The sequence below is a fragment of the Polaribacter staleyi genome, assembly GCF_038024045.1.
GTDB classification, from domain to species: Bacteria; Bacteroidota; Bacteroidia; order Flavobacteriales; family Flavobacteriaceae; genus Polaribacter; species Polaribacter butkevichii.
The window spans coordinates 3,222,672-3,280,342 of the sequence record NZ_CP150665.1 but is presented as its reverse complement, the minus strand read 5'-3'; the positions used below and the strand labels follow the sequence as shown (position 1 = coordinate 3,280,342).

Annotated in this window: 26 protein-coding genes and 1 tRNA gene (1 of these 27 only partly in view); 11 read left to right on the top strand and 16 right to left on the bottom strand. The window is 32.9% G+C overall.

Annotation, left to right across the window (positions count from 1 at the left end; genetic code table 11):
* Positions 1-518: 518 nt before the first annotated feature.
* The 3 genes from WHD07_RS13655 (at position 519) to WHD07_RS13645 (ending at position 32,458) form a co-directional block, all read left to right on the top strand.
* Positions 519-13,838 carry a cadherin-like domain-containing protein gene (locus WHD07_RS13655; RefSeq protein ID WP_343328850.1) on the top strand — a complete coding sequence of 4,440 codons (13,320 nt, stop codon included), beginning with the start codon at positions 519-521 and terminating at the stop codon, positions 13,836-13,838.
* A gap of 489 nt (positions 13,839-14,327) precedes the next feature.
* On the top strand, positions 14,328-25,178 hold the full coding sequence (locus WHD07_RS13650) for a T9SS type A sorting domain-containing protein (RefSeq protein WP_343328849.1): 10,851 nt from the start codon (positions 14,328-14,330) through the stop codon (positions 25,176-25,178).
* Positions 25,179-25,471: 293 nt separating this feature from the next.
* Positions 25,472-32,458 (top strand): T9SS type A sorting domain-containing protein, encoded by a 6,987-nt coding sequence (locus WHD07_RS13645; protein ID WP_343328848.1) that lies wholly within the window; start codon positions 25,472-25,474, stop codon positions 32,456-32,458.
* A 116-nt stretch (positions 32,459-32,574) separates the two neighbouring features.
* On the opposite strand, the gene WHD07_RS13640 is transcribed toward WHD07_RS13645, so the two are convergent.
* The 10 genes from WHD07_RS13640 to WHD07_RS13595 form a co-directional block, all read right to left on the bottom strand.
* Positions 32,575-32,651, bottom strand: a tRNA-Arg gene (locus WHD07_RS13640).
* A gap of 41 nt (positions 32,652-32,692) precedes the next feature.
* The gene (locus tag WHD07_RS13635; protein ID WP_105047455.1) at positions 32,693-33,142 is read right to left on the bottom strand and encodes a GatB/YqeY domain-containing protein; all 450 of its coding nucleotides are present in this window, start codon (positions 33,140-33,142) and stop codon (positions 32,693-32,695) included.
* A 21-nt stretch (positions 33,143-33,163) separates the two neighbouring features.
* On the bottom strand, positions 33,164-33,613 hold the full coding sequence (locus WHD07_RS13630; protein WP_343328847.1) for a retropepsin-like aspartic protease: 450 nt from the start codon (positions 33,611-33,613) through the stop codon (positions 33,164-33,166).
* A 53-nt stretch (positions 33,614-33,666) separates the two neighbouring features.
* Complete coding sequence (locus WHD07_RS13625) at positions 33,667-34,464, bottom strand: alpha/beta hydrolase (protein ID WP_343328846.1); 798 nt, start codon at positions 34,462-34,464, stop codon at positions 33,667-33,669.
* Positions 34,465-34,557: 93 nt separating this feature from the next.
* Positions 34,558-35,868 carry an NADH:ubiquinone reductase (Na(+)-transporting) subunit F gene (gene nqrF, locus WHD07_RS13620; RefSeq protein WP_105047449.1) on the bottom strand — a complete coding sequence of 437 codons (1,311 nt, stop codon included), beginning with the start codon at positions 35,866-35,868 and terminating at the stop codon, positions 34,558-34,560.
* A gap of 4 nt (positions 35,869-35,872) precedes the next feature.
* Positions 35,873-36,619 carry an NADH:ubiquinone reductase (Na(+)-transporting) subunit E gene (gene nqrE, locus WHD07_RS13615; protein ID WP_105047448.1) on the bottom strand — a complete coding sequence of 249 codons (747 nt, stop codon included), beginning with the start codon at positions 36,617-36,619 and terminating at the stop codon, positions 35,873-35,875.
* Positions 36,620-36,702: 83 nt separating this feature from the next.
* On the bottom strand, positions 36,703-37,350 hold the full coding sequence (locus tag WHD07_RS13610) for an NADH:ubiquinone reductase (Na(+)-transporting) subunit D (protein ID WP_105047447.1): 648 nt from the start codon (positions 37,348-37,350) through the stop codon (positions 36,703-36,705).
* Positions 37,351-37,353: 3 nt separating this feature from the next.
* Positions 37,354-38,100: a Na(+)-translocating NADH-quinone reductase subunit C gene (locus tag WHD07_RS13605; protein WP_105047446.1), complete on the bottom strand. Its 747-nt coding sequence runs from the start codon at positions 38,098-38,100 to the stop codon at positions 37,354-37,356.
* A gap of 2 nt (positions 38,101-38,102) precedes the next feature.
* Positions 38,103-39,302, bottom strand: coding sequence for an NADH:ubiquinone reductase (Na(+)-transporting) subunit B (locus WHD07_RS13600; RefSeq protein ID WP_105047445.1), 1,200 nt, complete (start codon positions 39,300-39,302; stop codon positions 38,103-38,105).
* 4 nt (positions 39,303-39,306) lie between these two features.
* Complete coding sequence (locus tag WHD07_RS13595; RefSeq protein ID WP_343328845.1) at positions 39,307-40,656, bottom strand: Na(+)-translocating NADH-quinone reductase subunit A; 1,350 nt, start codon at positions 40,654-40,656, stop codon at positions 39,307-39,309.
* A 211-nt stretch (positions 40,657-40,867) separates the two neighbouring features.
* Here WHD07_RS13595 and WHD07_RS13590 point away from each other — a divergent pair, with 211 nt between their 5' ends.
* Together WHD07_RS13590 and WHD07_RS13585 are read left to right on the top strand one after the other, a co-directional pair.
* Positions 40,868-42,079, top strand: a complete 1,212-nt coding sequence (locus tag WHD07_RS13590; RefSeq protein ID WP_343328844.1) for a DUF5103 domain-containing protein — start codon at positions 40,868-40,870, stop codon at positions 42,077-42,079.
* Positions 42,080-42,122: 43 nt separating this feature from the next.
* Positions 42,123-44,552, top strand: coding sequence for an ATP-binding protein (locus WHD07_RS13585; RefSeq protein ID WP_343328843.1), 2,430 nt, complete (start codon positions 42,123-42,125; stop codon positions 44,550-44,552).
* Here the strand turns inward: WHD07_RS13585 and WHD07_RS13580 are convergent.
* From WHD07_RS13580 to WHD07_RS13570, 3 genes are all read right to left on the bottom strand, one after another.
* Positions 44,545-45,879 (bottom strand): sigma-54 dependent transcriptional regulator, encoded by a 1,335-nt coding sequence (locus WHD07_RS13580; protein WP_343328842.1) that lies wholly within the window; start codon positions 45,877-45,879, stop codon positions 44,545-44,547. The two genes, WHD07_RS13585 and WHD07_RS13580, sit on opposite strands and share 8 nt — an antisense overlap.
* 127 nt (positions 45,880-46,006) lie before the next feature.
* Positions 46,007-46,339, bottom strand: a complete 333-nt coding sequence (locus WHD07_RS13575) for a hypothetical protein (RefSeq protein WP_343328841.1) — start codon at positions 46,337-46,339, stop codon at positions 46,007-46,009.
* Positions 46,340-46,422: 83 nt separating this feature from the next.
* A complete protein-coding gene (locus WHD07_RS13570) occupies positions 46,423-46,749 on the bottom strand; it encodes a hypothetical protein (protein WP_343328840.1) in 327 nt (108 codons plus the stop codon).
* Positions 46,750-47,168: 419 nt separating this feature from the next.
* Here WHD07_RS13570 and apaG point away from each other — a divergent pair, with 419 nt between their 5' ends.
* Together apaG and WHD07_RS13560 are read left to right on the top strand one after the other, a co-directional pair.
* The gene (apaG, locus tag WHD07_RS13565; RefSeq protein WP_343328839.1) at positions 47,169-47,555 is read left to right on the top strand and encodes a Co2+/Mg2+ efflux protein ApaG; all 387 of its coding nucleotides are present in this window, start codon (positions 47,169-47,171) and stop codon (positions 47,553-47,555) included.
* Between the two features lie 134 nt (positions 47,556-47,689).
* Entirely contained in the window at positions 47,690-48,610 is a 921-nt protein-coding gene (locus WHD07_RS13560) for a DUF3667 domain-containing protein (protein ID WP_343328838.1), read from the top strand.
* Here WHD07_RS13560 and WHD07_RS13555 read toward each other — a convergent pair.
* On the bottom strand, positions 48,588-49,292 hold the full coding sequence (locus WHD07_RS13555) for an NRDE family protein (RefSeq protein ID WP_343328837.1): 705 nt from the start codon (positions 49,290-49,292) through the stop codon (positions 48,588-48,590). The genes WHD07_RS13560 and WHD07_RS13555 overlap by 23 nt on opposite strands.
* Positions 49,293-49,446: 154 nt before the next feature.
* Between WHD07_RS13555 and pruA the strand changes: the two genes are divergently transcribed.
* The 3 genes from pruA (at position 49,447) to WHD07_RS13540 (ending at position 52,521) form a co-directional block, all read left to right on the top strand.
* Positions 49,447-51,072, top strand: coding sequence for an L-glutamate gamma-semialdehyde dehydrogenase (pruA, locus tag WHD07_RS13550; RefSeq protein WP_343328836.1), 1,626 nt, complete (start codon positions 49,447-49,449; stop codon positions 51,070-51,072).
* 69 nt (positions 51,073-51,141) lie between these two features.
* Positions 51,142-52,035, top strand: coding sequence for an IS1595 family transposase (locus WHD07_RS13545; protein WP_343328482.1), 894 nt, complete (start codon positions 51,142-51,144; stop codon positions 52,033-52,035).
* A gap of 99 nt (positions 52,036-52,134) precedes the next feature.
* Entirely contained in the window at positions 52,135-52,521 is a 387-nt protein-coding gene (locus WHD07_RS13540) for a DUF2306 domain-containing protein (protein WP_343328835.1), read from the top strand.
* A 56-nt stretch (positions 52,522-52,577) separates the two neighbouring features.
* Here WHD07_RS13540 and WHD07_RS13535 read toward each other — a convergent pair whose 3' ends face one another.
* A complete protein-coding gene (locus tag WHD07_RS13535; protein ID WP_343328834.1) occupies positions 52,578-55,787 on the bottom strand; it encodes a reprolysin-like metallopeptidase in 3,210 nt (1,069 codons plus the stop codon).
* A 150-nt stretch (positions 55,788-55,937) separates the two neighbouring features.
* On the opposite strand from WHD07_RS13535, the gene lipB reads away from it, so the two are divergent.
* Positions 55,938-56,639, top strand: coding sequence for a lipoyl(octanoyl) transferase LipB (lipB, locus tag WHD07_RS13530; RefSeq protein WP_343328833.1), 702 nt, complete (start codon positions 55,938-55,940; stop codon positions 56,637-56,639).
* Between the two features lie 79 nt (positions 56,640-56,718).
* Here the strand turns inward: lipB and WHD07_RS13525 are convergent, their stop codons facing one another.
* Positions 56,719-57,671: the 3' portion of a nucleoid-associated protein gene (locus WHD07_RS13525; RefSeq protein ID WP_105047431.1), read on the bottom strand. Its footprint extends 100 nt past the window's final position; the window shows 953 of its 1,053 coding nt (coding positions 101-1,053); its start codon lies beyond the right edge, outside the window — the gene reads right to left on this strand; it ends in the stop codon at positions 56,719-56,721.

Genomic DNA, 57,671 nt, shown 5'->3' with positions numbered 1-57,671 from the left:
ATTTATATTTTAATAAAAATGAAACTGTTGGTATTACTTCTAATTTAAAAACTGCTATCAAACACCTCCTAAGAACCTATTCCTGTAAACTTGCAAAGCACGCCAAACTTAAATACTTAGTTCATATACTAACAAGTTATTTCATAAGAATACCTCTAATAATAAAAGAATATAACATTGTGAATTCTTTTTAATCTGTAGGTCAAAAAGGCATAGATATAAGCATATAGAAACTTTAATATTGTTTGCGTAGTATTTGCGTAGTTTTATTCACTTCACCATAACCGTTTGATATTAAGATATTAAAAAAAACATAATACTTTTGTAATCTCCCCCAATTTAATAAACACAAAATTACCCCTCCCCTAAAAAATCGTTAAAAAACGATTTATAAATAATCAAGTTAACCACAACTATATTCTTAATGAATTTAGTTATGGTTAATTGAATAAATGTAAAAAATGTTCATAGTTATGAAGTATGAACATTATAGTTGTGAGTAAGAAAAAAAGATAAAAATGAAAAAAAATTACTTTAAGCAAAAAAATAGCTATTTTAAGCTAATAACTAAATTTACGCTAAATACATTTTTGGTTTTTACATTGTTTGTTTATCAAAATGTAGCTTCACAAACAATAAGTTCAACAGGTAGTGTAAGGCTAAAACATTTACATCACTTAAAGACAAAAATTAAACCAACTAGAAATATCATAAATGTAAGCACAGACACAAATATTTCCGAAGAAAACAACAACGTAACCACTTCTTCAAAAAAAGAACATACTCCTCTTATTTACAGAACTGAAATATCTACAGAAACATACAGTTTTACCCCAACTATAGACTTTTTGGGTAATAAAACGATGTACGCAAAAGCATCAATTTCCGCACAAACCACAGCTGTAAAACAACTTTATCTAACAAGCACAAATGCATTAGACAAGATAGACCCCGTGGCTACAAATGATGCTACAACCGCTACTTCTAGTAGTATTTCGTACACTTTACCTGCTGTTTCTATAGCCAATAAAACAACGTATACTAATACAACTGTCAATAAAAACAACCATTCATTTACTCACAACACAACAGCTGCCAATCAATATTTAATTGTTGCAGTATCTTATGAAAGTGATGGATTTAATTCTTATATCACATCAATGACCTACAACGGCATCCAGATGGAGTTTTTAGAATGGGAATATACAGACAATGAAAATTATAAGGTTGAAATGTGGGGAATAGCAAACCCGGTAATAGGTACTCATACCGTAGCCTTCAATATCGCAGATATAGGAAGTAAACTTGCAGCTGCTGGTGCCATAAGTTTTAATAATGTAAACTTAAGCAACCCTACAAGGTCAATAAATAGAAACTACGGTGATACTAGTTCTTTTTCTTTACCTGTTACCGTTCCAACTAACGGGATGGTAATGGATGCAATTGTTTGGGAAAACAAATATAACGCCCACTCACACTCTGCAGGAAATGGCCAAACAACTCAATGGGACTTAGGCCCAGATAATAACAACCTAATTGGTGCAGCAAGTACCGCTACGGCACCTGCCAATGGTACCATGTCTTGGTCTGGTGGTACGGACGAATATGCTCAAGTTTTAGTTGCTTTAAACCCCTTATCTACTTCAAATTCAAAAACAGTATCTTTTACACAAACCCCTGCACTATGCAGTCCTTTAGTCATAGATGCAGGTTCGCCAATAGGAGTCTCAACATATGTAAATATAGATACTGGAACAATGCCAACAAACCCTAACATAACTGCGGTTTTAAAGTATGGTACAACTAATATTGTAACCTTAACAAACCCTAGTTATAGTGGTGATGTATTAAATTGGAGTGGCACTTTAAGTACCAGTGCAACCATACCCGCAGGACAAGCAATAACTTTAGAAATAACAACAGCCCAATCTAATGTTACCTTTAGTATAGCTTACGATAGTAAAACAAAACCTTCAAAAATAAGTTTACCTCTTTCTACGTATATAGATATAATATCTTACGCAGTTTATGACGCACCTTACCCTGATGGTAATATCATAACAGGAGCTACTGCAGGTACTACAACTTATCTAAGAGCAACAGTAACAAGTCCGTTTGGATACAATGACATTACAGGTTTAAAAATTAATATTTTAGGAGCTCCAGTAACAGCAAATTCGGTAGCGACAATAGATTGTACAAGAACGTATGAATACGTGTGGAATACTACAGGATTAGGAGGCACATACTCAATCCCTGCAACCACAGAAGAAGGGTTCGAAGGTACAGGAACAGCCACAAAACCGCTTAGTTTTGATATCTGCTCACCTCTTATTGAAGCTCCAGTATTTAATTTAGGTGCAACCTCTACACGTTGTCAAGCTACTGAAAATATCACTTATACAGCTACAGCTGCGAATGCAACAAACATTAGTTATAGTCTTGACACAGCAAGTATAACAGGTGGTAATTCTATAAACACCACTAATGGGATAGTTACTTATGTTGCGGGATGGTCAGGTACATCAACAATAACTGCTAACGCGACAGGTTGTGGAGGGCCAACAACTTCTACACATACAGTTACAACAAACCCATCTGTAGAAATACCAGTTTTTGCGGCTGCCATTTCTACGAGTAGATGTAAAGGTGCTGCAACAACAACTTATGCAGCTACAGCAGATCATACAACAGGTATTACTTACTCATTAAGTCCGCTTCTTGCAGGATCAATTAATTCTGCAACAGGAGTAGTTACTTGGAGTGCCCTTTTTAATGGAGACGCAACAATTACCGCTACAGCAGCTGGATGTAATGGTCCTAAATCCGAAACTTTAATCATTACAAGTACTGCCATCATTGCAAATGCAGATGCTGTAACAGGGCTTCAAGGAAGACCTATTCCGGTTAATGTATTAGCCAATGATGAATGTGATATAGATATTACTACCGTATCCATAACCGTTCCACCTGTAAATGGTAACGTACAAGTAGATGATAACGGAAAAGTTTTATACTTGCCTAATGGTAACTTCGCTGGCACCGAAACCTTTACCTACCAAATCTGTAGTAATGGTCCAATTGTAGTTTGTGCTACAGCTGTGGTAACTGTTACAGTAGAAGCAGTAACTGGAGATCCATGTTTGGAAGCGACCAATAATAAAACATTTTATTTACCATTTCCGGAAGATTCAAACATGTTAAGAGAATCGCTTATTAGTGCTTCTGATTATGATTTTTTAGGTAATACAGTTAGGTCAATATTGAGTATTAAATTTCCTTACCCTAATACAACTTTAGTCTACGATCATTGGGAAGATGGATATGAAGGAAATATTAATATACCTAGTCAATCTACAACCCAAACATGGGGAGATGGGGATCTAACTAATGGTGTGGCTCCAGGATATCCAACGGATATTATTCCAGCAGGAGGATACATACTTCTAGATGAACAATTTGCTTATAACCCAAGAAACTCGGCAGAAATTAAATACGATGGAAAAGACAAACTCTTAACATCATCTGACGTTGCCATTTCTAAAGTATCTGGAGACACCAATCCACAAGGCTCTAATTCACAAATATTTGATGTTCAAAACGTAAAAACGAATGTATTTGATACAAGTCGTTTTGGTGAACTTTTTGTAATTCCTTTTGGAGAAAACATTACATTAGGTGGTACATCAGCATTTAAATACACGGCTTTATTTATTAGAGCAGCAACCGATGGTACTGTAGTAAGTTTAGATTACGATGGTGACAATACAGTAGACTTAACACACACCCTAAATGAAGGAGAAGTTTGGTTTTATGATGGAACTGCCTCTACACCTGGAAAATCTAGTGACACAAACAATGCTAACGATATTAAATCTGGAGCCATCGTTACCGCAACCCACCCTGTAGGGATTGATTTACTATTTGGTGGTATTGACCATTATGGAACACGTAACCTAGCACTTTTACCTGGTGAATATTATAGTGACACCTACTACACACCAGTATATACAACATTAGATTCTGCACCTGTCTATATCTTTTTTACAAATACCTTAGATGTCCCTATAACTGTAAACTATACTTCTGGAACAAATGCATCTGGTAGCGTTGTGTTACCTGCTAATGGTTCAAATTATTTAGCGTTACCAAATGTAGCAACTGGTTATAAATTTAAAAGCGCAAGTGGTAAAGCTTTTACTGCTATTTCTGTAACCGATGCTGACTCTTCAGGATCTGCCTACGATTGGTCTTATAACCTTATTGCAAGCAATCGATTAACAACTTTCGCAAGTGTTGCTTGGGCACCCGGATCTAATGATTTATCAGCAAATTATAATCCAATTTGGATTACACCAACAGCAAATACCACCATCTACATAAAATACAATGGAAACGTAACAACTTCTCCAAATGCTCCCGCAAATGGTTGTAATCTGCCTTATGATTTGGCAGTTCCGTTAAACGCACTCCAATCCTATCAAATTTTTGATAACTCAGATAATGATCAATCTGGAATAGCAATATATACCTGTGACGATGTACCTTTTGCCGCAGTATGGGGGCAAGACCCTAAGGCTAATGGTAATACCACAAAAGAAGGATCACCTTCGCAAGATGTGGGATATGTGATGGAACCAAGATGTTTACAACAAATTTTATTCGCAAATGATGATTTAAAAGGAACTTTAATAAACACACCAGTAACTATTGATCTTGATAATAATGATGTAGGTTTTTTATGTACTATAGATCCCTCTTCAGTTTCAACATTAGGCGTATTACAACCTACAAACGGAACCGTAGTTACCAATGGAGACGGTACAGTTACCTATACTCCAAACCCTGGTTTTTCTGGTGTTGATGAATTTGAATATAGAATTTGTTCTAGCGATTTCCCTGATATCTGTGACGTTGCCAAAGTTAGAGTACCTGTAGGATGCTCTATTGCAAGTCCTGGAAAAAACAAAATAAATGGTACCGTATTTATGGATGATTCCTTAAATGCTAATTTTGATACTGGTGAAGCTGGTAAAAAAGATATCACTGTAAATTTATATGAAGACAGTAATAAAAATGGTTTAGTTGATGCTGGCGAACCTCTAAAAGATACAAGCGTAACAGATGCTAATGGAAATTATTCCGTAGAATTTACGATACCAACAGGTACTGTTACCGCTGTTTCTAAAAGGGTTTCACAGAGTTCTGATGATGTTGAGGAAGATTCAGCTGGAGGAACACCACTTCTTACAAGTACCAGTCTAGATTTAGGAACCTTTAGTGAAACTGCACGAACTGTAGGTATGAGATTTACAAACATGGATATCCCTAAAGGTGCAATTATAACCAATGCTTATATAGAATTTACAGCAGAAGCATCTAATAGTGGATCTACGAACCTTGTTTTTTCTGCAGATGCTGTAGATAACGCTCCTACATTTACTACTGCAACAAATAACACTACGTCACGTACTAAAACGACGGTTACTGTACCTTGGACTTCCGTACCAGCTTGGACTGATAATTCAACTTATAATTCACCTAATATTAAAGACGTTATCAAAAAAATAGTAGATAGACCTAATTGGAGTCCAAATAATGCTATTGCAATTTTAGTGGTAGGTGACGGAACTAGAGTAGCTCAATCGTTTGATGGTAGCTCAAGCAAAGCACCACGTCTTGTAGTAAATTATCGATTACCAATTACAACAAATTATCTTGTAAAAGTTGATGCAACGACCTTACCAGCAAATTATTCTATAACAACATCAGATACCAAAAACGCTATTTTTAGCGACTCCGATGTTTCTGATTGTGAAAATAATTTTGGAATCGCAAACTATTGTACCAATCCTAATTTACCAGATACTGATAATGATGGTATAAATGATATTTGTGATAATGATGATGATAACGATGGAATTTTAGATACCGTTGAAGGCCAATGTTTAGAGTACCTATCTAATGATTGGACTAGAACTCCAATTGGAACTAGCTCTCCAACAACTGTATCAGCAACTACAAACCCTCACCCATTTGGAAGCACTACTTTTAATGCATCTATATCATCTGCATCTACAATAGCAGACGATACACATACTGCAAATGGAACAAGTGGTACTGCACCTAATTTTTCTGGATGGCGTATAAGACATAATGGTCAGACCGCTGGAGTACCAGTTATTGCAACCATCGATTTTGCAGAAAACGTAAATAATCTTGCCTTTCAAATAGGTGATATAGATGAAGGTACGTCAGGTTCAGGAAAAAGTGAACAAGTTACCATAGATATTATATTATCAGATGCTTCAACTTATATTTTAAAAGCTTCGGATTTTACAATTCCAGAAGGTTATATCTACTTAGGAAATAATGTTTTTAAAGCCAACGGAAGCGGAACACCTCCAGACTATAATGTTACCATGAGTATTCATACCCAGGTTAATGACATAGATAAATTAAATATCTCATACACTTTTGCAGACAGTACACAAAACGATGGATATATAATAATTGGTAATTTAAGCGCTTGTATGCATCAAGATACAGATGGAGACAACATTCCAGATTATTTAGATACAGACAGTGACAGCGATGGCTGTCCAGATGCTATAGAAGGAGATAGTAATTATAACTTCTCTGACTTGGATTCAAACAACAGACTTAAAGAAGCAATTGACAACAATGGGCAACCCGGAGGCGCGTCGCAAGCAATTGGTACTTCTACAAATAAACATATTCAAAGTACCGAGTGTAATACTGCTGTAAATACTGTAAACGACATCAATCAAACACCTAAAAATATACCCGTTGATGGTGCATTATTAACAAATGATGAAAACGTAACAAGTGTAACGATTGTAACGATTAATAACATTGACCATAATGTTCCTGCCGGAACTATAGGAGCCCCAGGAAGTGTAACAATTACAAATGTACCAGGTGTTGATGAAAATGGAGATCCAGTAACCAATGCTGGTACCCTACTTCTTTATTCTGACGGTACGTACACCTTTACACCGTCATTAGGTTTTACAGGTACAATTAACCCGATAACTTACACAGGTTCTGGTGCAGATGACGTTACAGATACCGCAATATTATCTATAGAAGTAATTCCAAATATTACACCAGGAAATAATCCGCCAACGGCGCAGAATGACGTAAATACAACAGAATTAAATATACCAATTACCAATGGAACAATACTATCTAACGATAGTGATCCTGATGGTGATACGTTAAAATTAATTAGTATTACCACCGATCTAACCGATAATTCTGGCGGTACTACTATTACTACTCCAACTACAGTAACAACATTCCCAATTCCTGGAGCAGGACAAACACTTTCTGGAAAGGACTTAAACGGAACCCTTGTAGATGTAGCTGGTACAATTACTTTTGATGAAAATGGTATATATACTTTTACACCTGCAATAGGTTTTACAGGTACTGTAAATGATATTACATACACTATTAGTGATGGTAATGAAGGAAAAGATACTGCTATTCTTAGCTTATCTGTAAAACCAGATTTCGAAAACACAACCTTTGCTAATGATGATGCAAATTCTGCTCCGCAAGGAGATACTATGAATGGAAATGTATTAGATAATGATTTTGACCCGGAAGGAGATTTACACAAGGTAACTGGTGCTACTATAGACGGAATAAATATTAATCCTAATATATTAACAAATATTCCAGATGTAGGCGACCTAACATTAAATGAAAATGGAACTTATACTTTTACTCCTATAACAGGTTTTGTAGGCACAATTCCTATAACATATACCAAATGTGATACGGGTGTAACCCCACAAGCATGTGATGAGGCTACTTTGTACCTTACATCATTACCTATTACTATTATAGCTAAAGATGATATCAATCAAACACCACAAAACACATCTGTTTCAGGTCAATTAATTACCAATGATGAAGGTGTAGTAAGTGTAACTGTTTCTCACTTTGATTTAGGAACTGCCAAACAAGTTTCTGGTATTGACAAAAACGGAGATCCAGTTACAAATGCAGGTATGTTAACTATTAACGGTGATGGGACTTATACTTTTATGCCTGCTACAGATTTTACAGGTACCATAAATCCTATAACCTATATAGGAACTGGTATTCAAGGAACTACAGATACCGCAATATTATCTATTGAGGTAATTCCGAATATTCTGCCAGGTAATAATCCGCCAACGGCACAAAATGATGTAAATACTACAGAATTAAATATACCAATTACCAATGGAAAAATACTTTCTAACGATAGTGATCCTGATGGTGATACCTTAACAGTAACTAGTATTACTACCGATGTAACCATTAATTCTGGCGGTACTACTATTACTAATGAAACTACAGTAACAACATTCCCAATTTCTGGAGCAGGACAAACAGTTTCTGGAAAGGACTTAAACGGAAACCCTGTTCATGTAGCAGGAACCCTAAAAATGACTAACGACGGAACGTATACTTTTACTCCTGAAGATGGTTTTACAGGTACGGTAAATGACATCAACTATACCATTAGTGATGCAAATGGTGGTACAGATACAGCAATACTTAGCATAGATGTTATTCCTAATTATGGAAACACAACCGTTGCGAATGATGATGCTAATTCTGCTCCGCAAGGAGAAGCTATGGGTGGAAATGTATTAGACAATGATTTTGATCCTGAAGAGAATCCAACAACGATTACTGACGCTTCTTTAAATGGAACACCAATTATGCCTGGAACTGCTATAAATATTGCAGGTATAGGAAATATTAAAATAGATACTGATGGCGTTTATACTTTTATGCCAGAACCAAATTTTACAGGAACAGTCCCTGTAATATATGAGGTTTGTGATAATGGTGATCCACAAGCATGCGACAAAGCTACTTTGTACCTTACTTCTATTCCAACTGCAGTTATTGCTGAAGATGATATCAATCAAACTCCACAAGACATAGAGGTTGATGGACAATTAACAACCAACGATAAAGGTGTACTAAGCGTAACCTCTGTAGATTTTGTTTTAGGAACACCTAAACAAGTTGCGGGTAAAGATAAAAACGGAAATGTAGTAGCTAATGCAGGTATGTTAACCATTAACGGTAATGGAACTTATACCTTTAAACCTGCTGCAGGTTTTACAGGAACTATGGATCCTGTAACTTATACAGGAACTGGTGCAGGTAATGTTTCTGATACGGCAATATTGACTATTGAAGTTATTCCAAACATTATATCAGGTAATAATCCGCCAACAGCACAAAATGATGTAAATACTACAGAATTAAATTTACCAATTATCAACGGAAAAATACTATCTAACGATAGTGATCCTGATGGAGATACCTTAACAGTAACTAGTATTACCACCGATGTAACCACCAATTCTGGCGGTACTACTATTACTACTGAAACTACAGTAACAACATTCCCAATTTTTGGAGCAGGACAAACAGTTTCTGGAAAGGACTTAAACGGAAACCCTGTTGATGTAGCGGGAACCCTAGAAATGACCAACGATGGAACGTATACTTTTACTCCTGAAAATGGTTTTACAGGTACGGTAAATGACATCAATTATACCATTAGTGATGGTAATGGAGGTACAGATACAGCAATACTTAGCATAGATGTTATTCCTAATTATGGAAACACAACATTTGCTAATGATGATGCTAATTCTGCTCCGCAAGGAGATAACATAACTGGTAATGTACTAGACAATGATTCGGATCCTGAAGGAAACGACCAAGACATTACAAGTATCTTAGTAGATACAAATGGTGACGGAATTGCGACACCAATAACACCCGTTAATGGAACTCTAATTAATATTTATGAAGATGCAAATGGTGATGGAACACCTGAGTTAATAGGTACAATTGTTGTAAACCCTGAAACAGGTTCGTATACTTTTACCCCAGAAGCTACTTTTGCAGGTACTGCTGATATTCCTTACACAGTATGTGATGATGGTACTCAGCCTGCATGTAATACGGCTACTTTGTACCTTACTTCTATTCCAACTGCAGTTATTGCTGAAGATGATATCAATCAAACTCCACAAGACATAGAGGTAGATGGACAATTAACAACCAACGATAAAGGTGTACTAAGCGTAACCGCTGCAGGTTTTGTTTTAGGAACTCCTAAGCAAGTTACGGGTAAAGATAAAAACGGAAATAACGTTGCAAATGCAGGTATGTTAACTATTAATGGTAATGGTACTTATACCTTTAAACCTGCTGTAGGTTTTACAGGAACTATGGATCCTGTAACCTATACGGGGATTGGTGTAAATGGTATAAGTGGTGCAAAAGATACGGCAATATTGTCTATTAAAGTGATTCCGAATGTTCTGCCAGGTAATAATCCGCCAACGGCACAAAATGATGTGAATACTACAGAGTTAGATAAAACGTTAAACTCTACCGTACTTTCTAACGATAGTGATCCTGATGGAGATACATTAACTGTAACAGCTGCAACAGGCTTAGTAATTAATACCACAACTACTGTTAATGGTATAGATGAAAACGGAAACAATGTTACTGCTGGTACCGTGAAATTAAATACTAATGGAACCTATACTTTTGATCCAGAACCAACATTTGTGGGTACTGTAAATGACATCATTTACACTATTAGCGATGGTAATGGTGGTACAGATACAGCGATACTTAGTTTAAATGTGATAGACAATTATGGAAACACAACATTTGCTAATGATGATGCTGATTCTGCTCCACAAGGAGATACCATGACTGGAAATGTATTAGACAATGATTTTGACCCCGAAGGTGATCATCCAACAATTACTGGTGCTTCTGTAAATGGAACACCAATTACACCTAGAACTGCTATAGATATTGCTGGTATAGGAAATATTAAAATAGATACTGATGGAGTCTATACGTTTGTACCAGAACCTGATTTTACAGGAACAATTCCTATTATATATGACATTTGTGATAATGGCACTCCAGAAGCATGCGACAAAGCTACTTTATACCTTACTTCTATTCCGGTTATTACTCTGGCAGATGCAATGATTACACAAGTATATCTATTTGATACTACTATTCCTAATCATAAAGAAAGATGGATAGAAATCACCAATATAGGAACAACTGACATTCCTGCAAACACAATTAAAGTACAATTGTACAAGGATAAAACGGGGGATCAAACAGGTGTTAAACCAACCGCTGATGGTATAGTAAATTTAGAATTAAAAGTAGGTAAGTCTGTTTTATTTAAAAACAATGGAATTTCTAATATTACAAATCTAGGAACTGCAGACATTATAGTGAATGATGCACTAACGGATATTAATGATGCAAGTAATGATATCATTACCCTTTCAGGGACTACCGGTATTACCTCATGGACAAATAGATATGATGCTGTTTCAAATATTACTAACAAAACTTCAGTGGTAAGAATTGATGAAAGGCTAACACCTAACAAAGATTATGATGCCAATGAATGGGTTGTTTTTATAGATGATGCTATAGCACCTTATCAATCTGGTTATGGTAATAATGTTACCAGTACAGAAAGACATCCTCAAGACCCATTAATTTCTGAAATAAAAAATTCTGATAAAAATGCCAATACTTTACTTGGTTTACATAAGATTGATAAAACAACGACAAAAGCAGATGGCACTTGGGATAATGGGTATCCAGACAGATCTCGTTACGTGGTAGTTGACGAAGATTACAATCACACTAACAGCAGATTAAGTGCAAGGAAATTAGATGTAAATTCCGGAAAAGAATTAAGGATAACAGACAATTTATTAGTGGTTACAGATGGTATTGTATTAGATGGAGACATTCGATTGTCGGGTGCTGATGCTCAATTAGTGCAAACACATTCAAGCACTAGTGCTATTTCAAGTACTGTTTTGGGAACTACGGGTACATTATTTGTAGACCAAAAATCTGAAGTAGACAGTAAATATCGTTACAATTACATGAGTTCTCCGGTTACTAATCCAGGAACAATTACCAAGCCTAAACCAGATACCTATGCTCTTAAAACCGTTCTTAAAGACGGAACAATTCCTAATAATCCTAAAGAAATTACCTTCGGCCCTGGTTATGATGGATCTGTTGGTGCAAGCGGAATTTCGTTAGCAGAATATTGGATATATACTTATGCTGCTGGTAGTAACGGTAGATCTAACTGGGTACATAAGTATGCAGAAGGTAATATAAAAAGAGGTGATGGTTTTATCTTTAAAGGACCAGGAAGAAAGCAAAATTACACCTTTGCAGGGACTCCTAATGATGGTAAATTTACTACAGAAAATGAAATTAATACTGGAGAATCTTATTTAATAGGAAACCCTTTCCCGTCGGCTATGAATGCTAGAAAGTTTATAGATGACAATCCTGCTATTACGGGGACTCTTTATTTTTGGCAACATGTAGCCGAAAAAGAGAAATTAGGAACTGCGGGGCATAACTTTGCTGGGTATATTGGTGGATATGCTACTCAAAATAAAGATATGGCTACAACTGCTTACGCTGCAAATCTACTAAGCTCAGGAGTAATGCTACTTGAAGCTGAAGATGCTATAAATACAGGCTTAGAATCTATAGCTGGTACTACAACAGCAATTTCATTAAACAACACAGACTACATTAAATTCTCAAATATTTCTAACGGTATAGATACCTTAAGAATTACCTATGCTGCTAATACTGATAAAACTTTAAAAATTAAAGTCAATAATGTAGATCGGGGAGAAATTAAATTTTCAAATTCTAATAATTTTTATACAGAAAAATTAATTGATTTATGTCTAGAAGCTGGTAGTGACATTACATTAACCAATGTTAATAATGGACAAAGTATTAAAATTGATAAAATGATACTTGAAAATAACGATGGACAAACCCCTTGTACTCCTAGTACTGGAGATAAAGATTATAAAAAGTTTTATAAGGCTCCAGAACCTTATATTGCCGTTGGACAAGGATTTTTTGTACAAGGAGAAACGAAAGGAAAAATTAATTTTCACAATAGACAAAGAGCCTACGTTACAAAAGGAATTGGAAACTCGGTATTTTTTAGAAGTGATAAGAAAACATCAGAAAAAACAGCTGCTTCTACATTGCCTATTTTAAAACTAGGAATGAATTATGCTACCGCAGTTGGAAGTACTTTTCATAGACAAATTGGGATCTCTTTTAATCCTAAAAATTCGTTTTCTTATGAAAAAGGATCTGATTCTCAATTGTATGATATTAACCCAACAGATTTCTATTGGAAATTTCCAAACGATACCCAAAGCTATGTAATTACAGGGGTACAAGAAATATCTGATGCATTAGAAGTACCGTTAGAAATTGTAGTAAGTAAAAATAGTATCATTTCTATCAACATCGATGAAATCAATAATATCAATCAAAAAGTATATATTAAGGATAAATTTACCGGTAAAACTCAACAAATTAATAATACTAGTGCTACTTATCAATTAAAAGAAGGGACTTACTCAGACAGATTTGTGTTGGCTTTTGTTGCTGCAGATAATACACTTAGTTTAGAAAATGAGCTATTGGCAAAACAAACAAGTGTTTATGCTGATAACAAAAATCATAACATTGTCATTTCTAAAAATCAAGAAATACATATAAATAAAGTTACATTATTTGATCTACTTGGTAAAGAAGTAACTCTTTGGAGCATCAAAGAACAAAAAGAAGTTTACCAATTAGAAATCAAAAAACAAATTCCAACAGATATCTATATCGTAAAAATAAATACTGATAAAGGAATCATCAATAAGAAAATTGTTATTGAGTAATACAAAAACGTACACCTTAACTTTAAACAACTGAGGTGTACGTTATATAAAAAACTATACAGAAAAGGTTATTAAGAGTTTTTTTAGAAAAATTTTAGCTCTTTTATAATTTTTTAATTATCCCAACGGTTAAATCCCTTTTCTTTATAGTTCTTCTTATCTAAATTAAATTAAAAAATAATCTTAAAATCACCAAACAAACATCACTCTATAAAAAAAGAGAAAACAAATAAAACCGAAATAATTTGGTATACCTACTAAACTTATTTTGAAAAATTGGGAGAAAAAAGGAACAAAACCTACTACCCTTTAAATCTTAAGCAGTTAAAAATAAAGAAATTAAACCAACAAAAGCCCCCTTAAAAAGGGCGTTAAGATAAATAAACCTAAAATATATCAAAAAAAAGTGATTTTTACAACATAGAAGAGTCTAAATAATGGCACGAATAAATAATAAGCAGTACTTTTGTGCCTTAAAATTTTTTTTATATGTTTAAATATCTAAAAAAAACGAAAATATTTGGGGGAATATTTCGTTTTAATGTATTTAACCCTTCCAATTGTGCTTTGCTAAATTTTAAAATAGCATCAACACTAAAATTAAATAAGGCTCATTACCTTATACTACCAACTCTTTTATTCTTAGCTTCTTTAAATGTTTCTGCACAAGAAAATGCAGAAAGCATACAAACTGGAGCTAGTTTTCAATGGGAAGAAAGTAGTCAAGACACTAAAAATGACCCTGCTACAATAAAAAGTATTACTATTGATGGTAAAATATACAGTTTATTTGTAGCACCTACAGGTTATCAATTAACAGAAGTAGGTCCTAATGGTCATAGTCCAAACCACATTAAGAAAAACGGGGGTATACCAATATCTGATAGTGGACCTAGTCCAGCTTCTTCAATAAATGGTTTGGGAAGCACAGTTTGGAACACAGAAGCACTATCTGCTTTTCAAGATAAAAATTTAAACCACTATTTTGCAGCTTCACAAAACGGAGCAAATATTTGTGACGATTTTGACGCTATAAAAACCACACCTACGCAAAGACAAACATTATTATATAACCCTGCAATCCCTTCAAACACGGGAGGTATTGTAGCAATTACAGAACGAAATGCTAATAACTGTTACTATATTGAAGTTTTTGGTATACCAGTGGGTGGCACTGTAGAACAATCTTTAGGTAAAACTTTTGTGAACCCAAATACGGCTACTAAATATGGTCCAGGAGGTTCAACAGGAGGAACAGGTGCTACAAACCCACCGCAAACAGATTCTGATTATTGGTTATCAGACCGCGTTGTAGACAATAATGGAACCATAGGAATTGCTTTATTTTATTTAAATGATATAGCTCCTACTGGGTCAAAAATAACAAGTGTACAAATAGCAGCATCTACCAAAGATCATGGTGATGGTAAGTTTTTTATAATTCAATCTTATGCAGCTGATGATAGAGCAGAAAATATATGGAACAAACCTTTAGATATTAATGTTGTAGATAATGACCAAGTACCTAATGGATCTACTTATAGTGCTGTTGCAGGTTCTGGCCCTAGTAATGGAACTTTAATTGATAATGGTGATGGTACTTTTAAATACACTCCAAACCCAGGTTTCTCAGGTACAGATAGTTTTCAGTATCAAGTGTGTTTACCTGCTCCAAATGGCTCAACTTGCGACTTTGCAAGAGTTACAATTTCTGTAATTGCAGATACTGATGGAGATGGAATTGAAGACTCAAAAGATTTAGATGATGATAATGATGGAATTTTAGATACTGATGAACTTGGAGATTGTGGCTCTGCAACAAGTGCTACAAGTTTTACCGGTTTTAAAGGAATTTTGTATGATATTTCAGACACAAACTCTTGGGACCTTTTAAATGGATCAACATCTTTTCCGGCAAATTCTTATACAAATATTGCAACCTTTGATTATAATGAGTTTGCAGCTACTACTAATGGGTTTTCTATAGATTATCAAGGAGATGGAATTAATTTTTCAAGTAACCCTGAAATAGACAATTTTGTAGGCTCAAATATACCTAATGATGGAGGACATGATTTCGCTGTTTATTTTGAAAAAGTAATAACAGAACACGAAGCTGGTATTTATCAATTTGATCTTAATTATGGAGACGACCACCTTTTTATATACTTAAATAATGTAAAACAATATGGAGTTCGAGATGCTTATGGATCTTCTTTTAATGATAATTCTGCAAGTATATCAAATGTAGCAACACTTACATTAAATGCCGGAGATATTTTAACCTATGTAGTTGCTGAAGAAAACTTAGGGAATACTGCCATAAAATTTCTTACAACAAAAATAAGTCAAGTAGATGGTTCTTCTGCAAAATGTATGATTGATACAGACGAAGATGGCATTCCGAATCACTTAGATACAGATTCTGACGGAGATGGTTGTGGAGATGCAGATGAAGCTTATTACGGTACCGTTGTAAATGCAGATGCAGATAACAATGGTACTTATGGAACAGGAACACCAAGTGTAAACAGTATAACTGGTATAGTAAATGATGCTAGTTACACTACACCAAACCCTTACTATCTAGATGCAAATGTAAACACTTGTAATGATAATGATAATGACGGCGTACCAGATAGTGTAGATTTAGATGATGACAATGATGGTATTTTAGATACTGATGAAGGTTATGCTATAACTCCTGGAAAACCAGCTTGCGATGGTGAAACTATTTTAAATTTCAATAACAATTATACTGAAGAGTCAGGAGATGGAGAGATTAATACCTTTTTACAAGGTGACGTTTTTAGATTTCCAGGCGTAACTACAGGAATTGATGCTTTAGTTACAATTGTAGCTTTACATAACGTAACTTCTTTACCTCAATTAGATGATAATAGTACAGGAAATATCAATGCTTTTCAACCACAATCATCATTTAGTTTACCAAATACAGGAGACCAAGCATGGGCTGAATATAAGTTTGACTTTGTTTTGGCCGGTACAACTACTCCAGCAATCGTAAATAAATTTTTTGTTAATTTTAATGATGTAGATGGTAATTATAGTTATGGTGAACAAAACTGGTCGCAAATACCTATAAATTATGTCGTAAATAATCCTACAGAATTAACAATAAGCCAACCAACTTCATGGATTGTTGGAACAGCTGGTTATAATGAATACACCTCTGTTACAAATAATTACCCACAAGTTAACTACTCTACAGAACATAGTGGTTCTTCTTATACGATAAGATTAGGTGCTGTCGCTAGAATAGATGGAGCTACCGCAGTAGGAAGACAACATCAAGTAGAATTTAAGTGTATTAGTAATTTCGTAAATCCAGATAGTATTTCAATTTTAGATTCAGACGGTGACGGTATTCCAAATCATTTCGATTTAGACTCTGACAATGATGGTATCCCTGATGTTTTAGAATCTGGAGGTATAGACAATGATAAAGACGGAAAAGCTGACGGAAATGTGGGTAGTACACCAACAACCTCAGGAATTCCTAGTTCTGCTAACGAAGGTAATACACCAACGAACAAAGACGGAGATAGTTTACCTGATTATTTAGATATTGATGCAGACAATGATGGTATTCCAGATAATATTGAAGCACAAACAACAAGCGGCTATATCGCTCCAAGTGGTGTTGGAAATGGAATCGCAGATACTAACAATAACGGTATTGATGATGTTTATGAAAACACTACTACCGGTTTAATCCCTGAAGATACAGATAACGATAATATTCCAGATTATTTAGACTCAGATACAGATAATGATGGTATTCCAGATATTATTGAAAACGGAGATTCAGATAATGAAATTGCAGACATCAATGCAGACAAAGACAACGATGGTTTAAATGATGTTTTTGACGATAATGACGATTCTGGTACTTCAGGTGCTACCGTAAATGATGGTTCTAGTAGTCAACAAATAGTAACAAACTCAGGCGAAATAGATACTGCTTTTGGTGATGAGGACAATAACTTCCCAGGAACTGGAGATGTAGATTATAGAGATTTTAGCGATAATGATAATGATGGTATTGCAGACTATTTTGATTTAGATGATGATAATGATGGTATTTTAGATACCGATGAAGGTTGTGGAAATTTAATAACAAACGGTAACTTCGAACTTCAAGACTTTTCAAGCCCTACAGAATTTCCAAACAGTGATACAAATCCTTCTGGTACTTTTATAGGAACTACATTCAATACAAACACATTAAAAGGATGGAACTACACTCAAAACCTAGATGGATGGGTTGGTGGAGAATCTCCTACTTGGTCAACTAGTACTTTTGCAGATGCATATAGTGGTGCACAATACCTAGACGTACTTGGCAACAATGATAAAAGTGCAGGAGGTGTTAGTAACGTCCTTTCTCAAACAATTTCCACAGTTCCTGGAACAACTTACACCCTTAGTTTTTATTGGGGAGAAGATATTGGACATTTAACTGGACAAGGAGTTACTTTAAATTTAAATATTAAAAATACATCTAACTCAAGTATTTTTAACGAAACCCTAAATGCCATTGCAGAAGGAAATATAAACGGAATTGTTGGTCCAAAAAAATGGTATCGCTTCAGTACCGTTTTTGTTGCTATAGACTCACAAACAACCATAGAATTTAAAGCAACCCCTCCTAGTGGCGGATCTTTAGGTGCAGGTGCTGCATTAGACCTTGTAAGTGTTTTTGCTAATAATTGTGCAGATACAGATGGAGATGGTATTCCTAATGCTTTCGATTTAGATTCAGATAATGATGGTATTCCAGATTTAGTAGAAGCTGGTGGAGTTGATACTGATGGTAATGGTAAAGTAGATGCTATCAATGCTGATGGTACTTTAATAAATGACACTAACGGTGATGGTTTAGACGATCATTACGATGTAGATAATGGTGGAACCGCTATTACAAACCCAGATTCTGATGGTGACGGTATACCAAATACGCAAGATTTAGATTCAGATAATGATGGTATTCCAGATGTTATAGAGGCAGGTGGTACAGATGCAAACGGAAACGGTATTGCAGATAACTTTGTAGATACTGACAACGATGGTTTTAACGATGTTGTTGATGGTGATGTTGGACAAAATGGTACTTCAGAAAACACTGCAAACGCTTTAGTTGTAACAGGTAGCGATACTGATAATGATGGTAAACCAAACTCATATCCTAACGGAGACATAGATAAAGATGGCCTTCCTAATTATGTAGATTTAGATGCAGACAACGATGGTATCCCAGATGTTATAGAAGCCGGTGGTGTAGACACCAATGGAGATGGTAAAGCAGATGGTTTTACAGACAATGATAATGATGGTTTTAATGATGTTGTAGATGGAGATCCAACAAATTCTTTAGCCATCGCAGATGATTCTTTAGTTACAAACACAAATCCGTTACTAGTAACAGGAATAGACAATGACAGTAATGGTACTCCAGACACAATACCAACAGGTGATACAGATGGAGACGGAATAAGAGATTTCTTAGATTTAGATGCAGATAACGATGGTATTCCAGATGTTATAGAAGCTGGTGGTACGGATGCAAATGGAGATGGTTTTGCAGATAACTTTGTAGACGCTGATAAGGATGGTTTTAATGATGTTGTAGATGGAGACCCAACAAACTCTTTAGCTATTGCAGACGATTCTTTAGTAGCAAACACAAATCCGTTACTAGTTACTGCTACAGATAAAGATCCAGCAAATTCTTCAGACGTTGCAGATGGTAAACCTTATACAATTACAACTGGTGATACGGATGGAGACGGAATAAGAGATTATTTAGACTTAGATTCAGACAACGATGGTATTACAGATGTTCTAGAAGCAGGTGGTACCGACGGTGATAAAGATGGTAAACAAGATACTACAACCGATGCTGACAATGATGGTTTTGATGATGCAGTAGATGGAGACACCAACAATAATGGTACTTCTAATAATATTGCAAATGTTTTAGTACTTACAGGGCCAGATTCAGATGCTACAAACACCACTTTAGATGGAAAACCAAATTCTTATGTAAAAGGTGATGCTGATAGTGATGGAAAACTAAATTTTATTGACATTGATGCAGATAATGATGGTATTCCTGATAATATAGAAGCACAAACTACTAGTGGCTATATTGCTCCAAGTGGTGTTGCTACTGGAATCACAGACACTAACAACAATGGTGTAGATGATGTTTACGAAAATTTATCTACAGGAGTAATAACAATAACTCCAGAAAACACTGATATTTCTAATGATGCAATACCAGATTATTTAGATACAGATTCAGACAATGATGGTATTTTAGATATTGCAGAAAATGGACATACAGCAAATGTTGCATTAGGAACGGATACAGACAACGATGGTTTAGATGATGCTTTTGATGATAATAACGATTCAACAATAGCAGGTGCTACTGTAAATGATGGTGTAAACACTAATAATAAAGTAACAGACCTTACCTCTTTAGAAAATTCTTTTGGAGATGAAGATAATGACTTTAATCCTGGTACAGGTGATCTTGATTATAGAGACATTAAAGATAACGACAATGACGGTATTGCAGATAGCATCGATTTAGATGATGATAATGATGGTATTCCTGATACTATAGAAAATGGTGGTAACAATGCAGAGGGTGATGAAGATGGTGATGGTATCCCTAATTATTTAGATACTACAGACAATAATGGTACTGGAGACGGTAGCACAACAAACTACACAGACAGTGATAATAATGGTATTCCTGATGTATATGATACAGATGGTGATGGCATTCCTAATCATTTCGATTTAGACTCAGACAACGATGGTATTCCAGATATCGTAGAAGCTGGTGGTGTAGATACAAATGGTGATGGTAAAGTAGATGATATAAATGCTGATGGTACTTTGGTAAATGATGTAGATAACGATGGTTTAGATGATCGTTATGATACTGATGTTACAGGGGGTACTAATGGTAATGCAATTGCAAACCCAGATTCAGATGGTGATGGTATACCAAATGCTCAAGATTTAGATGCAGATAATGATGGTATTCCAGATGTTGTAGAAGCAGGTGGTACAGATGCTAACGGTGATGGTTTAGCAGATGGTTTTGTAGATGCTGACAACGATGGTCTTAATGACCTTGTAGATGGTGATGTAGCAGGTACTTCTAATGACCAAGACAACGCTTTAATACTAACAGGTACTGATACTAATAATGATGGTAAACCAGATTCTTACGTAAATGGTGATAGAGATAATGATGGTATTCCTAATTTTGTAGATTTAGATTCAGACAACGATGGTATTCCAGATATCGTAGAAGCTGGCGGAGTAGATACAAATGGAGATGGTGTTGTAGATTACCCAATTTCTGGAGACCCAACTTCTATGGTCGATTTAGATAATGACGGATTGGATGATAATTATGACAGTACAGACACATCAGGAAGTACTCCTAGTTTTACGGCAGGAACTCCAATTACAAACCCAGATACTGACGGAGACGGAATTAAAGATGCTCTAGATTTAGACTCAGACAATGATGGTATTCCAGATTTAATAGAAGCTGGTGGTGTAGATACTGACGGTAATGGTAAAGTTGATACTATTGATGCAAATGGTAAACTTCTAAACGATACTGATAACGATGGATTTGATGATGCTGTAGATGGTGATGTTGGTCAACTTGGTACAGACAACAATAAAAACAATGCTTTAGTACTTACCGGAACGGATACAAACAACGATGGTACACCAAATTCTTACCTTACTGGTGATACAGATGGAGATGGTATTCCTAATCATTTAGATTTAGATTCAGACAACGATGGTATTACAGACATTATAGAAGCAGGTGGTACAGATACCAATAAAGATGGTAAAGTAGATGCTATCGCTACAGATGGTACATTAACAACAGACATCAATAATGATGGGTTTGATGATAATGTTCAGAACGCACCTTTAGTTACTACAGGATCAGATACGGATAATGATGGTAACCCTAACTCTTACACAAAAGGAGATGCAGATAGCGATGGTATACCTAACTTTTTAGACATCGATGCAGATAATGATGGTATTCCTGATAATATAGAAGCACAAACTACTAGTGGCTATATTGCTCCAAGTGGCGTTGCTACAGGTATTACAGACACTAACAACAATGGTGTAGATGATGTCTACGAAAATTTATCTACAGGAGTAATAACAATAACTCCAGAAAACACTGATATTTCTAATGATGCAATACCAGATTATTTAGATACAGATTCAGACAATGATGGTATTTTAGATATTGCAGAAAACGGACATACAGCAAATGTTGCATTAGGAACGGATACAGACAACGATGGTTTAGATGATGCTTTTGATGATAATAACGATTCAACAATAGCAGGTGCTACTGTAAATGATGGTGTAAACACTAATAATAAAGTAACAGACCTTACCTCTTTAGAAAATTCTTTTGGAGATGAAGATAATGACTTTGATCCTGCAAGTCCAAGTACTGGTGATCTTGATTATAGAGATGCACCAGAAGCTGCAGATGCCATGATTACACAAGTATATCAATTTGGTACAGAAAGATGGATAGAAATTACCAATATAGGTACAACGGATATCCCTGCAAATACAATTAGAGTTCAATTGTACAAAAATAAAACAGGAGATCAAACTGGTGTAGAACCAGACGCTGATGGTATTGTAAATTTAGAATTAAAAGTAGGTAAATCTGTTTTATTCAAAAACAGTGGTGCTTCTTCTATTACAAATTTAGGGACTACAAACATCATTATTAATGAAGATTTAACAAATATTGATGGTGGTGTTGATATGATTACGCTTTCACCTCTTAGCAATGTAAATTCATGGGCAAATAGATACGATGTTGCTTCTAATATTGATAACAAAACATCTGTTGTAAGAATTGATGAAACGTTAGTTCCTAATGCTACTTATACAGAAAGTGAATGGGTTGTTTTTATAGACGATGCAATAGCTACTTATCAATCTGGATATGGTTTAGGTGATACGAGTACTAAAAGACATCCTCAAGATCCGTTAATCTCAGAAATAAACAATTCTAATTCAGAAGCAAATACCTTATTAGGTTTGCATAGAATTAGAAAAACAGTTAGAGAAAATGGTAATTGGAGTAATGGTTACCCAGACAGGTCTCGTTATGTTGTAATTGATCAATATTACAATCATGAAAACAGCAGACTAAGTGCTAGAAAATTAGAGGTAAACGCAGATAAAGAATTAAGAGTAACAGATAATTTATTAGTGGTTACAAATAGTATTGTCTTAAATGGAAACATTCGTTTAGCCGGAACATCTCAATTAGTACAAACACACATCAATGAAAGTAAAGTTACCGGAAACGGTCTATTATTTGTAGATCAAAAATCAGAAGTAGACAGTAAATACCGTTACAATTATATGAGTTCACCTGTTACTTCAGTAGACAAACTTACCAATGTAACTAAAGATACGTACTCGCTTGAAACGGTGCTTAAAGACGGAACAACACCTAATACCCCTAAAGACATAACATTTATTTCAGGATATGATGGTTCTTTTAATTCAAGCGGTATTTCTATTGCAGATTATTGGGTTTACACCTATTCAGCAGGTAGTAATGGAAGATCTAATTGGGAACATAAATATAGAGATGGTACTATAAAGAGAGGTGATGGATACATCTTCAAAGGTCCTGGACAAAAGCAAAATTACACCTTTGCTGGGACACCTAATGATGGTGAGTTTACAACAGAAAATGAAATTAATCCAGGAGAATCTTATTTAATAGGAAACCCCTTCCCTTCTGCTATAAATGCTAGAAAGTTTATAGATGACAATCCTGCTATTACGGGTACTCTCTATTTTTGGCAACATGTTGGAGAAAATAATGGAAAAGGAACAGCTGGACATAATTTTGCAGGATATATTGGTGGATACGCTACTCAAAATAAAGATATGGCTACAGCAGCAAATCAAACAAACCAAAATGGTCCTGTTAACTTTACACTTCAAGCTGAAAATGCATTTGAAATAAGTGGAGCAATATTACCTATTGTTGGCTCAGGTAATTCTGTAGTGTCTTTAAACAATGATAATTACATTAAGTTTTCTAATATTTCTAGAGGTGTAGATTCTTTAAGAATTGTATATAGATCACCATTAGATAAAAATATAAATATCAAAATAGAAAATGTTGATAGAGGTAATTTTACCCTTCCTGCTAGTGTAGATTACACAGAAATTAAGTTTGCTATTTGTATAGAATCTGGAAGTAACATTCAACTTACCTCTAGCTCTAACACTGTAAATGACCCATTTTTTATAGATAAAATAATTATAAAGGATGAAGATGGAGTAGTTAATTGTTCTCCTAACACAGGTGGTGATGCATATAAAAATTCATATAAAAAACCCGAACCTTATATTGCAGTTGGACAAGGATTTTTTGTACAAGGGGAAACGAAAGGGAAAATTAATTTTTACAATAGTCAAAGAGACTACGTTACAAAAGGATCTGGGAATTCTGTATTTTTAAGAAGCGAAAAGAAAACATCAGAAAAAACAGCAAACGTTGGATCTCCTATTTTAAAACTAGGTATGAATTATGCTACTTCAGTTGGAAGCAGTTTCCATAGACAAATTGGAATCTCTTTTAATCAAGGAAATTCTTTTGCTTATGAACAAGGATCGGATTCTCAAATGTACGATGTGAACCCTACTGATTTCTACTGGAAATTTCCAAACGACATCAATAGTTATGTAATTGCAGGAGTACAAGAAATATCAAATGCATTAGAAGTACCATTAGAAATTGTGGTAAGTAAAAACAGTATAATTACCATCAACATTGATGAAATTAACAACATCAACCAAGAGGTATTTATAAAAGATAAACTTACAGGTAAAACGCAGCAAATTAATAATGCGAGTGCTACGTATCAATTAAAAGAAGGTACGTATACAGATCGATTTGTTTTGGCATTTACACCTGCAGCGGCTGATACAACACTTGGTTTAGAAAATGATATATTAGCTAAACAAACAACTATTTTTGCTGATAATAAAAACCACAACATTGTAATTTCTAAAAATCAAGAAATAAATATCAATAAAGTAGAATTATTTGATATCCTTGGTAAAAAAGTAACTCTTTGGACTATTAAAGAACAAAAAGAAGTGTATCAATTAGAAATTAAAAATCAAATACCAACAGGTATTTACATTGTAAAAGTAAATACAAATAAAGGTACAATGAATAAAAAAGTTGTAATTGAGTAAGTAATACATAGTGTATCCATCAATTTAAAATATTGAGGGATACACTAACATTTTAAACAAATTAAAAAGCCACAATTAAAAGGAAATGATTTCTTTTTAATTGTGGCTTTACTTTTACTTACTATAACTCTCGTTAACTTAAAACCAAAGCATATACTTCTAAGAAAGAAAGCACTAGCTTAAAAAACAAATGATTTACAAAAAAAATAGCTAATTTAGCATCTAAGAATCAAAAGTATGGTGATAAAATAAATAAAAAAGTATTTTTACATTTTTAAAACCTTTCTTACCTCATGAAAAATCTAAAAGAAACCAAATTATTCGGAAAAATAGTTCGTTTCAAATTAGTGCCCTCTGGCTTTCATATACAAACTTTTAAGAGTATTTATTCAATAATAATTACAAATTTATGTTCTAAAAAAAGTACTTGTAATAGTCTATTTAATAAAAATATTTATCTTTTTACTATTGTATTATTATTAAACCTTACTTCATTATCTGCACAAAACATTACACTTTTAGGTAGTACATCTACGTCTGCTAAAGGAAGTGGCACAACAGGTAAACCCACACTTACCTGGAATATTCCTGCAGGTAATTCTCGATTAATGATTGTTACTTTTTTCTTTGAAAGAGTAATGCCATCACCAAACGAAGGTAACAACTGGCCTTCCTCTAATTACGGAGAAGATTTCTTTTCTGTAAATGCAGGTGGTGTACCAATGATTGGAAGAAGTACTTTACGAACAAACTACAATTATGGAGGAGGTAGTGCATGGATAAATACTGATTTTGGTACAGAGGCATATATTTATTCATTAAGAGATTCTGGTGGCTTGCCAACGGGTAACACAACATTTGATTTTTCAAGCATGTTATCTCCTAAATATTCAAGTGATGAGGTATTAGTTTCCATAGAAGTATATGGAAATGTGGGGGCTACTATTTTATCTGGAACGAATAGTTTAACTTATGCAGGGTTTGCAAATACAGTTCCATACTCTAATAGCTCATCAACTGTGGCAGTTTCTAATAGTGGTTTTACACTACCAATAGGAAGAACTGCAAGTGATTTGCTTTACTCTTCTTATGGTATGACCAGTAAAGATCAAACCCAAACGGTAAACTCTGGGTGGACCGTAATCAACAATTTTAAAATTACTAATAATGATAATACAGGTATTGCTGGCTGGCCTTCTTCTAATAAACCAAGTAATGAAGGAGATGGGATTAACTTTGTAAGTGCTTACCAAACTAATGTTGCCAATCCTTCTAATTTTACGATTAGCAGAGTTCCAAGTAATGATACAGAAAGAATCCATACCATTCGTTTGCAATCTTTTGCACTCGCACCACTGGCAAAACCATCCATAACGGGTACTATTTATAATGACACAGATGGTTCTACAAATATTAATGGAATAGGTACCAATGGAGACGGACTATATGTGAATCTAGTAAATTCTGCAGGTATATTAATATATTCGGCTACTGTAAATTCTGCAGGAGTATTTACAATTCCTACAGGATATGCAACAGAAGGTATAAGTTATACCTTACAGTTAAGCAAAAACACAGGAACTCTGGGTACTACTGCCCCTGCAAAAGAACTTAACTCAACATGGATTAACGTAGGTGAAGCGACTACTTCTACAGGAAATGACGGATTAGTAGATGGTTCTCTAACTGTAACACCAGGGATATCTAATATTTCGGGATATCGCTATGGAACAAGAGTAAACCCATGTTTGTCAGGAGCAAGTACAGATGGAATTCCCACAGCATCAGATTCAGATGGAGATGGTATAAATGACATTTGTGATATAGATGATGACAATGATGGTATTTTAGATATCAATGAGTCTACTTGTAATTCAGTTTTTGAATCTGACAATTTATTGGCATCTTATATAGGATCCACCATTTCCAATGAATTGGCAACCAATATTGGTATGATTTTCTCTTCTAGCCTAACAACAGTTAATGCATTAGGTACAGGTACTGTTTGTTCAACACAAGGTAGATCTGTATATGGTGCAGGCTATGGAAGTTTTTTCATACATATTGTAGACCCAAATGATGGCACTACTCCAATTCCTTTAGTTAAGTTAGTTTTAGCTACAGATTGTGTTGCAAATAATGAAATACCAACCATTAAAGGTTATGACGAAAACGATAATTTAGTAGACACTTATTCAGTACCTCCAACAGGTTCATTTAGCACTATTAATTACCAACCATCAGTCCCCGTTTATAAAGTGCATATAACAGCAACAGCAAGTGCAACTATTATAAAAGGAATTACCATAAAGTGTAATGGCGTTGATTTTGATGGTGATGGTATTGTTAATTCTTTAGATTTAGATGTAGATAATGATGGCATACCAGACAATATAGAAGGGCAATCTACAACAGGTTATGTAAAACCTTCTGGCACAGATTCTGACAATGATGGTTTAGACAATGCTTACGATGCTACGCCAAATGGTACTTCAGATGGAGCAGGTTCTATTGGTATTGTTCCTCAAAATACGGATAATGCTGACGTGCCAGATTATTTCGATTTAGATTCAGATAATGATGGTTTCTTCGATGTTGCAGAATCTGGTAGTGGCTTACCAAATGATGGTAATGGTGTATCTACAGGTACCTTTGGCATAAATGGTTTAAACAATCTTATAGAAACTGGCGATGTAGATTTAGGCTATACAGACGTTAATGGTGAATATGATGATACACAAACAGATAATTTTACAGATATAGATAATGATGTATTAACAGGAGGCGATGTAGATTATAGAGACAATGATTTTGATAATGATAGTGTAAATGATAATGTAGATCTAGATGATGATAATGATGGTATTTTAGATGTAATAGAATGTGGTTCTGTAGGTACAACCCCTTTTATTGGAGGTACAGCAACACAAAGCTCAAATTTTGGAGGCACTGCTGTAGCTAGTAGAGCAAGAGATGGCAACACCAATGGAAATTATAACAGTGGTTCTGTTTCCCTTACCACGAAACAATCAAACCCATGGTGGTTGTTAGAAATGGGTGTAAGTAGAACTATAGACAATATTGTAATTTATAGCAGAACAGATTGTTGTACTTATTTGATGGATAATTTTATTTTAGAGATTTTAGATGACAATGACAATGTACTCTACACACATAACAATGGTGTGGCTACCACAATAATTACAGTTAGCAACATAGATACTTATGGTAGCAAAGTAAGAGTTAGATTAGAAGGCGCTAATAAATATGTACAAATGGCAGAATTAATTGTAAATGTGGTAAGCAGTTGTACAGATGTAGATACAGATGGAGATGGCATACCAAACCGTTTAGATTTAGATTCAGACAATGATGGTATTACAGATGCTATAGAAGCTGGTGGTGTAGATGTAAATAGAGATGGATTAGCAGATGATGATGATGACAATGCAGATAATACCGCTACAAACGGTATTCCTACTTCTTCTGGCACAGGTGTTCGTTTACCTACAAACACAGACCTTTCAGGAACTCCAGATTATACAGACATAGATGCAGATAACGATGGTATTCCCGATAATATAGAAGCACAACCAACTAGCACCTATATTGTTCCTAGTGGAATGGGTACCGGAATAACAGATCTCAACAAAAATGGTGTAGATGATAATTATGAAGTAGGTGGTATTGGTTTAGTACCTACAAATACAGACACATTAGACAATGCAGATTATATAGACACAGATGCTGACAATGATGGTATTTTAGATATTGCAGAAAACGGTGATACCGATAATGTAATATTAGGTGTAGATACAGATAGTGATGGATTAGATGATAATTTTGAAGGTACAAACAATAATGATGGTGTAGATGTTAATGATGATATAAACACACCAAATGCAACCAATTTAGGCGATGAGGATAATGATTTTGGTACTGGTGGCGATGTAGATTATAGAGATATTCTAGATAAAGATAAAGATGGCATACCTGATGCTACAGATTTAGATGATGACAATGATGGTATTTTAGACATTGTAGAATGTCCAAATGCAATAGGTAATCTTTCTTTTGAATCACCTAATATTCAGGGATATTCAGGGCCATTATTAACAGGAACTGGTTCAGATGGAGAAACAGATTGGGTTAATGGATTTACAAACATAAATGGCTGGACAGTTGTTAGTGGTTCAGTAGATATTTTACGAGACTTTAACAATGCTTCAGAAGGCAAACAATCTATAGATTTGTTTGGCGTTAGCCATGGAGTTATTGAATATGCCATTAATGTAGGAGCTCCAGGTACTGCTTTTAATTTTAGCATCGATTATACAAGTATTAATATTAGTGATAGAGCTACAGTAAGTGTAAACGGTACTGTTATTACTACTTTAGCAAATTCTAATGCAAGCATAAGCAATGGAGACGTTGTAGGACAAACTTCTAATACCGTAGTATGGAATACCTATTACTATTCTGGTGTTTCTACAACAGCAACAGTTACCTTAAGTTTTGCTAGCACGGTAGCAGCTTCTACAGGTATCTTTATAGATAATCTTACTTTTTCTCCTTTATTATGTGACACAGATGGAGATAGTATTCCAAATCATTTAGATTTAGATAGTGATGGTGATGGTTGTCCAGATGCTTTAGAAGCAGCAACACCAACTGTATTAAAAACAGCGGATATTGTAAATGGAGATGGTACTATCAACACAAATACAAGTACACCCAATGCAGTAATAGATATTGTAGAAGACCCTGTAGGCACCAATGGTTTTGCAGGCACTTTAGAAAGTGCTGATACAAATTTAGGTACAGCACTTAATCCTTTTGTGGCAACAAATTACAACACCTATGCTTCAGACAATGCTAAAAACGGTTGTGGTAATCCAATGATAACACAAGTATATTGGAAAAGTGGAGAAAAATTGGTAGAAGTTACCAATAATGATGCTTCTAAAATTGTAGTACCCAATGCTGCCAATATCAATTTATTTAATGCAGGTGTAACCACTAGTAGGATAGCCACAGGAGCAAATACCACAGAAATTACTCCAGGTAATTCCATTTTATTTTCAGCTTCTGGTTCTGTAACAGCACAAATAAAAGCAGGTGTTACACCAATTACCAATGCAGGTGTTACTGGTTTTGACAACACTAATGATATTATTACAATTTCAAGAAGTGGTAAAGATGGTAGCGAAATTGCCTATAATTCTAGAATAGATGTAATACAAGGTTTAACAGACAATACTGCTTTTGTGCGTATAGATGAAACATTAGTACCAAACGCTACGTATACAGCTAGTGAATGGGTTGCTTTTATAGATGATGCAATACCAACTTATGAAAAAGTAGGTGAACCAGCAACAGCAACAACTAAAAGACATCCTCAAGATCCGCTAATCTCCGAAATTATAACTACTAATACAGAGGCCAATACTTTATTGGGGCTACATAGGGTAGATAAAACTATTTCAAATTCTAGCAGTAATACTTGGACTAATGGTTTTCCAGACAGATCTCGTTCTGTAGTAATTGATCAAAATTTTGAACACACCGGGAATAGATTAAGTGCTAGAAAACTAAAAGTAGACGCAACTAAAAAATTAACAGTAACAGATCAATTATTAGTAGTTACGAATGATATTACTTTAGATGGAGATATTCGTTTAGCTGGTACATCTCAATTAGTACAAACACATACAGGTACAAGTGCAATTACAGGCACTCCTGGTAAATTGTTAGTAGATCAAAACTCAGAGATAGATAGTAAGTTTAGATATGGGTATATGAGTTCTCCAGTATACTCAACAGAATTTACTTATACAATAAAAGAGGTACTAAAAGATGGTACAGATCCAAATAACCCAAAAGAAATTAAATTTATATCTGGTTATGATGGTACTTACGATTCAACTAATACAGACGCTATTTCACTAGCTGATTATTGGATTTACACCTATGCTCCTGCTTCTAATGGTAGAGCTAACTGGACACATAAATATGGAACATTACCTATAAACAGAGGTGATGGATTTATTTTTAAAGGCCCTGGAAAAGCACAAAACTATACCTTTATAGGCACACCCAATGATGGTGATTTTAAAACTTTTAATGATATAGCCGCAGGACAAGATTATTTAATTGGTAACCCTTTCCCTTCTGCAATGAATGCTAGAAAGTTTATGGCAGATAACGCAGGTTCCATCAACCAAACCTTATATTTCTGGGAACACCACAAAAGTGCTATCGGTGAAGTAAATGGAATAGATGGTCATATATTTAGTGGCTACGTAGGTGGCTATGCAACGCTAAACTTATCTATGGGACTAGCAGCAGATGCCACTATAAATCAAACTAGTAACAACAATAACGGAACTGCTGGCTTAGGTAACGATGATTACAACGAACCACAAGCATTTATCCCTATAGGGCAAGGTTTCTTTGTAGTGGGAGATATTGGTGGTGAAATTAACTTTTACAATAGTCAGAGAGCCTTTGTAAAGGAAAGTGAAACGGAATCTATTTTCTTTAAAGGAAACCATAAAAGTAGTAAAACTGTAGCAGACACAAAGCCATTACCACTTATTAAACTAGGTTTTAATTACAAAAACACAGAAAACCTATTACTACATCATCAAATAGGAATCTCATTTCAAGAAACCAATTCTTTTGATTTTGATAAGGGGTATGATTCTGAAGTTTATAGTGTAGGTATTACAGATATGTATTGGAAATTTCCTAACAACGACCATAAATATGCGATTGCGGGTGTACAAGAAATCTCAGACGTACTAGAAGTTCCTTTAGAAATAACAATGGGCTATTCTGGCGAAATAGATATAATGGTAGACGAATTGCAAAATGTTACTAGAAACATCTATATTACAGATAAACTTACCAGCGAATCCTATAATATTACCAATAACAAGATTACGTTAACCTTAGAAAAAGGGACTTATACAGATCGTTTTGTACTTGCTTTTAGAGAAAGTAGTACCCTTAATTTAGAAGATCATGTTCTTCCCAACTTTACAAAAATATATGCAGATAATAACACTCATAAAATTGTAGTTTCCAAAAATGAAACAGTAGAAATCTACAAAGTAAAGTTATTTGATATCCTTGGTAAAAAAGTAACTCTTTGGACTATTAAAGAACAAAAAGAAGTGTATCAATTAGAAATTAAAAATCAAATACCAACAGGTATTTACATTGTAAAAGTAAATACAAATAAAGGTACAATGAATAAAAAAGTTGTAATTGAGTAAGTAATACATAGTGTATCCATCAATTTAAAATATTGAGGGATACACTAACATTTTAAACAAATTAAAAAGCCACAATTAAAAGGAAATGATTTCTTTTTAATTGTGGCTTTTTTTTATGGTGACTCCAGCAGGATTCAAACCTGCAACCCTCAGAGCCGAAATCTGATATTCTATTCAGTTGAACTATGGAGCCATAAAAAATATTCTTATCAAAATAAGAATACTTTTATTTTATTACATTAAATTCTTTTTTACTAAAGTAGATATTACTTTCCCATCAGCTTGTCCTGCTAATTCTTTAGAAACAACTCCCATTACTTTCCCCATATCTTTCATGCCAGATGCACCTAATTTTTGAATCGCTGCAATAACAACTTCTTCTATTTTGTCTTCTGATAGGGCCTCAGGTAAAAACTGTTCTAAAACCGCCAATTCTGCTAATTCAGGTGCAGCCAAATCTTCTCGACCCTGTTCTACAAAAATAGCAGCACTATCTTTTCTTTGCTTAACTTGTTTCTGAATAATTTTCAACTCTTGCTCTTCTGTAATATCTGCCTGAACACCTGTTTCTGTTTTTGCTAATAAAAAGGCAGATTTAACCGCTCTTAAAGCTTGTAAAGCAACAGTATCTTTTGCTTTCATTGCTTCTTTCATTTTATCCATTACTTGTTTTTGCAAACTCATTTTATCTTATTTTAAAATTAATTATTTCTTAGTTTTTTTTAGGTATAAAACCTTATTATTATAATCTATAAAAGCTTTTCCTTTGTGTAGAACATCCGCACCAATAATTCCGTGTACTTCTTTAGCATTGTGTTGTGTTAAAGCTGTATTTACATGCGATAAATCAAATAACACCAAATGGCATTTCTTTGTTTTCCAATCACCTATTTTTAAAGAGTTATTGTCAGATTGCTGAGTTTCCATACCCGTTGCTCCTGCTCCAGCAGCTTTTGTTTCACTTTCTTGAGCATCCAAATTAAAATGAGTTATCAAATCTAATCCAACACACGAGTTTGAAGCGCCAGTATCTAAAATAAAACGTCCTTTTACACCATTAATTGTTCCTTTCAATTCTAAATGATTGGTAGCAATTTTCTTTAGCTTTATTTTGATATACTTCCGCTTCTTTAAAATTTTATTGATACTACCCATTTTTATTATTCTTTCGAGTTATCAAAAATACAATTTAAAAATTTTAAGAAGTGCTATCGTTCTAAAATTTCTTTTAGAATCGAATTATAAATAGCAAATTCTTTTAAATTATGATGCGTTCCACCATCAATTTCTACGTATTTATTTCTGCTAGATGTATTTTGTTCTAATAACCTTTTAGATTGCTTAAAACTGGTTGTTTTATCCTTATTACCATGAAATATGGTAACCGGTGAGGTTACCTTAGCAATATCCTTATCAGACTTAAATTTATACTTCAATAAAAATGTTGGTGACCATCTAAATTTAAATTTAGCTGCTTTTTTAAAGTTGTAAAAAGGTGCTTCTAACACTAATTCTTTTGGAGTGTTTTCGGCTGCTATCCTTGTAGCAAAAGTACCACCTAATGAAAAGCCATAAACAACAATATTTTCTTCTTTAAAATCCTTTTTTAAGTGATTGTAAACAGATAAAGCATCACAATACATACTATTCTCATTGTAGTTGCCAGTGCTCTTACCGTAGTTTCTATAATCAAAAACTAAGACTTCATAATTATATTCTAATAAATAAGAAATCCGCTCTCCCCATTTTGTTAAATTCCCTTTATTACCATGGCAAAATAAAACAACACCTTTGGGTTTTGGTAGTTTAAAGTGAAGGGCATTAATGTAGTTATTATTATCAGTATTAATAAAAACTTCATCAAACGTATTTGAAAAATGAAACGAATACTTTTTATCTAAAGAATCATCATTCAGAAATATAAATTTTTCTTGAAAACAGTAAAGTAATAGACCCAGTATAACAAGAAAGCTACTAAAAATTAAAAGGAAAATCAAAAAACTCATTAGCATAAATTCTAATCACGAAATTACTCCTTTTAAAGCAATAAAAAAACCGACACAAAATGTGTCGGTTTAAAATTTATATCTATTTGAAGCTTATCCTCCAAAATCATCAAAACGGATATTTTCGTCAGAAAGACCAAAATCTTCACCCATTTTTTGAACTGCTTTATTCATTAATGGTGGTCCACAGAAATATAATTCTAAATCTTCTGGAGCCTCATGTAAACTTAAATAGTTTTCAATTACACAATTGTGAATAAACCCAACAAAACCATCTCCAGCTTCATCATGAATATCTTTTTTCACTTTCCAGTTATCAGATTCTAATGGATCTGATAATGCAATAAAGAATTTAAAATTAGGGAAATCTTTTTCTAAAGCTCTAAAGTGTTCTATATAGAATAACTCTGCTTTAGAACGTCCACCGTACCAGTAAGATACTTTTCTACCAGTTTTTAAAGTTCTGAATAAATGATATAAATGAGAACGCATTGGTGCCATACCTGCTCCACCACCTACATATAACATTTCTGCATCAGACTCGTTGATAAAGAATTCACCATAAGGACCAGAAATTACACATTTATCACCTTTCTTTAAGTTAAAAATGTAGGAAGATGCTACTCCAGGATTTACATCCATCCATCCACCTTTAGCTCTATCAAAAGGAGGTGTAGCAATACGTACATTTAACATAATTTCTCTACCTTCTGCAGGGTAAGAAGCCATAGAATAAGCTCTTTCTACAGTTTCAGTATTTTTCATTACTAAAGGTCTCAATTTAAATTTGTTCCATTCGGCTTCAAATTTATCTGGAGTTTCATGTTCTTCTGGGTGCGCTGTAATATCCATATCAGCATATTTTACTTCACAAGGAGGAATTTCAATTTGAATATACCCACCTGCTCTATAGCCCATATCTTCTGGAATCTCTACAACAAACTCTTTAATAAATGATGCTACGTTATAATTTCTTACAACCACGGCATCCCATTTCTTAATTCCAAAAACTTCTTCTGGAATGGTAATGTTCATGTCTTGTTTTACTTTTACTTGACATGCTAAACGAATACCTTCTTTTAGTTCTTTCTTTGTAAAGTGAGGTACTTCAGTAGGTAATGCTTCTCCACCACCTTCTAAAACATGACACTCACATTGAATACAAGAACCTCCACCACCACATGCTGATGGTAAAAATATTTTTTCGTTTCCTAATGTTGTTAATAATGAACTACCAGAATTAACTTCAATTTTCTTTTCTCCGTTAATGGTAATCGTTACCGGACCAGAAGGAGATAATTTTTGCTTTACAAATAATAATAATGCTACTAATAACAATGTTATTATTAAAAAAGCTGTTACCGTCGCAATAATGGTTCCTGTTGTACCTGCTGCTAATATCATCTTACTACTTATTTATTTTAGTATTTTCTGCTATAATTTCTTTAGCATCTTCTTTCTTTAAAGGGTCTTTTTTATCAGCTTTAGCTTCTACTTTCGGAGCCTCTTCTGTTTTTTCATCACCCCCAGTTAACATACCTCCAAAACTCATAAAACCAATAGCCATTAAACCAGTAATAATAAAGGTAATTCCTAATCCTCTTAATGCTGGTGGTACGCTAGAGTATCTAATTTTTTCACGAATAGCTGCAATTGCTAAAATAGCTAAAAACCATCCAATACCAGAACCTACTCCGTAAGTTAAAGCCAAGCCTAATGAAGGTATTTCTCTTGATTGCATAAATAAACTTCCTCCTAAAATTGCACAGTTAACAGCAATTAATGGTAAGAAAATACCTAGCGAGTTGTATAATGATGGTGAAAATTTTTCTACAATAATTTCTACCAATTGTACCATCGTTGCAATCGTTGCAATAAACATGATAAATGATAAGAAACTTAAATCTAATGTTTCTGCACCATCAACGCCATATTTAGCATCTAACCAAACTAAAGCACCTTCTTTTAAGATATACTGATCTAATAACCAGTTTAAAGGTACAGTAACTGCTAATACAAAAATTACAGCAGCTCCTAACCCAACGGCAGTAGATACTTTTTTAGATACAGCAAGGTAAGAACACATCCCTAAAAAGGTTGCAAATACCATGTTGTCTATAAATATCGATTTGAAAAATAATTCTATATGTTCCATATTTTTAAGTATTCAGTTTGCAGTTTGCAGTGATCAGTAGTAGCATTAACTGCCAACTGAGTACTGATTTTACTGCTTACTTTTTAGTTCTCTTCAATTAATGATTTATTTCTACTACGTTGAATCCAGATAATAATACCCAAAACAATCAATGCCATTGGTGATAATAACATAAATCCGTTATTTTCATATCCGATAGCATACAATCCTGTTTTTTCTATTGGATCTCCTAAAACTTTAAGACCTAATAAAGTTCCAGAACCTAAAAGTTCTCTAAAGAAACCTACAATGATTAAGATTAAACCATACCCTGCTGCATTACCTATTCCGTCTAAGAAAGATTTCCAAGGTCCGTTTGCCAAAGCAAAAGCTTCAAAACGTCCCATAATAATACAGTTTGTAATAATTAAACCTACAAAAACAGAAAGTGTTTTACTCAGTTCGTATGCAAATGCTTTTAACACTAAATCTACAATAATTACTAAAGCAGCAACTACAACTAGTTGTACAATAATTCTAATTTTAGACGGTATAATGTTACGCATTAAAGAAATTACCACGTTACCAATAGCCAAAACTGCCATTACTGATAATGCCATTACAATAGAAGCTTTTAATTCTGCTGTAATTGCCAATGCAGAACAAATACCTAATACTTGAATAGTAATTGGGTTATTATCTGCTAATGGATCTGTTATTAATGCTGCGTCTTTTTTTGATAAAAGTCCCATAAATTATTTTTTTAAAGTTTTAAAATAAGGTACATAAAGCTTTAAATCAGTTTTAATCATTGCAGATACTCCATTACCTGTAATGGTTGCTCCTGCAATTGCATCTACCTCATTATCTGTCTTATCTTCGTTCTTTGGATCGTTGTTCCCTTTGGCTACAGTAATTCCTGCAAAGCTTTCATTAGCATCTAATAAATGCTCACCAATAAAATCATCCATAAAAAAACGTTGTTTGATGTTTGCTCCTAAACCTGGTGTTTCTCCTTTATGATCAAAATATGCGCCTTGTACAACCATATTTTCATCCATAGAAACATATCCCCAAATGGCATCCCATAAACCTTTACCTCTAATAGGAGCTACGTAAAATGTTTTTCCGTCTTTCTCTCCAATAAAAAGTGGCAAACGTCTTGTTTGTCCTTCTTTTGCTTTAGATTGTTCTTTTTTAACATCAATTAAATACGCTTTGTCATTTTCGGTAATTTTATCACCTTCTATAACTAATTGTTTTTTGATGTATTTAGAAAATTCTGTTTGAGCAACTTTTGTTGAAACAAAGTTTGCACTTGTTTCATCATTATCATTAACACCCATTGCATATAGAATGTTTTGTTGCTTCTCTATCTTTTGGTTGGTGGTAATTGTTGGTTTGGTTAGCGAAAAAACGGTAGCTAACAAAGACCCCACAATTAATACCATTACAATAGCAAAAACTATTGTATATACATTACTATCTGTTCTCTTACTCATAATTAGGCAGTTTTAACTTTAGTACGTTTTAATCTTTTCTTAATGTTTCCTTGAACTACGTAATGATCTATTGTTGGTGCAAAAACATTCATCAATAAAATTGCTAACATTACTCCTTCTGGATATGCAGGATTAAATACACGAATCATAATAGCTAAAAAACCTGCTAAGAAACCGTAAATCCATTTTCCTTTAGTTGTTTGTGCTGCTGTTACAGGATCTGTTGCCATAAATACAGCTCCAAATGCCAAACCACCTATTAATAATTGCTCGTACCATACAGTGTTCATCAATCCGTAAAACTTACTAGATTCTGTAATAATATCTGCCGCTACAACTTGATTAAAGATGAACCCCATTACTGCGGCTCCTAAAAATGTTGAAAGAATAATACGCCAACTTCCTATTTTTGTAAAAATTAAAAAGGCAGCTCCTAAAAGGATTAAAAACGTTGATGTTTCTCCGATAGAACCTGGTATAAACCCAAAGAATTTATCCCAAATAGTATAAACAACTTCGTGGTTTTGAGCGTAAGCTCCTAAAATAGTTTCTCCAGATATTGCATCTGCAGTTCCTGCTTTATTAACCGCATCGTATACCCAAACTTTATCTCCAGACATCCAAGTAGGATATGCAAAGAATAAGAAAGCTCTAATAGTTAATGCAGGGTTTAAGATATTCATCCCAGTTCCTCCAAAAACTTCTTTTCCAATTACTACTCCAAAAATTACAGCAATAGATAACATCCATAATGGTGTATCAATTGGTACAATTAATGGCACTAACATACCTGTTACTAAGTATCCTTCTTCTACTTCATGACCTTTTATAATAGCAAAAATAAATTCTACTCCTAGACCAATTGCATAAGAAACAATTACTAATGGTAATACTTTTATAATTCCAATCCAAAGATTATCCAACGTAAAAAAGTTAGCTAAAACATCCGTTCTTAAAGAACCATCTATAGCTGCATAGTGTTGAAAACCTGCATTAAACATTCCAAAAATCAAACAAGGAATTAAAGCCATAATTACCGTATTCATGGTACGCTTTAAATCGTCTGCTGCTTTTATATGAGTTCCTCCGTGAGTAACATCATTTGGTAAATATAAAAAGGTATGGATTGCGTTAAACGCAGGAGCCATTTTAGTTCCTTTATATTTCTCTTTTAAATTATGTAAATTTTGTTTTAAGCCCATAATCTTATCCTAATTCTTCTCTCATTAAATCTAACCCTTCACGTATAATATTTTGGTGAGGTTGTTTAGATACACAAATAAATTCTGTTAGTGCAAAATCTTCCGGAGCTATTTCATAACCTCCTAAAGCTTCCATTTCATCTAAATCTTTATACATAAATGCTTTTAACAATTGCATTGGATAAATATCTAAAGGAAAAACATCTTCGTAAGAACCTGTAACAACAAATGCTCTATGCTCTCCGTTGGTATTGGTATTTAAATCGTATTTTTTCTTTGGGTTTAACCAAGAAAAAGTTAACGCTCTTGAAGTTGATATTTTATTAAAAACAGGTTTTGTCCAACCAAAGAACTCATAATCGTCTCCTTCTGGGATTGCTGTAATTTGATTATCATAATACCCTAAGAATTCATCTTCTTTTACTTGCTTTCCAGAAAGTACGTTTCCACTAATGATTCTTGTATTATCATTTTCTAAATTTTTAGCAGTTACATCTGCAATTGTAGCACCTGCAATGGCAGTTACGTATTGCGGCTTGCTAAATTTAGAACCTGTTAAAGCTACTGTTCTTGTAGCATTAAATTTACCTGTTAAAAGTAACTCACCAATAATAACTAAATCTTGTGGTGTAATTACCCAAACAACTTCTCCTTTATTAATAGGATCTATTTTTGCAATTTGAGTACTCACATTCCCAGAAGGGTGTGGTCCTGAAACTTTATGCAACTCTACTCCCGTTAATGATGATAAAGGTGAATTAGAATTTGCACCTACAGATACATGAACTTTACCTTCTGTAAGTTTAGAAACCGCTGTAATTGCAGCTTGCAATTCGGCTTCTTTACCTGCTAAAGTATAATCTAAATCTGCTGCTAATGGCGCACTTGCATACCCAGAAACAAAAATAGCTTTTGGCGCTTGGTTTGGATTTGCAACTACATCATACGGACGTTGTTTTACAAATGGCCAACAACCAGAAGCAAACAAATGATTCTTAACTTCTTCTGCAGACATTTTTGCTGCATCCTTGGTTCCGAATTCTTTGTATTCTTGGTTTGAATCTGCTGCAATTTTCATTGCTAACACCTTTCTTCTTGCTCCACGAATTATCTCTACAACTTTACCAGAAACCGGACTTGGAAATAAAATACGTTCGTCACCTTTTGAATAAAAAAGTGCCTCTCCCGCTTTTACTTCTGCTCCTTCTTTGGCAATAAGTTTAGGTATAATTCCATGAAAATCTTCTGGCTTTACTGCATAAATACTACTTAAAGTACTACTTTTAGTTGTTTTTTCTGCACCGCCAACAAGCTTAATATCTAAGCCTTTTTTAATACGAATGTCTCTTGACATAGTAATTTGGAATTGTTAGTTATCTTAAAAAATCAAGCAAATTTAGGCTTTTTGCTATTTATGATGGAAACATTTTAACTTTTATCTTTGTTAAATATTCTTATTTATAACAAATCTAAATAACAAAAATTAAATGAAAACGTTATAGTGATAAGTTTTGGCTTTAATTTTGATAAATAAACGAAATGAACACTATTTTTGTAATATGCATATGAAGTTTCTAAATCTCTTTTTATTCTTTTTCTGCTTAAATTTATTTTCGCAAAATATAAAATCTATTCAGTTAAGACCCTTGCAAGAAAACAACTTCGCTGCAATCGTGCCTTTAGGCACTGTTTTAGAATTATCTTTTGACGATTTAGAGGCAGATAGCAAAGATTATCAATACAAAATAGAACACATGACGCATGATTGGCAATCTAGCAGATTATCATCAAGCCAATACATAGATGGTTTTGATCAAAACACCATCATAGATGTTACCAATTCATTTAACACCTTACAAAGTTACTCTCATTACACGGTTCAAATACCTAATATAAACACGGTAATTACCAAAAGCGGAAATTATCTTTTATCCGTTTTAAACAGTTATGACGAGCTTATTTTTACAAGACGTTTTGTGTTATATGAAAACGCAACCACAGTTGGTGTATCTGTAGAAAGAAGCAGAAATACAAAAACATTAAACACACAACAAACGGTTCAATTTTCGGTAAATCACCCTAACATTACCATTAATAACCCTAGTCAAGAAATAAATGTTGTCATCTTAAAAAACAACAATTGGAACGAAAAAATAACCAACATACAACCTACCTTCTTTAAACCGAATCAATTATTATACACTTATACAAACAAAACCAACTTTTGGGGCGGAAATGAATATTTTTATTTTGACAATAAATTTATTAGAAACAGTAGTTTAAATGTTGTAAAAGTGGTTAAAGAAGACATTTATCATCATTATTTATATCCCTTTACCTACAATCAAAACAGAGAATATAAATACAACCCAGACATTAACGGTCAATTTGTTGTTAGAACACTAGAGGCCGACGATTCTAAAACAGAAGCCGATTATGCCCTAATGCACTTTTCTATTTTGGTTGATGAACCTTTTACTGATAAAGATCTTTTTGTTTACGGTGCTTTTAACGACTTTTCGATTACACAAGAAAACAAAATGCAGTACCATCCTAAAGAAAAAATGTATACCGGAGAAATTCTTTTAAAACAAGGTTTTTACAATTATACATTTGCTACTTTAGACACCAATGATCATTTAAATACCAATGATGTAAATGGTACTTTTTATCAGACTGAAAATGAATACACCGTAATTATTTATTACAAACCATTTGGTAGTTTTTATGAACGCGTAATTGGTATTGGCAGCGGATATTTTAATCAGAATGATTAAAAAACATTCTAATTAGCTATAAAATTAACAATACACTTCTATTATGCAATCATTTAAAAAGAGAATTACTTTTAAGGTTTTAATAGGATACATAATACTGGGGCTTTTAGCTACAATTTCTGGGTTTTTAATACTTTCTGAAGTAAAAACTTTTACGCAATTACAAAAGCAAGATATCTCTGACAGAAATATAATTATTAAAACAGGAACTTTAATTGCAGACATCTATAAAAACGAAAGTTTAGCCAGAGCAGCATTACAGTTTAACTCTAGAACTAAGTTTAATGAATACCTTGATGAAAATAAAAAATTAGTATCAAAAATAGATTCGTTAAGTCTTATTGTTGCTAATAATCCGCAAGAATTTATTTTAGATAGTATAAAATTAATTATTGATAAAAAACTAAAAAACATTATTGGTTTAAAAAACTTAAACCAAAATTACGATTCTGATGAATCTATTAACAAAGCCATTAATAAATTAAGTTCTATAGACTCTCTTTTAGGTAAAATTACCATAAATGAATTTATTAAAAACCCTTTATTTTTTGGTAATGGAACGCGCTCTAAATTAGAAAACTTTGCGATTGCACTTAATGAATATGTTCCGAAAGATTCTATTAACAATATTGAGCAAGAAAAAATAGACTCGCTTGTAACCGTTTCTAGAAAAATATTAAAACAAGCTCAAAACAAAACAAATAAGCATCGTAAATATCTAAAAAGAAAACAAAATGAGCTTATTAAAAACGATTTAACAATTTCTAGAAAACTACAAGAACTTTTAGGAAACCTAGAAAAGGATATTATTCTCTACACTAACAACATGAATATACAGAGAGAAGAAACCCTAAATCATAGTAGAACTATTATTTTGTTTGCAGCAGGTATTAGTTTTATTATCATTATTATTTTTTCTATTATTATTTTAGGTGATTTTTGGAAAACGCAACGATATCGTATCCAGTTAGAAAAAGCCAACACCACAACAAAATCGCTTTTAAAAAGTAGAGAACAACTTATTTCTATGGTTAGCCATGATTTAAGAACACCACTAAGCACCATTACTGGATTTAGTGAACTGCTTCAAAAATCTACACAAAACACAAAAGATAAAAACTATATAGATCATATTCGCAGTGCATCTAGCTACATGGGACAATTAGTAGATGATCTATTAGAATTTTCGAAATTAGAAAACGGAGATATCTCTATTAAAGCGATTCCTTTTAACTTAGAAAATCATGTTGATGAAATTATTCAGAATGCAAAAAGTAGTATTCAAGATAAACCCATCGATTTTGTAATTAAGCAAGACGATTCTGTTAACAACCTTCTTATTAGCGACCCGTTTCGAATAAAACAAATTTTATCGAATTTAATTATAAACGCTTGTAAATTTACAAACGAAGGAACAATAACCATTGAAAGTTTTATTAAGAAAAACGGAGATAAAAATAGCTTAGAAGTTTTAGTAAGCGATACTGGAATTGGTATTAGTAAAGATCAAAAAGCTACAATTTTTAAAGCTTTTAATCAAGTTGATAACACAAATGATCATACCATAAAAGGATTTGGATTGGGCTTAACCATCTCTAAAAAACTGGCAGAACTACTAGGCGGAAGCTTAACCTTAAAAAGTGAATTAAACCTAGGTAGTACTTTTACTTTAAAAATACCGATAAAATTATCAAAAAAACCAATTATTAAACTTGATAAAACAAAAACCACAACTAGCGTTTTTAACTTAACTGCTGTGGTTGTTGAAGATGATTCTTCTATGCAACAATTACTAAGCGATTTTTTACACCAATTTCATATTAAAACACATACGTTTGATAATGCACAAAATGCCATTGAGGCAATTGATAAAATTCCGTACGATTTTGTTTTAACCGACATTCAACTCCCAAAAATGAATGGCATCCATTTTATGGAAATTCTTAAAAAGAATAAATCTTACAAAAACCAACCTATTATTGCCATGACTGGGCGTGCAAATATTTCTAAAGAAGAGTATCTAAAAATTGGCTTTTCTGAAGTATTGATAAAACCATTTGACTCACACAAGCTTCAATCTGTTTTAAAGCAATTTTTTAAAGCTAGTTCTAAAGAAATCAATATAAAACCAACTCCTATAAAAGAGAAAAAAACTGTAGATTTTAGTACTGAATCTATGAGCATTTTTTTGAATAATGACACAATTGCAATAAACAAAACACTACAAATTTTCTTAGCAGATACGGAGAATAATTATGAGGTTCTAAAAAAAGCAAAGCAGCAAAAGGACATTCATTTACTAAATGAGGTAAGCCATAAAATGCTGAGTATGTTTAAACAATTAGAGGTAAAATCGATTATCCCTTACTTAGAAACATTTGAAACCACTAAAACTATTGACAACAAGTCTTTTATAGATTTTGAAGAGCTTTTAAAAAACTTTATAAACTCTTTAAAAAACTACCTTAACTAAGGTTGTATTCTTTTAGTTTATTATAAAGTGTTTTTCTAGTAATGTTTAATAATTTTGCGGCCTGTGTTTTATTGTTACCCACTTCTTCTAGGGCACTTATTATCAATGCTTTTTCATTTTCTTTGGTAGAAAATTTGTTTAAAGAACTCTTACTTTCTTTAACCTTTGTTAGCTCTATTGGTAAAACCTCAACATCAATAATTTCAGATTTTGTTAACAAAGTAGCTCTTTTTATTACATTAGATAGTTCTCTTAAATTACCTGGCCATTGATAATTTTGAAAAATAGTTAATACATCTTTAGAAAAACCAATCACCGATTTATTTAACTGCTGGTTTGCCTTATTTAAAAAGAAATCTGCATATAAAATTAAATCATCTTTTCGGTCTTTTAAATTAGGTACTTTAATAGAAAACTCATTTAATCGATGGTATAAATCTTCTCTAAAATCTCCTTTTTCAACAGCCGCAAGCAAATCTTCATTTGTTGCCGTTATTAAACGGATATCAACCTTAATTTCTTTGCTACTTCCAATTGGTTTAATTTTTCGCTCTTGCAAAGCACGTAACAATTGTATTTGGTTTTCGTAAGTTAAATTACCTACTTCATCTAAAAAAAGTGTTCCGCCATTGGCAGATTCAAAATGACCTATTTTATCTTCATTTGCTCCTGTAAAAGATCCTTTTTTATGACCAAAAAACTCACTAGAAGCTATTTCTCTAGGTATTGCACCACAATCTACAGCTATAAATGGCTTATTATGTCTAGGACTTTTTAAATGAATTGTTTTTGCTACAACTTCTTTTCCGGTACCACTTTCTCCTGTTATAAGAACAGACATGTTAATGGGAGCAACTAATAAAATATATTCGTCAAGTGTTTTTGAAGAACTACTAATCCCTTTTACAAAATCGGTAGAGAGCTTAGTACTTTCTTTTTTTTCTTGAACCGGAACAACACTTGTTGTCTTTTCTTCTAAGGCATTGCTAATAACTTCTAAGACCTCACTTGGATTAAAAGGTTTAGAAATATAATCGAAAGCCCCTTGTTTCATGGCCTGTACAGCGGTAGACACCTCTGCATAACTTGTCATTAAAACAACAGGAACAGCATGTTTACTTTTTTTAATTTGCTTTAACAACGCAATTCCATCACCATCTGGAAGACGTAAATCTGTAAAAATTAAGTCGTAATTTTTCTTTTCTAATTGTTGTAAAGCATTTTTTATGTTGTAGCTCACATCAACAACATATTGATGTCGAACAAGAAATTGTTTCAACATTTCAGAAAATGCTACATCATCTTCAACTAATAAAATCCCTTTCATAAAGCTTACACATTTCTTACAAAAATATCAAGATAAATTGATTGTTATCAAAAAAAAGACATTTTAATTAAAAAATGTCTTTCCTTTTGAAAAATTGAGGCCCAAAATACTTAGATCTAAAACTACTCTACTCTTCTACACTTACTTCTTCTTCTTTTAACCATTTCCCCACTTTATCCGCATAAACAACACTTTCTGCCTCATCAACAGTCAATTCTATTTTGTATTGTTCACTTCCGTTTACATATACTTTAGTAACCGTCGCTGTTTTAAAATCTTTTAGAATTGCATTAACAACCGCTTCTGGTAATTCCTTAATAGAAATTTCTTTAAAGCCATCATTCATTATTACGTTAATGATTGGATTAGAATTGTTGTTCATATTCTCGTTTGCAAAAGCAGAAACTGAAACCCCAGTTGATAAGATTGCTACCGCTACTGTTAAAATTAATTTTCTCATAATTTTTTAAGTTTTAATATTAATTATTATTTACGACTTGGTATTTTCTGAATATTGAAATTAAAAATGCTTACATCTAAAAATTACTCAATCATATTTACTTCTTCCTCTTTTAACCATTTCCCCTCTTTATCTGCATAAACAACACTTTCTGTTTCATCAACTGTCAATTCTATTTTGTATTGCTCACTTCCGTTTACATATACTTTAGCTATTGTTGCTGTTTTAAAATCTTTTAAAATTGCATTAGAAACCGCTTCTGGCAATTCTTTTACTGTAATTTCTTTAAATCCATCATTAGTTACTACGGTAATAATTGGATTAGAATTGTTGTTTTCGTTTGCAAAAGCAGACATTGAAACTCCACCTGTTAAAATTGTTACTGCTACTGTTAAAATTAATTTTCTCATAGTTATTTAAGTTTTAATATTAATTATTATTTACGATTAGGTATATAGAAATAAATATGCCACAGAAAACCAACAATTCAAAAAACAACACAAACAACTAACTACCAGGTTATTAAATAATTTTTAATTTTACAACACCATACATCATCCGTATAAAACATGTGTAAATAACAAGTATATCGAGTAAATTTTACCCAACACTTAAAAAATAAGCTACTTTGTAAGTATAAAGAGATAATACCAATTAAAAGAGCATCAGAAAAAATAGAATAAGTATTTATAAACACAATCCAATAAGACACAACCTTATACCTTTTTATTTAAAGAAAAAAAACTATTTTTAGAAAAGTACATTTTAAATAGAAATGAGATAAAAAATCATTTGTCATTTATACATAAAAAAACTACATTTACTTTCAATGACAAACCAAATTACAAAAGGAATAAAAATTTCTGTTAGCACTAAATATAAAGGTACTAATTACAGAAATAATAGGCTGCACCACATTTTTGGGTATGTAATTACTATTGAAAATAAATCTACCGAAACCGTAAAGTTAACAGATCGATTTTGGACCATTTTTGACACACTTTATAATACAGAAATTGTAAGCGGAGAAGGAGTTGTAGGACAAACACCTACCTTAAAACCAAACGATACCTACACCTATAGTTCTGGTTGTTTCTTAGAATCTAATATGGGTGCAATGAAAGGTTTTTACACCATGATAAATTTAGATACTTTTGAACAATTCAAGGTAATAATACCCACTTTTCAACTAACAACATTAGCAACATTAAACTAACAAACACAAAAAAAGAAATTCAATTAAAAGATCCTGCATGTTTAAATTGTGGGCACCCTTTTAGCGGGCAAGAAAAATTTTGTCCAGATTGTGGGCAAGAAAATAAAGGCCACAGAATTACTTTTGCTAACTTTATGCACTATGTTTTTAATGGTTTATTTAATTTTGACGCTAAGTTTTGGACAACAATAATCCCTTTATTAATTAAACCCGGAGAAGTTTCTAAAAACTATATTGCAGGGAAAAGACAACGCTATTCTAATCCTTTTCAATTTTACTTAACAGTTTCCTTAATATTCTTTTTAATTATTGGTTCTACAAAGAGTTATAATGATTTTAATAATTTTAGAGAAGGAAAAAAATCAAGTAACAACAACTTTTTACCAGGTATTCATATCAATTTAGAAAAGGAGAAAGATTCTATAAATAATTCAAAAGAAGTAGACTCTTTACTAACTACACTTAAAGATAGTATTACAAAAAAGCCATTTCTTAAAGTTGCAGGAAAAGAGATAAAAATTATTAAAATGCTAAATTTCCATAAAAAAAACCCTCAGGTTTATGTGGATGATGCTTTAGATAGTTTAGCCATCAATAAAAGTTTTTCAAATAGATTCTGGTATTCTAGAACTAGAATAATAAACACTATTCTAACAGATAGTTCGGTTGCTAAAAAATTAAATAAGCAATTACTTTCTTATTCTTCAATTGCACTATTTATATTACTACCTTTATTTACACTGTTTTTACGTTTCATTTACATCCGAAGAAAATTTACATATGTAGAACATTTAATCTTTGTTTTTCATACACAAACTTTTTTCTTCTTACTGTTTTCTATTTTCTACCTCATAAACTTTTTTAAAGAAACAGTAAATTACATGTCCTTTTTTGCATTAGTATTTTTATTGTACCTGTATCTTGCTATGAAAAATTTTTATGGGCAAGGATATTTTAAAACACTTATAAAGTACATCTTTGCAAATATTCTATTTGTTATTTTTACTTCTTTAGGCGCCCTTTTTATATCATTTATTGCTTTTGCATTATTTTAGAGGCATTTACAAAATCTAAATAATCCATTTTAACTTCTAAAGACCTCTTTTCTACAGATGTAACACTTACTGTTTCTACAAACTCACGCTTCATTTTTGGTGCTATTTCTACGTTTCCTAAGTCTTCATTTTGATGAAATGCAACTATTTTAGCTTGATGAAACTCTTTATTTTCTGACAACCAATCTGCAAACCATTGCCTCCTCATTTCTTTTACTTCTTCTGTATACAAGGTAGATGAAGACCAAATCTTTGGTTCTTGAGGTAATTTATTAAAATGCTTTAGTTCTCCATCCCAAACCAACTCATAAGTTTCTAATTGATTTTTCCAATCTACCAGAATCAAAGTAAAAGGTTCTATCTCTGTAAAATCAAAATTATTGATATAAGAAACAGCATCATCTACAGATAAAATGTTTTTTACAATAATTCCTCTACTCATTTTATAAGAATTCTTTCTTACATGTTTTTTAAAACCACCGTTTAAAAGGCAAACCAATCGTTTTTTTTCACTCAAACCAATCCAAGTTCCTCCAGCCAATACATCTTTCGGATACGTTAACGCAACGCCATTTTCTATGTATTTCTGAGGAGAAATTGTATCCCTCAAAGGAGTTTCGTCTCTATTAGAGGTTAAAATAAAATCATTATTTCCTAAAGGAAGGTAACTTACAGTACACATATATCTTTTAACTATTTATGAAAAACTTTGAGTTTTGATCACATCTTTAAACTTTCCTTAACAAAAGACATCAAAAATCGGTTAAATTTATTGAAACAAAAATTGTAACTTTGAAACTCAAAATTAGTCGATTAAATTTAAAAAAACATACAAAATGGCAAGAGGATTTTTTAACGTTCCTAAAGCAGTAAACGAACCTGTAAAAGGATACGCTCCAGGTTCTGCAGAAAGAGAAGAATTATTAGCTACTTATAAAGCAATGTTTAACAGCAATATTGATGTGCCAATGCATATTAATGGTGAAGAAGTTAGAACAGGAAACACAAAAAACATTACACCTCCTCATGATCACAAACATGTTGTGGGGCAATATCACACTGCAGATAAAACACATGTTGATACTGCAATTTCTACAGCTTTGGCAGCTAGAGAAGCTTGGTCTAATGTTTCTTGGACAGAGCGTGCAACTATTTTCTTAAAAGCCGCTGAATTATTAGCAGGACCTTATAGAGCTAAAATGAATGCTGCAACCATGATTGCACAATCTAAAAACGTATATCAGGCAGAGATTGACGCTGCTTGTGAAATGATAGATTTTTTCCGTTTTAACGTAGAGTATATGACGGATATCTTTAAAGATCAACCTGCATCTGCACCAGGAATATGGAACCGAGTTGAGTATAGACCATTAGAAGGGTTTGTATATGCAATTACGCCATTTAACTTTACTTCTATTGCTGCAAACTTACCTGCTGCCGCTGCTTTAATGGGAAATGTTGTTGTTTGGAAACCTTCTGATCATCAAGCATATTCTGCACAAGTAATTGTAGATTTATTTAAAGAAGCTGGTTTGCCAGATGGTGTTATCAATGTAGTGTACGGTGACCCTGTAATGATTACAGATACTGTTTTAGCGTCTCCAGACTTTTCTGGACTACACTTTACAGGTTCTACTCATGTTTTCAAAAACTTATGGAAACAAATAGGAAACAACATACATACTTACAAAACATATCCAAGAATTGTTGGTGAAACAGGAGGAAAAGATTTTATTTGGGCGCACAGCACTTCAAACCCTTTACAAATTGCAACTGCAATAACTAGAGGTGCTTTTGAGTATCAAGGTCAAAAATGTTCTGCTGCTTCTAGAGCATACATTCCTGCATCATTATGGGAAGAAGTAAAAAAACATGTAATTGCACAAACAAACGAAATTAAAATGGGCTCTCCAGAAGATCCTTCTAACTTTGTAAATGCAGTTATTCACGAAGGTTCTTTTGATAAAATAGCTAGTTATATAGACGCTGCAAAAGCAGATAAAGATGCAGAAATTATTGTTGGTGGAAACCACGATAAATCTGTAGGTTATTTTATTGAACCTACTGTAATTTTAGCAAAAACACCAACTTATACAACAATGACCACTGAGTTATTTGGCCCAGTAATGACTATTTTTGTATACGAAGATGCAGCATGGGAAGCTTCTTTAAAACTAGTTGATGAATCTACAGAATACGCCTTAACAGGAGCTATTTTTTCTACAGATAGATATGTTGTAGAAAAAGCTTCTAAAGCTTTAGAAAATGCCGCTGGTAACTTCTATATTAATGACAAACCAACAGGAGCTGTTGTTGGACAACAACCATTTGGAGGAGCAAGAGCTTCTGGTACTAATGACAAAGCAGGTTCTGCACAAAACTTGTTACGTTGGACATCTGTTAGATTGATTAAAGAAACATTTGTAACGCCTACCGATTATAAATATCCTTTTTTAGGATAATCTTAAATTAAATATTTAGAGGTCAGTATTTAAATTCATATCTTAGAAGTCAATAAATATAGTAATTAAATGAATATTTTTAAGGGACAAAACCTTCTAGAGTTTGCTGACCGTTTTAAGACTGACCTAGATTGTAAGAAATATCTAGCAGATATTAAATGGAAAGATGGTTTTCAATGTGTAAAATGTAGCCATAAAAAAGCTCAGATAAGAAAAGATTTCTCACGTACTTGTAATATTTGTTCTCATCAAGAATCAGCAACATCAAACACACTTTTTCACAAAGTAAAATTTGGTATTAGAAAGGCATTTTTTATTGTTTTTGAAATGAGTACAAGCACTAAAAGTCTTTCAGCAAGCTATGTTTCAGTTCGTTTTAGTGTTACTGAAAAGACAGCTCGTTTATTTATGCTTAAAATTAGAGAAGCTATGGAAAGCAGTGGGAATAATCCCATGACAGGTACTGTTCATGTTGATGAATTTGTACTTGGCGGACGCGAAAAAGAGAAAGTTGGCAGAAGTTATAACGTAAAGAAAAAGAAGGCCATTACTGCTGTTGAGTTAACTGATGATGGAAAAGTAAAAAGAATGTATGCTATGAGAATCGAAGATTTTTCAGCAAGTTCGCTTCAATATATTTTTGTGAATCATATTAGCAGAGATGCTAAAGTGATAACCGATAAATGGAGAGGTTACAGACCAATTGCAAAAGTTTATGATATTACACAGATTGAAAGTAATAATGGTATGAATTTTAAAGCTCTTCACACTATGATTCATCAAGTAAAATCATGGATAAGAACAACGTATTCTTGGGTAAGTAATTCTAATATAAATAGATATTTTAATGAATTTTGTTTTAGAATTAACCGTTCACAAAGCAAAGCAACAATATTCAATAATCTTATAACTAAAATGGTCAAAAAAGAAAAAGTTAGCCACAAACAAATTATATGTAGCTAACTACTGACCTCTATAAATATTTTATTTTAAAAAAGCCGTATCGAAATTTGATACGGTTTTTTTTATTTCCTTATTTTAGACAAAAACTTCTTAAAATATATGGGATATAAATTTTTAATGCACTCGCATTTGTTAACAGTTATGCCTTGTGTTTTTATTGGTGCATACCTTTTATTAGTGAAAAAAGGAACTCCTTTTCATAGATTATTAGGTAAAATTTATATGTCTTTAATGATAATTACAGCCATCATTACACTTTTTATGCCCGCTCAAGTTGGTACTCAATTTTTAAATCATTTTGGTTGCATACATTTATTTAGTATTCTAACATTATACAGTGTTCCTACAGCTATAATTGCCGTGAAAAAAGGGCAAATTAAAAAACATAAACTAAAAATGATCTTTCTTTATTTTGGAGCAATAGTTATTGCTGGAGGTTTTACATTAACTCCAGGTCGGTTTTTACACACCTTCTTTTTTGGCTAATAACCATAAAAAAACCACATTATTTTATAATGTGGTTTTTTTAAAATTTTGTTTGTTTACTCTATAATAAGTTTTCTTGTTGTTTGTTTGTTTCCGTTTGTAACTTTCAATAAATACAATCCTCCAGAAAGGTTATTAAAAGATATTTTTTTAGAAAAACTTGTATCTTTATTTGTATTTAAAAATACTTTCTGCGCTACTAACCTTCCTCTAATATCAAATAATTGTACAGACACATTATCTGTATTTATCAGCTTAAGATTTAATGTAAATTCACCTTTCGTAGGATTTGGATACAAATTAAAATCTTCAAAAACAGCATCATAAATAGAAACACTTTTTACAAAAACAGTATAATCTTCTACTTCCCCATCAAAACCTAAATCACAGGAACCTGGAGCTGAAGGATCATCTGAATCTACATATTTAGTAGAAATTCTTAAAATAGTTTTGCCTAATCTAGCATTTTCAGGAACCGTAATTTTAAATGGACTTGCACTCGTAGCAATATCTTCCCCATCCTCTGTAGAACCTAAATCATACGCTTCTTCAATATCAAAAACACAGTTTTGATTCCAATCTATCCAAGCTTGCGTTAACACTCTATACTCACCATCCGTATTTGTATTTACTACTAATTCATAGGTACTATTAATAAATATTTCTGTTTCTATTTCTGTATAATCACTATATCCTAAACCACCTTCTTCTTTTTCAGATGCATTATTAATTGTATTAAATTCTACTAAGGTAGTTCCTGTTAAAAAATCAGCATCTCCTCTAGACTCACACACTTCACAGTCTTCTGTTGTAAAACTATTGGTTTTACTATAACTTCCTTCACCACAATCATTAACAGACTTTACCTTCCAGAAATATAGAGTTTCTTGAGACAAGTTAACTGGAATATAAGAATTGTTTGTCACATTCTCTGATGAAACAATTTCAGAAAAATTAGGGTCTTTTGCTATTTCAATTTGGTAAGATACCGCATTAGTATCTAACGCCCATTTTAACTCTTCAAATAGATCAATATTATCTGCCTCATCTTGAGGTGAAATTAATGTTAATTCATTAAAATCGGCTGTTTTTAAATCTAAAACCACAGCTACATTCTTATCTAAACTTGTAGAAACTCCTTTCACATTTATTTCATAATTCTGAGCTGCTTTACCCTCTAAATTAGAAATGGTCATTGTTACATTTCCATCAGAATTAATTACCGAAGGAGAAAAAACCACATTGGCACCAACTGGAAAACCTTCTGCAGATAACGTAACAGGATCAGAAAAACCATTTACAAAATCAAAATTAAACGTGTAGTTTACAGAGTCATTACCTGAATTACACCCTAATTGCATACCACTGGTATTTGACATTACAAAACTTGGTATAACAGAATTGATCGTGAAATTTGTACTATTAACGTTATAAAAAATATTATCTGCAGCTTCTACCATAATTCTTGAGGTTGTAGAAGGATTATTAGGAATTACAATATTTTCTACACCATCATTTGGTGTATTTTCTTTAATCATGATAGGAAAAGTAAGTCCACCATCAACAGATAATTTAATATTCACATGTAAACAATTAATAGGCATGAGATCTGTGGTTCCTTTTACCCAAGATACTGTTTGTGTTGAGCCAACATCCCAAGCAACATCAGAATTAGGAGCAGAAACAGTAAAAGCTTCTGCATCTTCTACAGATACGTTCATATCATCTCTAGCAGAACTTCCCCCACCTGCATGATTGTCTCTTACTAGAAAAGAAAAATTTAAATCGCGCGCTACAGAAGGCAAAACTTCCCAAGTAGAAGACGTACTACCTGAAACAATAGTTGCTAATGCAGGCATATATCTGTTAGGTGTAGAACTTGACTGTAAAGATCTAAAAACAGGCCCTTTAGTACTTGTTGAAGCAGGAGGCATTACTGCTATTTGATTATCTATTTGCTCCCAATTATAAGTTAAACTTGCAGTACCATCTGCATCTGTACCAACTCCTTTTAAAACAAATGGCGTTGATTTTGGAATACTAAAATCTGCTCCAGCATCTGCTACTGGTGCTGTATTATTGGTATCACTAACTACTGCACAACTTGCCGAAGTCTGAATAATACCCCACATTTCTGCAATACTAATTGCATGAAAATAATCATCACTTTGACCTTGTACATTTGGCGAACAAATACCTGCATACCCCATTATAGTAGAGGCACTTCCGGGTTCTACTGCTGTTGAATTATTTCGATTACAATCATTATTATTCTGTGTATGGTTTGCTCCAAATTGATGTCCCATTTCATGCGCTACATAATCAATATCATATGCATCTCCTATAGGCTGACTTCTACCAGTTACCCCTTCCGCTTTAAGTCCAGTTACACAAACAACACCACCACCAGCTAAACCATCTCCTGCAATGCTAAAAACATGCCCAATATCGTAATTAGCATTTCCTATTTTAGAATCACAAATAGTTTGTACTTCGTTAAGCATTGCATCAGGATCACCATCGGTAATATTATCTGTACCTGCATCTAAAAAAATAATCTTATCATTGTCTGCTACAATTACCATTCTTACCGCTAAATCTCTTTCGTAAACACCATTAACCCTAGTCATAGTAGTATTCATAGCAGATAAAACTGCTGCTTTTTTTACTTCATCTGTAGCCGCTGTAGATATATTTTGATTTGTTAAATGAAATTCTGCATACTCTCCACTGCAAGCTAAAGCTAACCGAAAAGTTCTTAGCTTTCCGTCATTGGCATTTTTAATACTATTTGTTTTTGCAACACTTGTTACCGTTTCCTCTACATGACAAGTAAAACCATCTTTATCTGGTGCTAAATCTGTTCTCTTATAAACCATTAATGTTTTACCGTCTTTAGAGTAAGGGTCTACATATAATGTTTTTTCAACGCCCGAAAATACTATAGCATGAAAACCATCTGTACCCATACTAATTTTTGCTACTGCCGTAGGATCATCTATTCCTTGAGCAGAATAAGACTTTATCATAGAATATTTTTCAGCCAATTTAGCCTCAAAATTTGATGTTTCTTTGATGATAAAATTAGAAAAACCACCTACTGCATTGGGTAGTTTTATAATACTTTGATCTTCTTTAGATTTTGATTTAGACTTTAAAAACGTCTTAAAATTATCAACATCTATAGAAAGAAGGCTATAATTAGAAGGGAAATTTTTCTTTTTTAGGATATTATTTTCTTGAATAATCACTTTATTTTTATCCATTTTTTTTAAAAACTCTTGAGCATATACTCCGCTGAAAGAGAAAAAAAATACGACAAGAATAAGTGATAGAGGAAATTTTGTTTTCATAAACAGTTTATATGTAAAATCGTCATCAAATATAATGAAATAATTATCTTTGTAGTCGAGATTATGAACAGAAACATACTACTACAAGACTTATCTGTAAAAGACTACAAAGAAGCCTGGGATTATCAAACTGAATTATTACAAGGAATTGTTGATGTTAAGATTGCTAATCGTAAGAATGAAGAAAAAATTTCTACAAAAAATTATTTTTTATTTGTAGAGCATCCACATGTATATACTTTAGGTAAAAGTGGACACATGAGCAATTTGTTACTTAATGAAAAGCAATTAGCAGAAAAAGGAGCTACTTTTTATAAAATTAATCGTGGTGGTGATATTACTTACCATGGTCCCGGACAAATTGTTGGCTACCCAATTTTAGATTTAGAAAACTTCTTTACAGATATTCATAAATACTTACGTTTTTTAGAAGAAGCAATTATTTTAACCATTGCCGAGTATGGAATAAAAGCAGAAAGAAGTCCTGGTGAAACAGGTGTTTGGTTAGATGTTGGCACTCCGTTTGCTCGTAAAATTTGCGCTATGGGAATCCGTTCTTCTAGATGGGTAACAATGCATGGTTTTGCATTAAATGCAAACGTAAATTTAGGCTATTTTGATAATATTATTCCCTGTGGAATTAAAGGAAAAGCCGTAACTTCTATGGAAGCCGAATTAAATAAAAAAGTAGACACTGAGGAAGTAAAAGCTAAAATTCTTAAACACTTTAAACTACTTTTTGAGGTTGAAGAATTTATAAAATAATTACTCATTGCGAGTTTACAAAGCAATCTGTAAATTTTAATTAACAGATTGCTTCACTATCGTTCGCAATGACAAGTAATTACTTCTCTTCGTTAAAATATACTTTATAAAATTTCATTTTCTTTTCTTCATCATACCCTCTTTCTAAATATTCTGATGCTGCTTCTGGTGCATCTACATCTAGTTTTATGTTGATGTTAGTGTCTAACTTAATTTCTGTTTTTAGCTTGTTTTTCTCTTTCTTTAAAACGACTCCAGAAACATCAAAATTATTTCTGATTAACACATCATTTAATTTTTCGAAATGCTCTTTGTATTCGTCAAACTTTTCTTTGTGTTTCTCTTCTTCAAAAACCTCATCTTTAAAAGTTGCATAATCTACAGCCTCATTTTCTTTAAAATAATCTACCGTATTTGCTAAGAAATTACCTTGTTGGTGCATTCCTAATTCGGGCTTAATTACTTCTTCAGAAAATTCTTTACACATTTCTAAATAGTTTTGTGTGTGCGAATTGTAATCGTCTGCTAATTTTACAGATAAAAAGTTTTTAGTCCAATATTGTGCATCGTAATTGTTGTTATCTACAGATAAAACAACCGTACCTTCTGCATCTGATGTATTTAAAACCAAACATCCTTTGTCTATTCTTTTGGTAGAAATTCCTTTTTGAACAACCACATCAAAACTCTCATTATCATCTAAATAAGTCTGAAAGAAATCTACTTTATTTTCTATTTTAAAAACACCAATGGCTTCTGTTAAAACGTCTTTATATTCTATACCTTCTATATAAACCACAAGTACATCTCCTGTTTTTATTTGTGCAGAATTAGACTGCTCAAACAAATGGTTTACAATACTTTTTGAGTATTCTACAAAACTTTCTTCGTCATTAAAAACTTCTGAAGCAAATTTATTTACCTCGTTTAAACGTACGTCTTCATGATTGGTAAAGCGGTAGCTTTGTGTTAAGTTTCCGAATGGTTTTAATAAAAAACCTTTCATTAAATCGTAACTTTCTTGATCGAAAC

Bases quoted from the DNA above. Each gene is read 5' to 3' on its own strand.
- WHD07_RS13535 (WP_343328834.1), bottom strand. From the start codon at position 55,787: ATGGATAAAAATAAAGTGATTATTCAAGAAAATAATATCCTAAAAAAG.
- WHD07_RS13555 (WP_343328837.1), bottom strand. From the start codon at position 49,292: ATGTGTACTGTAAGTTACCTTCCTTTAGGAAATAATGATTTTATTTTA.
- WHD07_RS13635 (WP_105047455.1), bottom strand. From the start codon at position 33,142: ATGAGTTTGCAAAAACAAGTAATGGATAAAATGAAAGAAGCAATGAAA.
- nqrF (WP_105047449.1), bottom strand. From the start codon at position 35,868: ATGATATTAGCAGCAGGTACAACAGGAACCATTATTGCGACGGTAACA.
- WHD07_RS13625 (WP_343328846.1), bottom strand. From the start codon at position 34,464: ATGAGTTTTTTGATTTTCCTTTTAATTTTTAGTAGCTTTCTTGTTATA.
- WHD07_RS13580 (WP_343328842.1), bottom strand. From the start codon at position 45,879: ATGAAAGGGATTTTATTAGTTGAAGATGATGTAGCATTTTCTGAAATG.
- WHD07_RS13595 (WP_343328845.1), bottom strand. From the start codon at position 40,656: ATGTCAAGAGACATTCGTATTAAAAAAGGCTTAGATATTAAGCTTGTT.
- nqrE (WP_105047448.1), bottom strand. From the start codon at position 36,619: ATGGAACATATAGAATTATTTTTCAAATCGATATTTATAGACAACATG.
- lipB (WP_343328833.1), top strand. From the start codon at position 55,938: ATGAACAGAAACATACTACTACAAGACTTATCTGTAAAAGACTACAAA.
- WHD07_RS13655 (WP_343328850.1), top strand. From the start codon at position 519: ATGAAAAAAAATTACTTTAAGCAAAAAAATAGCTATTTTAAGCTAATA.
- WHD07_RS13630 (WP_343328847.1), bottom strand. From the start codon at position 33,613: ATGGGTAGTATCAATAAAATTTTAAAGAAGCGGAAGTATATCAAAATA.
- WHD07_RS13585 (WP_343328843.1), top strand. From the start codon at position 42,123: ATGCAATCATTTAAAAAGAGAATTACTTTTAAGGTTTTAATAGGATAC.
- WHD07_RS13645 (WP_343328848.1), top strand. From the start codon at position 25,472: ATGAAAAATCTAAAAGAAACCAAATTATTCGGAAAAATAGTTCGTTTC.
- WHD07_RS13545 (WP_343328482.1), top strand. From the start codon at position 51,142: ATGAATATTTTTAAGGGACAAAACCTTCTAGAGTTTGCTGACCGTTTT.
- WHD07_RS13570 (WP_343328840.1), bottom strand. From the start codon at position 46,749: ATGAGAAAATTAATTTTAACAGTAGCAGTAACAATTTTAACAGGTGGA.
- WHD07_RS13610 (WP_105047447.1), bottom strand. From the start codon at position 37,350: ATGGGACTTTTATCAAAAAAAGACGCAGCATTAATAACAGATCCATTA.
- WHD07_RS13575 (WP_343328841.1), bottom strand. From the start codon at position 46,339: ATGAGAAAATTAATTTTAACAGTAGCGGTAGCAATCTTATCAACTGGG.
- WHD07_RS13560 (WP_343328838.1), top strand. From the start codon at position 47,690: ATGCACTATGTTTTTAATGGTTTATTTAATTTTGACGCTAAGTTTTGG.
- WHD07_RS13590 (WP_343328844.1), top strand. From the start codon at position 40,868: ATGAAGTTTCTAAATCTCTTTTTATTCTTTTTCTGCTTAAATTTATTT.
- WHD07_RS13650 (WP_343328849.1), top strand. From the start codon at position 14,328: ATGTTTAAATATCTAAAAAAAACGAAAATATTTGGGGGAATATTTCGT.
- apaG (WP_343328839.1), top strand. From the start codon at position 47,169: ATGACAAACCAAATTACAAAAGGAATAAAAATTTCTGTTAGCACTAAA.
- WHD07_RS13605 (WP_105047446.1), bottom strand. From the start codon at position 38,100: ATGAGTAAGAGAACAGATAGTAATGTATATACAATAGTTTTTGCTATT.
- WHD07_RS13540 (WP_343328835.1), top strand. From the start codon at position 52,135: ATGGGATATAAATTTTTAATGCACTCGCATTTGTTAACAGTTATGCCT.
- WHD07_RS13600 (WP_105047445.1), bottom strand. From the start codon at position 39,302: ATGGGCTTAAAACAAAATTTACATAATTTAAAAGAGAAATATAAAGGA.
- pruA (WP_343328836.1), top strand. From the start codon at position 49,447: ATGGCAAGAGGATTTTTTAACGTTCCTAAAGCAGTAAACGAACCTGTA.